The organism is Arthrobacter sp. 10N44_2 (assembly GCF_056394385.1).
Map to the genome: position 1 here is coordinate 1 of NZ_JBFTHT010000014.1, position 57,671 is coordinate 57,671.

Below are 57,671 nucleotides of genomic sequence, written 5' to 3' on the forward strand. Positions count from 1 at the left end.
GCCCGGCAAATTCAACCAATTCAATACAATAAATTGGTATCAACAAACTTGGCACACTATTGAGTTCTCAAACAACAGACACACCCGGCACCACCACAACCAACAAACAGTCAAGGATCGCTCCGGAGCAACTTTTCAAACTTACCCGATCTCGGAAGTCTTTGCAAATTCGCATTTCTGCGATTTACATTCATCCAAGAAGGTCCCCGCCGTTATTTAGCACGCAAATTTGCGAACCATTTTCAGGCTGTTTAGAAGGGGGTCGGTCGCTTTCTTTCCGCATCAGCGGCGGCGACTCGAATTACTTTACACGCCGGGAGGACCCTGCACAAATCGGCCCCCTGAGGGGGTTCCATGGCGTCACATTCCCGGAACCGCGCGGATTTCGGCAGCCGCGGCCGCCCCCAGAGGCCGGCGGCCCGGCGTCGGGCTTCTATGGAGTGGGTCACACGCGCACATCACGAGGCTTCGCTCCCGGTGCCATACTCAGAGCGTGACGACGTCGTACACGTTCCGTGCCGAGCTGTGGCACTACCCCGAGCAGGCAGGCTGGCACTTCATCACCTTGCCGCCGGACCTGGCGGAGCAGCTCAAGGACCAGGCCGCCCCGTTCCGGAAGGGCTTCGGTTCGGTGAAGGTGAAAGCTTGCATCGCCGGGCAGCGGTGGTCGACGTCGCTCTTCCCGGACAGCAGGACCAACTCGTACCTCCTCCCCGTCAAGAAGGCCATCAGAACCGCAGCCGGCATCCACGCCGGCGATGAGGTGGACGTGGAAGTCGAACTGATTCTTGAGGGCTGACAACAGGGACTGGATTGCAGGGGTAGCTGCAGGGCGACCCGAGCGCTTGTGCTCTCTGTTGAGCCGCTGCTTGAAGGAACAGTTCACCCCGCCGGAGAGGCCTCCACGAACGCCACCTGCGTGGCGTATTGCTGGTACAGCTTGACGGCCTCGTCGATCTCGATGTGGCCGAAGTTCAGCGCGACCTGCAGCCCCTCCAGCTGGGCACTGGCGGTCTCGGCTGCGCTCACACGGTCCGCCACGGAACGGGACGTGGCAAAGTTCGTGGCCAGCGCCGCGGCAACGGAGCAGATCACCGCCAGCAGACACAGTCCCCGCCACACAATCGAGTCGTCCGCCAGGTTGAAGATGTTCGCCACCGCTTCGGTGAACCCCGTGCCACCGGCGGCGGGGCCGACCGTGAACGCGGCGGCCAGCGCACTGCCCACGATGCTGATGCCGGCCAGCCGGGAGCGCCGTGGTCGTTCCCTGCCGAGGTAGGACTGAAGGTCCCGTTGCTTCTGGTCGATGCGGTTGGACAGCCTTTGCCGCGTATCGGATGTTTCGTCCATGATCTGGTCCCCGGTTCCCTCGCCGATCGTGTCCGCACGCCTGGAAAGTGGGACTGCCACCGGTTCCCCAGGATTCCCCAGCCGGGACGGGATCTCCCTGCCCCTTGGCCGCTCTCCTCCCGAAACGCGCACACGTTTAGGATGCTCCCGCGCCACTGCGGGTGTCTAGACACTTGACCGACGACGTCGGCGTTCCCCGCCGGTCCGGGCGGGGAACGGTGCCCCGAGGTTCTCCCGCCGCCGCTATTCGTTCGTCGGCGCCTTCACGTCAGCTCCCGCGTGCACGGCGGTCTCGGTGGGAGGCCGCCAGATGGGCGTGCCGTCGAGTGAGAGGTCAGCCGGTGGAGCAGTCACATGGGCCGTGATCCCCTGGGACCGGAGTTCGGCCTCCAGTATGAGCAGCATCCTCTCCGCCATGCCTATCGAGAGTTCGCCTTTAGTGTCAGTCCAAATCATGGGGCCAAGTTCGGTCAGATAGACATCGGAGACGTAGTTTGGCGTGTACTGGGGGTAGTCGCCAGTCATTTCGGCGGGGCTCAGTTCCTTGCCGTTCTGGTCCACCGACATAAAGCGCCCTCCCGCGGCATACAATGCCGCGGCAGCCTTGTCCCGGTCGTCAGTCTCGACAAGGAACCCGGGTGACGTTTCCCATCCGTCACCCAGTCCTTCCTCGTACCTCTCGCCCTGCTGGTCGAAGATGTCAGGTGCCACGGTTACGCTCACCGCGCTGCTTCCCTTCACGTTGCCGTCGTGGGCGATGGACGAGCTCGGCTGAGGACTCGGGGTTGAGGGTGCCGCACGCATGGTGGGCGACGTGAAGGCCAGACCGGGTTGTGTGGATCCAGAGCACCCGGCCAAGGCCAGCCCGATAGCCACCACTACTGCCCCACAAAGATGTCGTCTTGACATGTGCCCTCCCCCGGCGCCCACCAGCCGAGGTCAGTGTAAGCCACCCCCGCCGCGCAGTCACCTAGCTGGCGGGGTCGTATTGGAAAGCGCGCACCTCCTGCGCGCAACGGCAGGCGACCGCGATCTTCGCGGCCCACTCCAAGGCCGCATCGTAGGAGGGCAGCTCCAGCACCGAGTAGCCGCCTTCGAGCTGCGTCGTCTGCGGGTAAGTGCCCTCGCTCACGGTCCCATCGCCATCCACCATGACGGGCGGGATGCCCTCATCAATGCCGCCGCCGAACACCCAGACGCCGGCGTCCTTCGCCTCCTGGACGACCGCGTGCGACGCATCCGAAACAGCCTGCAGCTCTTCCTCGGGGAAGACCATGGCGGCACTCGGAAACGAGATCAAATATTTGGTCATTCGCGTCGACTCCTTGTTTGCAGCTCGGTTTGCAGCACGGTGAATCGCGTTCATCCTCGCCGATGCCCTCGCGCCGCGCAAGGATTCAGGCGGTCCCGATGGCCGTGACGCAGATCGTGGGACGTCATGCGCCACCCGATCCGTAAGGACGCGTGATCGCCTCAAGGAAATGCCCGTCAGGATCCGCGAAGTAGACGCCGCGTCCGCCGTCGTTGTGGTTGATCTGCTGTGGGCGGGACCGTCCCGGGTCCGCCCAGTAGGGGATGCCCTCGGCCTGGATCCTTGCGAAGATACCGTCGAAGTCCTCCTCGCTGACCAGGAAGGCGTAGTGCTGCGCGGCGATGGGCCGGTCCGCCGTGGCGAAATCGAGGGCCACCCCGTGGTCAAGGGGCACGGTCATGAAGGACCACATGGCTTGGGGTTCCGGCAGTCCGAGCACGTTGGCCAGGAACTTCGCCGACCGACGCATATCCGTTGCGTAGACGATGGTGTGGTTGAAAGCGACCGTCATGGCGACCTCCTCCGGTGTGATTGTCTGAGACCATCTGACATCCGGCACTCTTCAGATTTCAAGAGCACCAGCAACGTCCCTGGAACCTTCGTCCCATGGACGTAAGCCAACCTCAAGCCCACTTGAGTGACACCTGGCGATTACCGAACGCCGCCAGCGCTGAACTCCGCAAAGGCACCGCACGACGTCGGGCCTGACCCCCGCCTCCCATGCTGGAGGTGGGGGTCAGGCCCGTGCGGTTGCTGGCGTGCGGTTGCTGGCGTGCGGTTGCTGGATTCAGTCAGCCCTGCAGGGACCGCAGGGATGCGTACGGTTCGCTGGGCAGGTTGCCTGCCATCCAGGGGCGGGTGGACCGGATGGGAGGGGTGTGGCCCCGGCCGTCGCGGACGACCGCGACGATGGTGGCGACGGCTGCGAAGACCAGGAGTCCGGCGAGCAGGATAGCGGCAAATTCCATGTGAAGAGCACCTCGGGCGAGTGATGGAGCTGGTTGTTGGGGCTGATGATGGATCAGGTTGTTGGGCCGGAATCCCGGGCGATCGGTGCGGGTTTAGTTTGCGGCTGGGGTTCAGGTTTCCGGTCCTTTTGTGGGGACATGTCCAGTTTCCGCACCCACCGTGTGAGCCACCGTGTGAGCATTTTCCGCTGTGGTTTTCCGCCCGCTTCCGGCTCCCTTCGGCTTCGATCAGGCGCCGGTCAGGCGCCGTCGCTCCCCCGGCGCACGCTCGCCGTCTGCCGCTCCCGCTCCCCCATCAGCGGCGTAGCATGACTGATATGGCCGAGACTTGGATTCGGCTCCTCGGTCCGCCCCGGATCGAGTCCGCTGGCACCGCACCCCGGCAGCCCCGGGGCCTCAAGGCGTGGGCTGTGCTGGCCTACCTCGCGCTGCAACCGGGCGGCACGGGCCGGGCCCGGACGGCGGCCCTCCTGTTTCCCGACGCCGAGGACCCGCTCGGTGCCCTGCGCTGGAACCTTTCCGAGCTGCGCCGGACCCTCGGCGCGGAATCGGTGGGCGGCGACCCGCTGCGGCTGGTGCTGCCGGCCGGCTGGAACTGCGACGTGCTGGCGGCCCTGCAGCCAGCCGGCGACACCGACCCCCGCACCTTCGACGGCGACCTCCTGGAGGGTCTCACCTTCGAAGAATGCCCGGCATTCGAGTCCTGGCTGGAGGACCAGCGGCACCGGCTCGAGAACGCTGTCCTGACGCTGCTCTACGAGGCCTCGCTCGCCGCGCTGGCGGCCGGAAGGGCGGACGACGCCGTCGACCTCGCCACCCGCGCGCTGCACCTGGACCCCTTCAACGCCGACTGCCACGCCGTGCTGATCAAGGCCCTGCTCGCCCTGGGTGACTACCGGCGGGCGCGGGAGCAGGCCGACAAGTGCCGCGAACTCTACCGCCGGGAGCTCGGGCTCGGCGTGCCGGCCGAGGTGCGCCGGGCGCTGGCAGACGCGGCGCCCCCGGCCGAGCCCGGTCTGCCGGCCAGTTCGGCCGCGGTGCGGTCCTACCTCGACGCCGCCGAGGCCTCGCTCTCGGCAGGCTCCGTGGACCGCGGGCTGGAGCAGTTGCGCCTCGCCGCCGAGATCGCGCAACGGACCGGCGACCATCATCTGCTCGCCGAATCCCTGGTCACCTTGTCCGGGGCGCTGATCCATCAGGCCGGCGGCCGCGGCGCCGAGGTGGCCGACCTCCTGCACCGGGCTTTGAAATCGGAAGGGTTGGACCCGGAGTCGCTGGCGTCGGGGGGACGGAACCCCGCGCGGCCGGCGTCGCGGGTGGCGGCGGCCGCGTACCGGGAGCTGGGGTACCTGTCCGTGCAGCGGGGCATTCCGGACCGTGCGGCCGGCTGGCTGGAGCAGGCGGCCCGGGCGGCGGACGGGTTCGACGACGAACGCTCCAGGATCCTGGCCATCCAGGGCATGGCGGCCTCGGACACCGCGCACTACGTTGAGGCGCTGGCGGCTCTGGCCGAATCGACCCGGCTCGCCACCGCCGCGGGCGGCCGCCGTCTTCTGGCGTTCAGCCAGGCCTTGGCCGGCCGGGTGCATCTGCTGCGTGGGGATCTGGAGCCTGCTGCTGAATGCCTGGACCGGGCCCAGGAACTGATCGCGGCCGAACACTGGACGGCGTTCGAACCCTTTGTCGCCGGCCTCCGCGGCGAGACGTTCCTCGCCGCCGGCCGGCTGGAGGACGCCGCTCCCCTGATCGACCGCTCGTGGGTGATGGCCGACGTCGCCGGCGACCATTGCTACCTGACCCTGGCCGCGGGGGCCAAGGCGAGGCTCAGCATGGCGCTGAATGATCAGGCTGCGGCCGAATCCTGGCTGAAGCGCGGGCTCGACACCACCCCCTGGTATCTCTGGTACCGGGCGCGGCTGCTGGACACCGCCGCCGAGGTCGCCATCGACGCCGGCTCCCCCGCCGCCGGGGACTATGCCGACCGGCTGGGCACCATGGCCAGCCGCGGCGCCCTGCGTGAACTCGTGGTCCGGGCGCACTCGCACCGGGCACTCCTGGGCGATGCCGCCGCCGCGGAGACCATCCCGTGGCTGGCCAAGGACATCGACAACCCGGCGCTCAACACCTACCTGGCCCGGCGCGGGCAGCTCTGACGACGGGCTAGGCCGCGGGGCTGTGGCGCTGGGCGGCAGGGGCGAAAGACACTGCTGACTCGACGGGCGCGTGGTGCTACGGTAGCGAAATGTCAGCAACCTTGGTTCGCCCCAGACGCGGCAAAATCTTCGCAGGCGTGTGCGCTGCCTTGGCCGACCGTTTCGAAGTCCCCCGGGCTTTTGTCCGGCTCGGGTTTATGTTCTTCGGCCTGTTCGGCGTGGGTGAGTTCGTCTACGTCGCGTTGTGGATCCTCATCCCCCGGGACGACTAGCCGCAGACTTGTGGTGCGGGACCCGGCGCGGGAAGCCCTGGCCGGCATGAGGAGCGCGACGCGCGGCGGTGGCGCGCCGCCGTCGTACTGCTCTTGGAAGCACGGGTGGGTTAAACAAAAGCAGGGCCCGTCCGAAGACGGGCCCTGCTCGAAACCTAACGGTCCCGGGTATCTAAAAGGAAATTAGATAGCCTGGATGTTGGTGGCCTGGGGACCCTTGGGGCCCTGCTCGGTTTCGAAGGAGACCTTCTGGTTCTCTTCGAGGGAGCGGAAGCCGGAGGAGTTGATCGCAGAGTAGTGTGCGAAAACGTCCTGTGAGGAGTCATCGGGGGAAATGAAGCCGAAGCCCTTTTCAGCGTTAAACCATTTGACGGTACCAGTAGCCATTATTTTTGTCCTTCGTGAAGGTGGAGGAACTGTCCCGACTTTCGGGTCCTCCTGTTTGGGGTGCTCAAAACCGCTGCTTCAGAAGAACATGGGCTTTCGACCATGCGTACTGCCTGAACTACGAACTGCATAAACACAACAACAGGATCAACTGTACAGGACGTTTGGTGGGTGAATTACCACACCTCCATCTGGAACGGTCAGCGAGGGCCGAGCGCATCCGCACGGGCCTGCGCCTGCCCCGCCGCTTCCGGATCTCCCAGCCGGTCATAGATCCTGGCCAATATGGTCCAGGGCTCCGCCGAGGCCGGCGCACGTTCCGCCGAGGCGGCGAGGTCGGCCAGACTGTCCTGGACGTTGCCGAGGCCGAAGTTGGCGACGCCACGTTGGAGATAGGCAGCGGAGTCGAAGGGGGAACGCCGAATCATCTCGTCCAACGTGTCTTTGCCTTGTTGGAGCTTCCCAATGTTGATAAAGCCGATGGCGAGGGCCAGGCCCGCCTCGGATGAACCGGGCGTGCGGTCCAGCGCGATGCGGGCCCATTCGACGGCATGGTTCGCGGCGATGGAGTCCCCGTCGGCGGCCGGCCCGGTGAAGGCCTGGGCCGCCAGCAGCGCGGTATCCGAGTCCCAGGGCCGCAGCCCGTAGGCGCGCTGGAACTGGCTCTCCGCCGTCGTCAGGTCTCCGGCCGCGACGGCGGCTACACCCTCGGCCATCGGCCATTCGGCGATCGCCGCCGGCACTGCGATGCCCAGCCCCAGGGCCACGAGCAGCCCCGTAGCCACCGCACCGGCCGGGAAGGTCTTCCAGGTCCGGACCTCGGAAGCTGATTTCGCGGGAGCCGCCTTGGCGCGAGGCCGGACCTGCTGCACGGCAGCCCGCGACGTCGACACCAATCCCCCGCAGATGAAGGCCGCCACGGGCGTGGCGGCCGGCGAGGTGAATGCGGTGAGGAGCATCAGACCGTAAGCGGCCACGGCAGCGAGGGCGCCGGTCAGGTTGTCGCGGTCAACTCCCGGTGCCGCGGTGCGGATGCTTTCACTAGCGCTGCGCAGAATGAGGAAGGCCAGCACCGCCGCCGCCAGCAGCAGCGGAAGTCCGCCCACGGCGGCGGCCTGCAGAAGCCAGGAGTGCGGCGAGTCCGGCGGGAATGTGCCGCCCACCCGGACGGCCCACTCCAGGGTGTGGAAGCCCGTGATGGCATCGACAAAACCGTTCGGGCCGACGCCGGTCCAGGGGTGCTCGGCGATCAGCTTCAGGCTCTCGTCCCACAGCAGCCAGCGGCCGTTGACCGTGTCGGCGCTGAAGAGCCGCTCCCGCGCCACGGGAATGGCGACTGCGGCAACGCCAAGCAACACGAGCGAGGCACCGCCAGCCGCCGCGACGCGCGCGCGGCCGGGGGTCCGGATTGCGGCCGCTACCAACACAAGCACGACGGCGGCCAGGCCCAGGATCGCTGCACGGGAACCGGACAGGACCGTGGTCAGGGCCGCCGCTGCAAGGCCGATGCGGGCCGGCCAGTCCCGGCCGCGCAGTGCCGGCAGTGCCAGCACTGCGGCCGCCAGAACTCCGATGATTCCCTGGTCCGTCGCGTTGCCCAGGGTGGCCCCGGGGCGCAGATCCGCGGACCCGCCCAGGGGCCGCAAGCCTGCGGCCTCGAAAGCACTAATAAAGCTCACGATCACCACCGCCGGGGTGAGTGCGGTGCGGAACATGGCCCAATTCCTGGCTCTGCCCGGCCCGCCGAGGACCTTGGCGCCGAGCGCAAAGAGGGCTATGTAGAGCGTGATGACTAGGGCGCCTTCATACCGTGGCCAGCGTCCCAGGATGCTGGCCAGCGGGTTGGCGGAGAACGCCGTAGAAATGGCCAGCACAACGGCGGCGGCCCCCAGGGCCCGCCGGATGCCCTGCGGCAGCCGGCCTCCGGCCTGGGCAAGGGCTCCGATTCCGACTGCGGCGAGGAGCCAGACCACCTTCATCCAGGTGAACCGGAACAGCCCGCCCGGCTGGAAGACCAGGACCGAGCAGGCCACCAGCCACACACAGGCACGGGGAGCGAAGACCCGTGCCCTTTCCAACGTTTGGATTGGGAAGGGCACGGGTCTCCTTGTGATTTTGCTTTGCAGGGCTGGTGATGCGCTCTGGTGCGGCGGCCTGGTACGGCGGCCTGCTGCGCCTGGCGTCCTAGACGGCTGCTACAGCCTTCGTGGCCGCGCTGGTCTTGGCCGCCGTCGTGTAGCCAGGTTTGGAGCCGGTTACCGTGACCGTGATCGTCTTGCCCACGTCACCGGAGGTCAGGACATATGTCGCGGCCGTCGCCCCGGAGATGTTCACCCCGGAACGCTTCCATTGGTAGGCCAGGGTGACCGGCGCCGGACCCCACGTGCCGGGAACCGCGGTCAGCTTCTGTCCGCTCACAGTAGTGCCCGTGACCGTCGGGACCGGCGAAGCCGTCAACGCCACAGGTGCCGTGACGACCTTCGTCGCCGCACTGGTCTTGGCCGCCGTCGTGTAGCCGGTCTTGGACCCGGTCACCGTGACCGTGATCGTCTTCCCAACATCACCGGACGTCAGGACATACGTCGCGGCCGTCGCCCCGGATATGTTCGCCCCGGACCGTTTCCACTGATACGCCAGGGTGACCGGGGCCGGGCCCCACGTGCCGGGAACTGCGGTCAGCTTCTGCCCGGTCACGGTAGTGCCCGTGACAGTCGGCACCGGCGCAGCCGTCAACGCCACGGGCGCCGTGACGACCTTGGTCGCCGCACTAGTCTTGGCCGCCGTCGTGTAGCCGGGCTTGGACCCGGTCACCGTGACCGTGATCGTCTTGCCCACATCACCGGATGTCAGGACATACGTCGCGGCCGTCGCCCCGGCGATGGCCGCCCCGGACCGTTTCCACTGGTACGCCAGAGTGACCGGCGCCGGGCCCCACGTGCCAGGAACCGCCGTCAACTTCTCCCCGGACACTGCAAGGCCGGTGATCGTCGGAACCGGCGCAGCCGTCAGTGCCACCGGCGGGGTGCCGAAGGACAGTGCACCCATGATGGTCGGCTTGCCGACGATGACCGCCACGGGCGCAGCGCTGGCCTCGGTGGCGACGTTTCCGGAATAGATCTTCGATCCGTCAGCACCGGAGTGCGCGACGACGAAGTACTTTCCGGTACTAAGCCCCGTGATATTGAACTTTCCGCTGGCGTCGGTAATCCCACTACGCGTGACGAGACTTCCATCGCGGGTGTAGGCCTGCACTCCGGCGGTGGGCAGAGGCTTGCCCGCCTTGTCCGTTAGCGTCCCGGCGATGGAGCCGCCCGTGACCAGGGTGGCGTTGATGTTCGATACCGACGCGCTTGCGCCGACGGTCACGGTCTGGGCTGCACCTGCCCCGGCGGATTCGGACTTGTTGTTGTAGAACTGCGCCTCCGCGAGGGAGGAGCCGCTGGCACGGTTGAATGCCACTTTGTAGGATCCCGCCGCGAGACCGCCAATGCTGTAGGTTCCGGCAGCGTCTGCGTAGCCGTCCTTGACCACAGCCCCCGCGGAGTTCAGGACGCTGACGGGGGTGCCAGTGGTGCCTCCGCCGGTGATCTTGCCGCTGACGGTGGAGCCCTTGACCAGGGCCGGGTTGATGCCGGTCAGGTCCTGCCCGGCCGCCACCGTCAGGGTTCGGGCCGCGTCGAACGAGGCAGCCTTGTCGAACCACTGGTCGGCCGCGCCCGTGTTCCAACCGAAAATGAAGACCTTGTAGGATCCGGCAGCCAAGCCCGTTACCTTGTAGCTGCCGTCCGGATTCACATAGCCCTGCGCGATCTGCCGTGTAGAGGAGCCGGCGGCGAAGACCTTCACGGTTGTCATCGCCACGGTAACGCCGGGATAAATTACTTTGCTGAGCACCACACCGGCAGGGGCAGTGATTTTCCCGCTGATGGTCGCGGCCTTCACCAAGGTGGCATTGATGCCGGCCAGGTCCTGTCCCGCAGCCACGGTCACCGCAGTGGCGGTGTCGAAGGAGGACGCGTTCTTGTACCACTGGTCGACGGCGCCGCCGGAGCCTCCTCTGAATGCCAGCTTGTAGGATCCAGCCGGAAGGCCAATGATCTTGTAACTGCCGTCCGGCCCCACCGGGCCGTAATAACTTGGGTTCTGGTCCTGCGGGGCTGCCGGAGTGGCCGTGACGGAAATACCGGAAGGGCTGATGCCTGCCGGGGCGGTGACTTTGCCGGTGATCGTGGCGCCCTTGACCATGGTGACGTCAACACCGGTGAGGTCCTGGCCGTTCGTCACGGCCACGGGAATGGCTTTGTAGGGCGAGTCGGCTTTCTGGTACCACTGGTCAATCGCGCCGGTGTCCCAGCCGGAGAACTGGAGTCGATAGGATCCCGCCGGCAGCCCGATGATCTTGTAGCTGCCGTCCGGCGCCACGTTGATGGTCTGGCCCACTGGTGTCATTGAGGACGCCAACCAGGTTGAGACCTGGACGTTGGAAAGGTTGACGCCTGCCGGAGCGGTAACTTTTCCGCTGATCGTGGCGCCCTTGACCAAGGTGGCGTTAATCCCGGTGAGGTCCTGGCTGGTGGCCACAGTGACGGCCGTGGCCGTCTCGAAGGAGGCGGCATTTTTGTACCACTGGTCGAGGGCGCCAGTGTTCCAGCCGGAGAACTGGAGCTTGTACGAGCCCGCTGACAGGCCAGTGATTTTGTAGCTGCCGTCCGGGGCGAAGCCGGCGGACCGAGTCATTTGGCTGCCTTGTTCCGCTGCGGGCGAGGCGCTGACGTAGGAGTTCGAAAGATCGACCCCCGCCGGTGCGGTGACTTTTCCGCTGATTGTGGCAGCCTTCACGAGCGTACTGTTGATGCCGGTGAGGTCCTGGCCGGCAGTGACAGTCACGGCAGTCGCAGTTTCAAAGGACCCGGCGTTCTTGTACCACTGGTCCGCAGCGCTGGTGTTCCAGTCGGAGAACTCCACCTTGTAGGATCCTGCCGGCAGGCCGATGACCTTGTAGCTGCCGTCCGGGGCCACAGTGGAAGTTTGACCCACCTGCCTTTGTGAGGCCGCCAACCAGACACTCACTGAAACGCTAGAGAGGGTGACGCCTGCCGGCGCGGTGACCTTTCCGCCGATCGTGGCCCCCTTGACCAGCGTCGCATTGACGCCGGCGAGGTCTTGACCGGCAGTGACGGTCACGGCCGTGGCAGTGTCGAAGGAGGCGGCGTTTTTGTACCACTGGTCCAAGGCGCCGGTGTCCCAGCCCGTGAAGTGGAGCTTGTAGGACCCTGCCGGCAGGCCCATGATCTTGTAGCTGCCGTCCGCTCCCACGTCGGACTGTCCTGCCCCGTCATGTGTGGTCGCCGACAAAGCAACTACAGACAGGTTGGATGAACCGACGCCGGCCGGAATTGTTATCTTTCCGCCGATCGTGGCGCCTTTTACCAGTGTGTCGTTAATGCCGGTGAGGGCCTGTCCGGCGGTGACGGCCACGGGCGTGGCAGTGTCATAGGAGGCGGCGTTTTTGTACCACTGATCCTGGGCGCCAGTATTCCAGCCGGCGAAGTGGAGCTTGTAGGATCCCGCGGGAAGGCCCATGATCTTGTAGCTGCCGTCCGCTTCAACGCTGGACTCGCCCATGTGGCGCTGGAATGCCGCCGATAAGGCGTAAACATATGTGCCGACAATGTTCACTCCGGCGGGAGCCGTCACGGTCCCCTGAATGGAAGCCGTCGACGTATCGGCTGCGGTGGCCGGGACCGAACCCAGCATCATAAGTATCGCCAGCACTGCACTGATAAAGGCAGGCAGGCGGAATCTACTCGTCATTGCGAGCATGTATTTCCCCCAAGTTCATGCGTCAGCGAATGCTGAGCAACCAAAGTCTGCTGAGCCAGACTTTGCAAATAGTAACCCGCCATGTGAGTTTTGACTATCTGTTACTAGGCTAGGCACTCCGAACTAGGCACAGCTGCAAATTGTCGGAATTTACTGCGTCCGCATTTGCCGTGAAAAAAGCCGTCCCATGGAACCCGTATAACGGACCAGGAGGTCGCTGTTCCTGGGTTATGCCTCAATCATGCCCGCCGAAAGCTGGCTCGCAACATTTATGCCGACCGCCTGTCCCATGCCCGGCCGCGGGCATATCCTGCAGGAAGACCAGCCCGCGACCGTCAGTACCGGAGGAAGACCCATGGAAATGCCGAAAGCGTCCGACGCCGACAAGGAACACTTCCGCTCGGTGCTGCCGGACCATCCCAAGGTGGTGGTCAAGCCGATGTTCGGGAACTTGGGCGCCTTCGTGCACGGCAACATGTTCGCCGGCCTGTTCGGCCCCACCATCGGCGTGAAGCTGGCCGAGGCGGACAAGGAGATGCTCGAAAGCACCGAGCGGACCGTCCCGTTCGGGCCGGCCGAGCGTCCGATGGGCGGCTACACCGGATTGCCGGAGATTTGGAACGCCGAGGGCGACGGCGACGAGGCGCGGGCCAAAGCCTGGGTGGAGAAAGCATTCGAGCACGTGGCCGGACTGCCGCCCAAGGAGCCGAAGGTTTCTAAGCCCCGGCCCAAAAGGGTGGAAAACTAGGGCAGGACAACACTCACCAGTTCTGACCGGCTGCCGGTCTCCAGGTCCTCGGTAAGGGCCAGCGCACCGATCTGCGGGCAGTGATACTTATACTCCCGGGAGTTCTTTTCAAGCGGCGTCCAGTCGTAGACCTTGACGCAGTCGGTGTACGTGCCTGACTTGGTGGAGACTGTCTCGCCGGTAGCTACGGTGTCCCGCATGTCTTCCGCATTACCAACGTAGAACTCCTGCCTGTAGGAATCGCCGACGCGCTGCTCGGCCTTCATCCAGATGCCGGCTTTTGCGCCGTCTTTTCCATGCAAAAAGCTGCCGGAGTGGTTCGCCAACATTCCATTCGAGTAGTTGTCCACGTCCTCGCCGAAGTACCACACGTCGCCGTTTTTGTGTTGCGCCAGATAATCGCGGGTTTCCTCCACGAGCTGCCCGTTCTTGTACTCCTTGTCCAGATAGACCACCGTCTCAACACCGTCTATGGTCCTCGTCTCCGGCAAGATTTCGATCTCGATCCTCTCGGTGACTCTTCCTTGCTCGGTGGTCTCGTACGTCAGTTTCTTGCCGACAGGGAGCGCGAAGTATTTGTTGGTGATTTCGGTGGTGAAATCTGCTGGGTTGATCTGCGGGTTGTACTCCGCGGCCCCGTTCCTTTTTGTGTTGTCGAAGGCAAATAATGTCACCCCGCCACCAACCAGTAACAGGACGATCATGCCAAAGAATATTTTGGTTCGTTGATTCATGACCGTTCCCCCTCCTTCTGAGCAGAAATTCCTGTAGGGGGTCAGAGCACCGTTGCTTGCCCATGGCCATAGAAAAAAGCTAGCGCAGTCGGCACTGAACCAGAACACCCTTGGCGAACACCACGCTTGGAGAGGCACCGCCTCCCCGTATCGCCAGCGAAGGTACGATCTCTCACAGCGAGCGCGACGCCGCCCGTCTTCATTTTGCCGGAGTCTTTATGGGGGAGACCAAATGCTTGAATTGAAACGCATCTACTGGACGCGCCAATTACTCCGGTTGGCCATGGCCGCGTTGATGGTGTGGATCTTCGCCGGAGCCGTCCTGTCGCTCGTGACGCGTTCCGGGAACGCAACTGCGGTACGACCCCCCACGACCGTCACAGCCATCTTTACAGGGATGTTCGACGGCGTGCTGGCGGCCGTCGCGCTTCCAGGCGTACTCGCCGTCGTCCTGACCATTAGCGCGTCGGTAATCCGGGCGAGGGACATGAAGCGCCGCGATCCGGTCCGGCGCTTCAGCCGCCAGCAGCGCCGCGAAGGCATGTCACGGGCAGAAGGCCAGTGCGAGCTGGAGGCCGGCTTCCGCCGCCGCTGTTCCCGCCATGCGGAACACGGTGACCATTTCTACCCGTGGTCCAAGGGCGGATCTACCAGCCTGCGGAACTTCGTCGCCTCGTGCAGCAGGTGCAACCGCGCGAAAGGCGCCCACATCCCGTCGCCAGGCCAGCGGGAAAGACTGGAACGACGACGGCGGACGTACGTAACGCTTGAGGATGCGGTCGCCGTCGGGGAACGGCAGCCGTTTGCCTAAGTTGTAGGCGATACGTCGAGCATCGGTATGTGTTGTCGCCCTGCCTGTCCCAGATGTCCCGGATCCGCTGACAAGGGGGACCTCACCGAAAATTTCGCGAACCCTTCCTGAATATGAAGGGCGCCATCGCGACACGCCGATTGCAGGTCACGACGGCCCGGCATGCCTTTGTAACACTGAACTCCGAGGCTTGACCACACGAAAAGGAGCCACCCCCTTGGAAGCAGCAGCAGTGACCACGTGGATGTTCGTCGACGAATGTCCGATTCCCAACGACGTCGCGGAACTAATGGTGCCGGGCGAGCAGCCGGTGGCCGCGTACAAGACGTTCCGGGATAGCGCCATCTTTACAACCAAGCGCATGATCGTCCGCGACGCCCAGGGCCTGACTGGCAAGAAGGTGGAGGTGTACTCGCTGCCCTATTCCCACATCAACATGTGGTCATCAGAGAACGCCGGGAGATTTGATCTCGATGCAGAGCTGGAGCTTTGGACCCGCGCCGGGCATATCAAAATTAAGACGGGTAAGAAGGTGGATGTGCGCCGCCTAGACATGCTGATCGCGCATTCAGTCCTCGGCATCCAGCACTAACGCGGATCTTCTTCCACTAGAAATTCGGCACCCCCGACGCAGTCCAACCCCTGCGACCCGGCAACGTTAAGAGGACGCGCAATTCGTGTCCTCTTACCGTTTCCGCGTTCAGGCCGTACTTCTCTAGGGATTCCGGCTGCAGGTGCAGGAAAGGACTGCCCAGAATCTGCTGTAGGCGGTGGCCCTGCGGACATATCCTGCCAACAAAGCCAGCCCTGCACCTTGGCTACGGGAGAAGAACCATGGAGACCCCGACGGTGACCGACGTGCCGTTCCCCGAAGCAGCCGCCCGACCTGCGGCTCCGCAAAGCGTCAACACCCTTGTCATCGGGGCCGGGCAGGCTGGCCTGGCCACGAGCTACTGGCTGAGCCGGGCCGGCGTCGAACATCAGTTGCTGGAACGGCGCGAAACGCTTGGCGGGGCGTGGCAGGACCGGTGGGACGGGTTTTGCCTGAACACGCCGAACTTATCGCTCGCGCTGCCCGGCATGCCGTATGAAGGCCCCGTCCGGAAGCATTCATGCTGCGAGATGACCTCATCGGCTATTTCCGGCACTATGCGGAGAGCATCGGCGCTCCTGTCCGGACGGGTGCGGATGTCACGCGTATCGCGCCCGCGGATGGCGGCGGCTTCACCGTGGCCACAACCCAGGGCAGCTGGCGGGCCCGGAACGTGGTGCTCGCCACCGGCGGCTACCAGAAGCCGAAAATCCCCGCACTGTCGGCGCAACTGCCCAGCCACATCCTGCAACTTCACGCCGACAGCTACCGCAACCCGGGCCAGCTGCCCGACGGTGCCGTGCTCATCGTTGGCACCGGCCAGTCCGGCGGCCAGATCACCGAGGAACTGCTCGCCGTCGGCCGCGAAATCCACCTGGCGGTGTCCACGTGCCCGGAAGCACCGCGCCGGTACCGCGGCCAGGACCTCCTCTATTGGATGATGCAGCTTGCACAATTCGGCCCCGACTACGGACTGAACGGCCTCACCGTGGGGCAGTTGCCCTCCCCCGCGGCGAGGTTCGCCTGCAACCCGCTGGTGTCCGGCGCCGACGGCGGACACGACATCCACCTGCGGGACCTCGGCCGCCGCGGAGTCCGGCTGCACGGCCATCTGGAAGCAGCCGACGACGGCGACCTCGTCTTCAGTGATGACCTTCCGGAACGTCTGGGCCTGGTGGAGGCGGCGTTCCACCAGCGGATGAAGCCGATGTTCGACCGCTATATTGCCGCCACCGGCATGTCTACACCGGAGCCGGAACCGCCGCGCAAGGACGACTGGCTTCCCTCGGACCCGGCGCGGCTGAACCTCGAGGCCGCCAACGTCACGTCGGTCCTCTGGGCCACGGGCTACCGGCTGGACTTCAGCGTCTTGGACATCCCGGTGCTGGACGAATGGAATTACCCCCGGCACCACCGCGGCGTCACCGAACACCCGGGCTTGTACGCCGTCGGGCTGCCGTGGCTGACCGGGCACGGCTCGTCCATCGTGGCGGGCGTGGGCCGCGATGCCGAATACATTGCGCAACACATCGCCGGGAACACCGCCGCCCGGTGAAGACGACGTTCCAGAGCGGTTGCTACCGCGCGCAAGGCCCGTCGAAGTCCACTGGCGCGGCGAGGCCGGCCGAGCTGAACCATTTCCTCGCCCATGCCTGGACCGACGGTTTCGCGAGTTGCTCGGCAACATGCTCCGGCGGCCCGTCGAACACGGACTTGCCCTCCTCCAGGAGGTCCCCGGTGCCGCTGCCGGCGAGGAGCCCGAAGAGCGCAGGCTGGTCGAGGAAGGGTAGCTTCCCGCCGTCACCGTCGGTCAGCACGCCCCAGCACGAGGTGAACAGCGAAAACTCCTCCGGAGGTTCCCCGTGGTCCACCACGAGCGGGCAGGCTTCGCCGTCGAGCTGGATCCGCCGGTAGTTGGGCTCCGTTTCGTCGAGCGCCATCAGTTGGACGTCGTCCAGCCACGATAGCCAGACCGCTGTGCACTCTCCCATCAGCGGATACGGGGCGGCGGCGATGTAGCCGGCCTTGCTCACGTGGGCGGAGTGGCCAACGGCGATGTTGTGGAGCTGCCCCCGGACCAGCGGCAGGACCGCGCTGACAGGCTCGCGGTAGTTGGCGAATTTTCGCCGCATCACGTCGGCGCTTGAATTCGAGCCGATGGCGACCACCAGGGACCGTGCTTCCAACGGTGCCGCGCCGGCTTGCGCGAGGGCCTCATCCAGTCCGGCTGAAGGCTCAAGGGGCCGGAATTCATTGCCGTCCATGACGCCCGAGGCCACGGGCAGGTCCCAGGGATACAGCAGCGGATCGAGATGGCCGGCGCCGCGGGCGCTGCTCAGTCTCATGGAGTTAGCCGGGCGAAGCCGTCGGCATCATGTTGGAGATTAATCATGGCGACCCGCTTTCGTGGTCGGGACTTCCAGTGTCCCGCACTTTTGGGGGAACCGGACCTTGGGTGCTTAAGGACCCCAGAACCCGGCACCTGAGATCGAGACGTCTCCATGGACGGGTGGGACGCCTACGCCGCGTCGCGCCGCCGCATCGCCCAGAGCCGGAGTGGATAAAACCGACTCGATCAACACTGTCCAGCAGGACTAACTATCGAGGAAGGTAGCCTGGATTCCGAGCGAGCCGAACATGCCGGTCAGCATGGCTTTGGTGTTCTCGGTAGCCTGCTTCCGCAGCTCCGACTCTTCCGCAGCGGTGGTCATCTTCGTCTCGGCGAGTTTGAAGAACTGCGCCTGTTGGGGCGACTCGATCGCGTCGGCGACCCGGTCAAAGATGCCGCGGTCCTGGCCAAAGATATAGGACCGGTCCTGGTCGAGGTTGGGCTTGTCGAGCTGCGGCTCGGGCAGCCGCACCGTCACCGATTTGCCGTCCGCGGACAGCGCCAGGTCCTTGTCGGCGAGGCCGGACAGATCGACATAGGTGTTGACTGTGCCCGCCGCGACAAACAGCGTCCGCCGTCCCGCGATGACGGCGGGAATCCACCCGACGTTGTCCTCGACGTCGAGCACCACCTCAAAGTTGCCGACCGCGGCGTGGTACTGGCTGATGTCCTTGACCGACTTGAGCAGCGCGGGCTGGCTCCGGTCGGTCTGGCTCAACTTGAAAGGGTTGAAACCAAACATGTTCCCGGCACCAAACACGGCCAGCGCCAGGACGGTCGTGCCCACTACTGCGAACGCAATGAACTTGAAAAACTTGGCGATGATCGGCCCCTTCTAACCCTTGAAACGCCCTGGGGCCGTTCCTTCAGTTTGCCTGTCCGGCGGGTGCCGGCGGGCTAATCCAGGATGAGTGTAGCGCGTGTGCTCGACTCGACTGCCGTGCGCATGCCGAGCTCGCCGTGTCGTCAGAGTTGGCTGACATCTGCACCCTAATCAGAACGCCCTGATCGGCCTACGAGTTATCCGTAGCTTCTCTGTAAGCAGCGACCCGTACGTCCCCACGGCCATTCGAGATGAAATCGAATTGCGATGTCCATCCGGACAAGGGTTCCGGTCTGCGGCCAGCGGTTACTATGGGTGTCGCTGCCACCGTTTATGGTGGAAGTCGGTTTGGGGAGGGACAAGACGTGACCACTGATAACAAGGCACTCGTGCCGGTATGGACACTCGCTACGGAGGCCGCGACCATGGCGGACGTACTAGGCGATGAGGGCATGACACCGACCCGGCTCGCTGAGCTGAGGACAGTCCTAGCTATGCTCGCGGATTCCCCCATTGTCACGCTGGAGGCGCATCCGCTTTCGAAGAAGAGCAATCGGAGCGGCGGGATTGTGCTGCATGCGGCCAGTCCGCTGGCAAAGCAGTTATCGAACCTTGTGACTGAGACAGCGAAATCGGCGCCTCCGACGCTGAACGTCGCCGCTACCGGTGACGTTCTCTACCGAATGGTCGTACCGGCAAAGGTCGCTGCCCAGGTCGGTAAAGGACTCGTGAATCCCATGGCTTCGAAGGCGGTTGCCGGGGGTGTTTACAGCGCGCTGCGCGACTCCACCGGCGTCGTGGCTAACGCCACGTTTGTGCCCGTTACTGGCAGGGCCGCCGTCGCAGGTGCCGCAACCGGATCGGCCGCAACCGCTGGTGTGGCAGTCGCCAGTGCCGGAGCGTTGACAGTGGCGGCACCCCTCGTGCTGATGGCCATCGCGGTCAGCGCCAGCGCCTATGCCGATCACGAACGCCAGAAAGCGATCGAGCGAATCACCGACCTCCTGGAGCAGTTACACGAAGACAACCTTGAGAACGAACGCAGCTTGTTAGACGGTTGTCGCGACGCGATAGACAAGGCGACGTCGGTTCTCCTCGACCAGGGCCGAATCGGCCTGTCGTTGGGACTGGATTCCTCGTCGTACGCGATCAGCACGGCGATCGAAAAAGCCCAGCGTCGGCTCAAGAAGTGGCAAGCCGCGCTGGATACATTGCCCGACGGCCCAGTCGAAGTCGGTGCATTGACGAAATCATTCCCCGGTATCGACGAGGAGGGCGGCGCATTCCGCGCACACCTAGAGATTGCACGACTCGCCATTGCCCTCAAACGCCGCGTGCTCGTGCTGCAAGCAGTTGAACACGCTCAACAGGACACGAACAATCCATTCAAGAGCTTCATCGGATCACTGCAGGACGACGAACGTGGCATCGACGAGTTGGAATCAGGCATCAGCTCAGTTCTCCTTCGACTGTCAACTCGCGAGTTGAAGCGTGACGGCGGCTTCCGGATCCCCGCGTTCACACCGGGCGAGGTCGACCACCTGCTCCAAGCTGCTTATCGACTTCGCGCCCTGGGCGATGGCCTCAACGGGGGAATCCACCAAGCTGACGTTGCGATCGAGATCGAACGAAGCAGCGACGGGTCGCTCGTAGTGTTTCCTGGAGTCGCTGCCTAACCGGACTCCGCACGCACGACCGCCGCTACAGCGGCGATAACTGACGAACCACCGACGATACGGAGCAAACTATGGCAGAAAAAGCAGACAAAGCCGCAGCCCGACTCAAGAACGGAGGGGACAAGGCAAGAGCCGCCTGCGCCAAGCTTTACAACCTCGCCAAGGACCCCGAGATGCAGGCAAAGGCAGCGGAACGGCTTGAGGACGTCAAGAAGATGTATCGGGCAGCTACAAGCCCCGAGGCCAAGCGGGCCTACCGTCACGCAGCGGAATTCATCAACAAGGCGCGGAAGAAGTAGCTGGGACCATAGAACCACCAAGCACTATGCTTGGCATTCGCGGAGAGAACGGTGCAGTTAGCCGCACGTTCGTCAGGATGCGCTCATCTAGGAATGCGGGACGTCGGACTTGAGGTGCCCACGCCGGGATCCCCCCGTCAGCACGAAGATCTCCTTCGCGGTCCAAGACGGTTCCGCGCTGGTCGTGCGGCCGGAGCCCCTGGAACCTGCCTGCCCCCCCAAGATTGGGCCTGTCGATACCCGCCGGGGGTTTACCCCGCCCATACGATTAGCCCATGCGCGCACCATCTGCCTCAGGTCCCTCTGTCCAAGACGCGGCAATCGTTACGACTGCGCACAGGAACCATCTCCTCACCCACAGCGACATGGTTGCCAAGGCGTCAGCCCAACATCAGGGAGAAGGTCCCAGAATCCTCCGCGTGGTTCCACTCCTGCGGGTGTCCGGGGAGAAGGGCCAGCGCGTAGTCCTGGTGGGACACAGCCGCCTGTCGGTACGGGACGTCGATCATGTCGCTGTCGAGTCGTTCGTGACCAACGCGTGGGTCGAAGGCCCGGAGGAGGGCGAATTCGCGCGCGTAACCGTCGCCGAAGCCAGTACGAATGAACAGGTCAAGGCGGCAACGGCAGAATTCAACCGCGAACTCCCCGTGTGGCCCGATGCGGTCTCCCCGGAGGACCGGCAGATGCACATCGCCAAACATGCCAAGGCCTTGGCCGAGCTGTCCCGCAACGCTGTCGCGAGCGTCCGGGAGATTCGATACGACCTCGAGCACCGGCTTGCCCACTTCAGCAGCAAGGGCCACTCGACCACCAGCAACACCCCCATCGTCGCGTCACTGCTCGAGCTGAACATCATTTGTGGGCGCGCCGCGGATGAGGCCAGGGAAGCTGTCCGGGAAGGCCTCTGGCTGCACCTATCAGACTCCGAGGCCTATCACTCGTACCGCCGGCTTCAGGACCCGTCGATCATCAATGATGCCCCCGTAGCGACCCCCACCACACGCAGCTGGATGAGGCTTCACGATGCCGCGGTCCGCCAGTGCCTTGAGATGCGAAAACAGCTTGATGCCGAGTCGGGTTCGGCCCGCGATCTCATGGCCGCGGCGGCCAGTGTTTCAAACTCTCGGGAAGCTGACTCGCAGGCTGCGTTCAACACCCTAGCCGCGGTGGCTTCCCTCGGCCTTGGCATCCCCGCCCTGGTCCTGGCCCTCTACGGCGCGGACCGGCTTCTCCCCCTCAACACCGAACCCAGGCAGCTCGCGTTCATACCGGTCGCTGCTGGATTACTCTTCGCTGCCGTGATCGCCATCTGGCGGGCCCCCAAGGGGAAATCCAGCCGGATCTGGATCTTCGGAGCAATCGGGGTCATCATGATTCTGCTGAGTCTGTTGGTGGCGGCAGGCCTGCTGGCACCGTCCACATAACCTCAGGACCTCCGAGGCCGGGACCCGGTAAGACGCTTCAGCCGTCAGCAGCGCCGGGACGGCATGACACGGCGGGTGAACAGCGCGAAGTGGAGGCGGGGTTCCGGCGCCGCTGCTCCCGGCCCGCTGAGCAGCGCGGCCATTTCTACCCTTGATCAAAGGGCGCAGACACTCCGTTTGCATCGCTGCCGGACGGCTTTCGTAACTCCATGCAGCACTGGGACGTCCTGGGCCGGCAGGTGTTCTTCGCCGAGCGGGACCGGGACCGGGCGCCGGAGATCGACGAAATCTCGTGGACAGGTGGGACGGCCAAACCTCGTCCCGCCGCCGCATGACACAGGGCTGGGGGACGCGAACGTGCGCAACACGGTGGTTCTCACCGGCGACGTGCATGGCGGCTGGGCCAACGACGTCAAGGTGGACTACACGGATCCGGAGTCGCCTCAGGTGGGCTCCGAGCTGGTGTGCACATCCTTCACATCCACGGGTAACGGTTCCGGATCCACCACGGACCCGACCGTGGCCTGGAACCCGCGCCTGAAGTTCTACAACGACAACCACGCTTAGATGAACACCCTCATCACCAAGGACACGATGACCGCGGACTTCCGGGTGCTGCACTACGTCACGACGCCTAGCGCCCGTCAGTCCGAAGGCGTCCGTCGCGATCCGGGACGGGGCTCCGGGGCTGGAAGTAGCGCGGTCGAGCTCAACCGGATTCGTGGTGGAGCCGCAAATCCTGTCTGAACCTATTGAGCAGAGTGTGAGTGGTTCACTCTTCAGGTGTTCCCCTGCTGGTCAGGACGCCAGGACGCCGCCTTGCTAACACACCAAATACTGCATCGCAGTCTTGAAGAAAGTAACCCAGTCGGTGAAGTTCCGGCCCGTTGGCTCATAGGAGGGGAAGGAACAAACGCTCCGGCTTCTCCAAGGGCATCATGTGCTTTATTTTTCGTTCGGCAGGGCGGTGGAGCGGTGTACTGTGGCCAACGGTCCCCCTGTTGCATGAACCGCTTGGATCCATTCCAGCTCTGGGTGGTCTCCGAGCAATTTGAACAGCGCGTGCGCGGCACCCTCACCGAGTCTTTTAGCGTCCGGCGCGTTCTTGTCGATGTTGAGTAAGACCGTCAGCGATCCTTCCTGCTCGGCATCCATATCCGTGACAAGACAGCCCCAGTTGTCGCCCACGATGCTGGCGGTGCACAACTGCTGCCACGTCTTCACACCAAACTGGGCGCGGGCGTCCCGATCAATTTCATCCGCCCATGCAGCCAACTCCAGATCAGATTTTTGTGGCACAGCCGGCGCCGGCGGCGTGCCCACAGTCTTCGCTGGCTGCTTCTGAGTCGGACTTGGGGCTTCCACGAGGCTGGGGGACGGCGCAGCGGGCGTCCAAGCCGGATTTGCGGTGGTGCTGGTGGCAGCGCCGGGAGAGTCATCAGCCGGGTCCACGATCGAACCGACGGCAGCCAGGGCCAGAATTATGCCACCTCCCCAAAGCCATTTTTGTCTCTTCGTCAATTCTGAAAGCTTTATCATGTGGCGTCCCCCTAGTCCAAGAAATTCACACCGGAAACTACCTTGCCACATCAATGGGACGAAGCGGCCTCATTGCACCTGATGAACTGAGCAGGTGTCGGCCCCATCCTGGTCCTCAGCGATTCTGTGCTCTCGGAGCAGAGACGCTAGTTGATGGAGCGGGACGCCTACACGGCCAGGTGGACCACATCACCGCGCAGCTCCAGCCGCTTCGTATCGACGCCGTACTGCAGGCCTTCATTCAGCCGCGCGGTAACTCCTGCGGTCCGCCGCTTCCCGCCGAATTGCCGGATCGTCTCCCGGTGCAGCTCACTGACAGAGATGCCGCCGGAAAGCCGGACGATATCGACCATCGCGTTGCGAAGCTCCACAACGCTGATGTGTTCCGGCTTGCGATCGACATCCGGCCCGTTGGTCCGGAAATCGGCCCATTCCTCCTGATCAACGGATGCGTCCCAGATGAACTCATCACGATCGCAACAATGAACCGACGAGTCCAACGCATCCAAGACGGAGTTAGCTCGGTCCGGGTGCATTTTGTTCAGGTTGAACGCCGCGCAGGCGAGTTTGGCCAGGCGCTCCTGGTGTACAGGGCCTTCCGCTTCGACGATCGTTCGAAGGACCTCACGGACGGCGAGCACGGACCGTCGGGAAGGCAGGGCGTCTAGCACCTCTCCGCCTCCGAACCGCCGGACGATCCACGGTGTGTACTCGGGCCGTTCCGGCTCGACGACGGCGGCCACCAGCTTAGATCCGGCGCCCGCCGCAGCCAGTACCGGAGCTGGAACGGCGGCAGACGCTTGACTCAATGCGGTGTTCGAAGAGGCACCGGAAATTGCCATTGCAGGCACATCGTACAAACCGTCAACTTCTGCGGAGCCGAACAGCTCCGAACCCGGATTCGGCAGCCCTGAGGCCGCCCCAGCAAAAGCCTTCTCCAGCTTGTCCAATACTGCTTCTCGATCGGCGATCCAAGCGGGGAGCCAAACCCGCTGGACGGACGGCCACCGCATCATTCGGGTAAGAACATCCCCCGGCAGGCCGTCGCGGTCCCCCGCTGTCCGCCGCGCGGCCCAGGCCGGGCTGTCCAGCAGGATAGCCATGGACGGCCGGTCGGGGGCGTCCAGCGAAGCCAGGCTGATGTCGACCTTGAAGTCGGACAGCCCGACGTCGGTGGCAACGGCGTAACCACGGTCCCGGAGCGCGTCGGCGATCTCCTCACGGTGAAGGTCCACCGCAATAGTGCGGCGCCCGTCATAGGGCAGCGCACCGGTTCCGTGCTCGGCAAGATCCAGGTACGAGCGCAGGTGCTTGATCCCGACGGAGCTCGTCTCCTCGGCCCGCAACTCGGAGGGGCTGAAGCTGGAGAAAACGATGACCTGCCGACGCGCACGAGTCACAGCCACATTGAGCCGCCGTTCGCCGCCGGCCCGGTTCAACGGGCCAAAGTTCAGCGGCAGGTAGCCCTTGTCGTTCTTGCTGAAGCCTGTCGAGAAGAGGATGACGTCCCGCTCGTCACCCTGGACGTTTTCGAGGTTCTTCACAAAAAGCCCCTCATGGTCTTCATCCAAGGCCTTGATGATGCGAGGATCCTCGGTGTCGCGCAGGAGGCTTTCGATCAAAGCCCGCTGTTGCAGGTTGAACGTCACCACTCCCACGGACGGCGACTCAGTGCCGCCGTCGAACCGCCGCCGCACTTCCGCCACCACGGCCTTCGCTTCGATGGGGTTGGTCCGCAACACCTTAGACATCCCTGAGCGGTAGAACTGGCCGTCCACGCGGACGAAGTTCACGCCGTGACCCCGCAGCCCGGGATCCGGGGCGCCGTGAGAGGGACCGGGGAAGGACGACAGCTTGCTCTCGTAGTACTGCTGGTTGCTGAACTCGATGAGCGATTCGTCCTGGCTGCGGTAGTGCCAGGACAGCCATTGCCGCGGCACGCGCGCCTCGACGCATTCGGACAGGATGGACTCCATGTCCTCGACGGCGGTGACTTCGTTCTCCGCGTCGTCGAGGGAATCGTTGGACGATTCCGCAAACGACGTCGGGGGCATCTGCTTGCTGTCGCCCACGACCACCACCGAGGCGCCGCGGCCCATGGCACCGACGGCGTCTGCCACCCGGATCTGCGAAGCTTCGTCGAACACCACAATGTCGAACAGGTCGGCCCGTGCCGGGAAGAACCGTGCGACGGAGTCCGGGCTCACGAGCGTGCACGGCATGATCTGGGTGATGAGGTCGGCGTAGCTTTCCATCAGCTTGCGGACGGTGAGGCCGCCGCGTTGCCTGGTCAGCTGCCGCTGCAGCTCCCCCATCCGTCCGGAGGTCGACGACGTCGATACCCGCCGTGAGCTCACGACGCCGGCGGCAAGGTTGCGCTTGAGGAGCTCGCGTACCAGCGTGGCCCGGGTACTGAACCGGTCAATGGTTCGCTCGTGGGCTTGGGCGTCAAAATCCTGCAGCCCGGTTGCCAGGCTGCGTTCCAGCAGGGAGGTTTCGGCCAGCCCGCGTTCGAAAGCCGTGGCGGCGTCGTCCGCGTCAAGTTCGCCGTCGAGAATTGTGGTACGAACTCCGTGTAAGCCCACGGATTGCAGCGGCTCCAAGTGGCGCAGCAGTTCCAGCCAGCGCTCCAGGGGGCGGGACCCGGTGGCGTCGAGGCCGCGGACTGCTCGTGTGCTGCCCCAAGCATCCAGGAATCCTGTGTCTCCCCTCCAGCGGTCAAGATCGGATTCGTCTACAGCCCGGATCGCCGTCAAGGCTTCCCAAGCTGACGCGAGCTCGTACAGCCAGGCAACCACGTTCTCATGAACCGGTTGGCCACCGTCGAGGAAGGCGCGCATTGCAGCTTGGAAGGTGACTTTGTTGTCGCCCACGTGGGGCTGGACAGCCTGCGCGGCCCAGCGCAGCCACCCGAGCCTGCGCTCGAGTGCTTGCTGGCCGGCCTCAGTCAGCGGGTTCCAGTCCTGAGGGACTGCCATCCCGGGTACGGCTTGGGCTTCGGTCTGAAGGCCGCGGATCTGCTGCTGCGCGGCAAACAGGTTGTGCAGCAGTGGTACCAGCTCTTTGGGTCGGACACTCACTCCCGGGTGCACCACTGCGTCAAGCTCCGCGACTACTGCCAAAATCCGCTTCTTACGTCCGAAGAAACCGCTGACCGCCGCTTGCTCTGCGCGCCCGAGGATTTCTTGGAGCGGGAGGTCCATGGCCTCCGGTCCAACCTTTTCCAGACCGGGATGGTTCACCGCCGCGAAGGCTGAGACCAGCTGTTCCAAGTGCTGAGCTCCAGCGGACCACTGACCAGACCTCACGACGTCGAGGGTTTCCACCGGCACGCTGCGGTCCTCGAGCAGCGCAGCAAGGATGCGGAGTTCGGAAGGAGACGTGGCGGACGAAATGACGCCGGTCAGCCCCTCGACGGAACGAACGACGTCGAGCGCCGTGTCGATGCGCTGTCCGGCGCCGGTCAGTTGATCTTTTGCGTCAGCGCTGGCGGCGGAAGCGACGAACCGCCAGGGGTGATTCGTGGAAGGACGTGCCCGGTCGGTGTACTCGGGCAACTCCCGTAGTACTGCACGGACGGGCTCCAACACAGTCTCATTCGCGGCAGCCGTGAACTCCACAGTCAGTGGGAGCGCCGAGCTGTCTGGATCGAACGTCAATGCTTTTGTCCGGGCACTGTAGAGGGAGAGCTGCGCCCCATTTTCCTCGTGCAGACGGCTGGCATAGCGGACGAGACCGCGACGCGCGGAGGCGAGGTCAGTCGAAGCGGTGTCCAGCTGCTGGGCGTCGGAATCCAGACGCAGTTCCAGCGCATGCTTGATTTGGGCGCGGACGGCCGCGGGTTTACTCCCCTTGTCGTGGAGATCAAGAGAGAACGGGCCCATGCCCACCTCTTCGAGGCGCTTCTGCACAACGTCGAGAGCGGCGCGCTTCTCGGCAACGAACAAGACACGCTTACCCTCAACGATCGCGCGGGTGAGTAGGTTGGTGATGGTCTGGGACTTGCCCGTACCTGGAGGTCCTTCGAGAACGAAGGACTGCCCAGCTACCGCCGATGCGACAGCTTGTAGCTGCGACGAGTCGGCCGGAATGGGACACTGCGCAGACAGAGCATCGAGGTCAGTCTCTTCTGCGGCCTTCACCGGGTCGTTGAAGAGCTCCGTCGGGCTGCTGATGAGGTGGTCCACGAGGCGGTTCTTGGCGAACTGCTCCCAGCTCTCGTCCAGGTCCTTCCAGAGGCGGAATTTCGCGAACTGCAGCATGGACAGGTCCACGGTGCTCTCCACCCTGAATGCCAGTCCCTTGGCGGAGACGGCTTCCCTGACCGCGTGGAAAGCGGCGTCGAGGTCGATGCCGGAGCCGTCTTCGACAGGCTCGGCCAGACCGGGAATCCGGAGCCCGTGAGTCTGGGCAAGCTTTTCCAGCAGGCAGTAGTTGGGCGTTGACTGCCCGGCCTCGTCCAGTGTGAGCCGGTACAGCCCGTTCTTTCCGGCCGAGGTCAGGTTGACGGGGACGAGCACCAGCGGCGAGCGTAGGGTGCGGCCATCGAGCTCCCACAGAAGGCAGCCGAGAGCCAGATATAGGTTGTTGGCGCCTGTTTCTTCTGTCTGGGTCTTGGCCTTGTAGGCCAGCCCGCGCATTTTGGAGTTATAGGCCTCCTCGGTCACCTCGGCAAAGACTGCTTTTTTCGAGCTGAGCATGCTAATCAGTTCGTCCTGCGGAAGGTCCCGGCCGAAGCGGATGCCGCGTTCCTGATAGACGGCGCTGATCTGGTTGGACGGAATCAGGCTGATGGGGGTGCCGTTGTTGACGAGATCTTCGAACGGGCCAATCCATGCGCTCGGAACGGCTAGCGGGAAGCGTGCCGTGTCGGTGAAATTGATGAGCCTGTTTCTGAGGCTGAGGTCCAGCAACGCGTTCTTCCACTGAGTGACGCGTGGGGGAACATTTGGGGCGGTGCCATCATGCCGGGCGACCTTACCTTGTTTCTCCGGCACGACGGGGCCAGCTTTGGCCTGCGGAACGTAGTTGGTGACTACGTGCTCGCCGGATTCACTAGTGGTCCGAGCAGGCAAGGGGTGGATGCCATCAAAGCGGGCCCGCCGGATGTCAGTAACCGCTTGAATCTTCTCTTGTCCCGCTTCGATGTAATCGGACTCAGGGCTGCTGCGTAGCGACGCTGGTGTGATGAGCTGGCGGCCGGTCAGCATAGTGGTTTCGATCAGACCGATATAGCCACGCTGAACAAGGCTGATGAGTTCGGGCACATCGTCGGAAGCTGCGGTTGAAAGCGATGTGTCCTCCCGCCAGTACCCAAGGAAGGCGTGCCCGTTCACGAGCCACAGGAGCGGGGCGATGCCGCAGAACTCCAGCGCGGCTGCCATGACAATCGTCGTATCGAGGCAAGTTCCGAGGCGGTCTTCCAGAACTTGCGCAGGAGTGCGGATCTGTTGGCCCTGAACGCCCCAACTGGCGGGTGGCATGCTGTAGCGGATGTCGCGCTTGCTTGCTGCCTGGGCCACCGCGAAGACAATTTCGTCCACCCGCTCGGCGCTGTCAATGTAGCCGTCGAGGCTGCTGCTGCCAGTAGCTTTCTCCAGAAGGTCGGCGGCCTCGGAGACCAGCTTGGAAATGGCCGGGTGATGAGGCTGCACGAAGGCAGCCAAGAATTCGTACGAAACTAGACCTCTGCCGGCTATCCATAGCTGGGCCGGGAGGAGCTGAAGGCGCGCTTCGGCCTTGCCTAGTTCCGTTGCCGCCGGCCCGGCCGCACTGGACTCGATCGTGACAACCACTCTGCCAGGCTGCTTGTCCGAAAGCTCATACATCGTGGCGGCCGAGACGTGCACGTCAACATCGTCCAAGACGATTGCCTGCCCAGCCGCGAGGTCCACGTACTGCTGGAAGTCCTCTGAAATCCTGCCCGTGCTGGCAAACACCTCCACGCGGACCACAGCACCTCGGATCTCTGTGCCCGGGTTCGAGATCTTGATCTGCCGTACAAACTTGAAGCCGTTGTGCACCATCGCATAGCTGAGCGACTCGGCCGCGGTGATCTCAACGCTGACGGGATGCTGCTTGATCGCGTGCTCGAACGGCTGGGGTGGTTCTGGTTTCTCTTCTGCTGCACTCCCGACGCCGATTTCCGAAGTTTCGCTTGCGCTTTCTGAGGTATCGCCCAACCTGTATTCATCGAGCAGGGCGGTGAGTGCTTGCGCCGCGCCATCCAGCCCCAGGTGCTTGGCGAGCCGGTCGGCCGTATCCAGTGCGCGGAAGGCGTCCGCATCGTTGAAGGTCTCGTTGTGGGCCCAGAGGTTGCGGGTCTGGCGCAGCTCGGAAGTGTAGCTGCGGGCATCGTGGCCCAGGTTGAACGGGTAGCCTAGGGAGCCCAAAGACTCGGTCATGACGCGCAGCTGCACGCTCAGATCCGTGGGCGAGTAGGTCATCGGCGGTCTGCCGGCACTGGAGTCTTTGTGCTCCAGAAGCTTCGGCCAAGAAATGCCCGGCGCAACACCCTCCAGAACTGAAGCAATGTAGGAACCAAGGCTGGCTGCCAAGGTATCCAGAGCACGGCCAACGTACTCGCGGTTGGAAAGCCCCATTGTGTTCCCCCATTCTGCGGCACGTGTGCCGACCATTAACTCAGTTCAGAGTAGTGCCATTCAAGGCAACTCTCACCGAAACGACTAAGCGCGTGCCAAGGCTGCTAGTACCTTGCTGTTTGCAAATGTTCCCCGAGGTAGCCGACATAAACACGCCCATCGGAGGCCACGTTGTCGTAGACGTACATCCGCGGAGCTCCCGCTCGCCCATTCAATAGGGCGACATGAGCTGTCATAGCCAACTGTCCACTCGGATGCACCCCAGACGGAACGGAAACGGTTCTTTGGGCGATCATCCTTGGATTGCTCTGCACCGTCTCGCTCTCAGTCGGGCGGAACCCCAGGAGCCTGCACCGCCCGCTGTGACCGCCATCGTTGACGTAGCTATAAATACCCCCGCCAGCCCAGCTGCCATCTGACGTCAGCACTGCGTAGTCCTGCAGCGAGGCGAGGGCGTCCCAAGCTTTGTGCACGGCAACGGTCATATTGGGGTGGTCGTCCAGAGCTCGGGCGCTTTCAGGATCGCCGACAAAGGAGAGTCGGTCGAACTCGTTGATGCGGTCGATGAGGTCATCAAAGCTCTCCGGGTAGACGGTTTTCTCGTCGGCTGCCAGCGGCGCATAGGCCTCGGCAATGGCTTTGAGGCCAATAAGCCTGCGGCGAAGGGCCTCCACGGTGTCTTGCGATTCGTCAGCGCGGCCGGCGACTTCTGCCGTTTCCAATTCCATGATCTCGATGGTCTCTTTGAGGTCATCAACATGGATCATGAGGCTAATGGCCTGCTCAAGGGCATCCAAGGCGTCTTGCTTCTGGCGTTCTAGCTCCGCAGACAAGAGTTCATTCAGCTTCAAGACGCGGTCGAAGTCGCGCTCATCCACGGCTGTGGCCGTCTCAACCTGCAGGTCTTCAATCGCCTGCATCGGCTGGTAGCGCTGGCTCCGTAGCAACCCGTAGTCGACATCTCGCAGGATTGGAGGCAGGCGAAGCTCGGCAAGCCTCCGGACTTCCGCGCTCCGCAGCATCCGAGCAATCTTTTTGAGCGGAGTTTCCCTAATCTTCCGTGCACTCAAGACGCGGTGTCGGAATGCATCGGCTGGCAGGCCAAGCTTTGCCCCCGGCTGAAGTGTCCGGAGACTGCCCGGACCGATGGACAGGGCCGCGCCTACGCGCGCATTGAACTCGGTGAGCCGCTCAGGATCAACGACGTATGCAGTAGCCATACCTTCGATGCCCCGAGTCATGTCGGCGACTATCTTGACCCACTGATCGGTGGCAAGCCCTTGCGGCGGTGAAGACACCAGGCACGAGCCAATCCTTTGGTCATCGGCGAGGACTCCGATCAGCTCTTGGACATGATTCGACGTTCGAATGACTAGAGGATCCGAAAAAGGATGGGACTCGCCATCGTTGGTCTCGAACGCTGCGATCAGCGCTTTCATGACGCGGGGCGTCCCGGATTCTTGAGCTTCGGAGATCTCCTCGCCAAACCTGTTGGTGTAGCGAAGCATAGGCGCGTCTATATCAACCCAGATGCGCGCTTGATCCTGCCCTTGAACGACGGTGATCGAAGTTACGGCAATCCGCTCAGGCCGGCGCTCTCCCGTAAACCAGTTGGGTTCGTCCCAGTGTTCTCGCAGCTGCCAACGCCGGCTTGCTACGACGGCATTGGACCAATCAATTCGCGAGACTTCCTGGCCCTCATTCATCGAGGTTCCCGCCTGCAGGGGATGCACCAGCTGCTTGCTCTCGAGCCAGGCGGCTACGACGCTGTCAACGTCCTCAATCAGGGACGACGACGGCGACACGCTCAGAATTGAACGATAGGAGATTGGCATCTTTTATTCCTCAGCTTGCGGTTGGGGACGAACCGGCAACCTGAGCGGAGGCGCCATCATCGTGCGGGCTTCTTGTGGTCAGTTCTCTAGACTCTCGGAGAATCAGCTCCACCATTTCAGGCTGATAAATTGACGCGAGGAAGCCGACGATCGTCCTGGCCGACTCCTTAACTTCTTGAGCTTTGTACTGCTGCAGAAGAAGAGACAACCCATTCGTTCCATTAGCCTTGTCTTCTGGCTGCCGAAGCTGGTGGTCGACAAAGGACCGCTCCGGGGCGGCGGATGGCGGCGGCACCACCGGCTCTGTGGGCTGTTTCGGGACCGTGGTCTCATCAGGGCCCCCGAGCATCTCTGGAAGGTTTCCGACCGGGTAAATCACGTCAAGTCGCGTTGTTGTTCGGGTTAACGCGATATACAGAAGACGCTCCCCCAAAGGCATTGCAAGAATTGCTGCCGGGTCGACTACCACAACCACGTCGAATTCCAGGCCCTTGCAGTCTTGAGGCGTAACCAGGTTAATGTTGTGACTTAGCTCCCCGTCGAGCGACTCCCGCCATTGCATGTCCTCCGCCTTGAACTGCTGGCGCAGCTGAGGCCAAAGCTCCTCCGGGGCTACAACGCCCACGAAGCGCCCCTTTCCACTGTGGTGACTTGCAACGGCGGCAACTTCCACCGCTATTTCATCCAGGCGACATCCTGAGAAGACTGGCTCGACGTCCGCCCAACGCACGATTCGGGGCGCGTTGATCGCCGGCGCCGCGACGGCAAGAATCGGGCGTGCGACGTCAAAGACTTCCTTCGGAACGCGGTAGCCTTCCTGCAATTCTTCGATCTTGTGTGGAAGCCTGGACCTCAACTGCTGAAGAACTGTCTCCCAGGAGTCGCGAGCATGCGGCCCAGTCGACTGGGCGATGTTGCCGACGACAGTCATCGAGCCATTGCGCGAACGGCGTCTGACAGCCCGCAGCTGCATTTCGGAGAGATCCTGAGCTTCATCGATGACAATGTGGCCGAACAACGGAAGCTCGGCACCGATGCTCTCCATGGCTTCATCGATAAGGGCGAGGTCACCGAGAGTCCATTTTTCCTCCGAAAGTTTCTTCTTGGCCGCCCGGTGCAGTGCCTGGATCTCAGAGGGGTTGAGTATTCCCTTGCCGGCGGCGGTCAGCTGGGCGGCGCTTCCGAGTAGCTCCTGAATGAGCTGAGGGCCAGTAGTGGACGGCCAGAGTCGCTCCAACTCGGAGTCCAGGGACTGACGCGAAAGTTGCACTGCCGTCGTCAGCCCGCCAAGGCCCTTGACGACTGCCGAGGACATCTCCTGAAGCCGTTCACGCAACATCGCCCGGCCCTTGGCATATGGCTGGACTCGCAGCCGTGCGATCTCCGCCGCGACGCTTTGTGGCGAAAGTGTAACGACTGAGGCTGACAACGTCCGGCGTAAACGGACGGGCTCACGCGGCAGGGTAATGCGGGCGTCGAGCGCCGCGGAAATAACGTCTGCCATACGACCGGAGCCCTTGAGGGCGGCCGTCTCCCGTGAATCGTGTCCGCCCGCCAACACGCCCGGCGCCAAAAAGTCATGGAGCGAGCGTTGCACAACGTCGTTGTCGCCGAGATCTGGCAAGACCTTCTTGATGTACCGGGTGAACGTTGGATTCGGCCCAATCACAAGGACATCGCTAGGAGCTAGCTGCCCTTGGAAGGTGTACAGCAGCCATGAAACGCGGTGCAAGGCCACGGCTGTCTTGCCCGTTCCAGGCCCTCCCTGCACGATTAGGAGTTGATCCTTCTCGGCACGCACGATGCGGTCCTGCGCCGCTTGAATGGTCTTGACGATGTCGGCCATCTCGCCGTTCCTGGCGGCACCGAGTGCGGAGAGAAGACTGTCGTCGGTGGCGGCGCTTCCGCCGAGTTCACGGAAAGCCTCTGACAGCTCGGCAAATACGAAATCATCAAACTGAAGAATTGTGTTGTTGGAGCATTCGAACGTCCGCTTCCTTGCCAACCCCAGCGTCTCTTCCGTGGAGGCCTGGTAGAACGGAACTGCTGCCTCGGACTTCCAGCTCGCAACCAACAAGTCCTTGTCGTCATTCCAGATTGCGTGCCTGCCGATGTACAGTTCCGACTCGTGCTCTGGATCGATCCGGCCAATTGCCACGGACTTGGCCAGGCTGTCAGTCTGCGACTTCGCCTTGAAGTTGAGCCACGCTAGCTGCTCGACCTTGTTCGTGGGCACAAAGCCGTTTGTACTCCCTTCCGCAGAGGCGGCGACTCTGGCCTCTTGTGCCGCGTCAAAGTACTCCTGCTCAGCAGCCAGCTCTTCCTCATACGCGAGGTTCCGGACTTCGGTGTCTGTGCTCAATTTCGCCCCTTGGATGAAGGCCGCCCTGGCCCTGCAATGTGAGAAATCTCAATGTAGCCTCTACCCGGGACAATTAAGCTCCTGGCTCCAGGTGCGTTACGTGTCGGGCATGGATGGACCAGGGGGGGCGTATTGGGAAGTTACTGATCTAAGGCCGCTGCCCAGCGGGTCGAGAAATTGACCGCAGATTGCGCCACAGTCCGGTAGGCACCGGTGGCAGGTGCATCTCCAACAGCTTCCTGCTCACACTCAGTGGCGTTCGTTGGACCTTTTGTGAGTCCAGAAGAGCCTTGTCGCCACTTGCTTCTGGTCAACGTGAATGGCCTCCGCGATGTTCACGATCTTCCTGCCGTGTTCATACAGCTCGACTGTGAGGCTTCCGTGTCATTGTCCGCCAGACTCCACTGCAACGCAGGTGTCCCTTCGAAATCCCATTCGTCGGCCTGTTGGCCGCCCCGCGCGTCCAGACGCCATCTCAGTTCTTGGCCCAAGAGCCCTGGCAACCGCCGCAGTCAGGTCGTTTCCTCGAAACGGAGATCCTCAAGATTCTATTCGGAAATATCCGCCGCTCCTAGGCTCACGGTCCCGTTCGCTGTCAGCAAGAGGCCTAGGGCCGTAGCCGCTTCCAAGGCCTTTTCGAAATGCGCGGAATGCCCCTTCGTAGCCTTGACTCGCCCGAAGGTCCTGAGCACCAAGCGCCGGAGTTCGGGGGCGGGAATGGTGCCGCCCTTTCGTTTAAGAATGTCGGTTGCAGCGTTGCCAATCTCACGCGGGCTAATTTGTACGAAGACCCGGGCGTCGCCCACGGGACTAGTCCGGTAGATCTTCCATTCGTTGGGATCCGTATCCTCGGGCCAGACGAACTTCTCTTTGTCCGTAACACAAGCCGAGCCGTTGATCTGCGAAACAATCTTCTTCGCTCGAGACTCGTGGACCTTTCCTAACCCATAGGTGTAACCGACGAGTTTGGTGAGCCTGTCACGGTGGATCGGGCCCTCGAGATCCACGATCTCCTCGATGGTGGCTCGCACCGATTCCTTGGCGGTCTTCTTTGGCAAATTATCCAACGTTTCAACGTTGCCCGTGACCACGATGTCCCAGGGCTCAAATGTGGTGCGGACACCGGTAAAGCGCTGAGATGCGGCTTCGTACTCTTCGCCCGCCGTCGGCTCCTCGGACGGTTCCGGCTTCTCGACGGCGGAGGGCCCGTCGACGTCGACGGTTTCGTCGTCCTCCGGTGTTTCAGCGCCGGGAACAGAGACGAGCTCCTTGATAACCGAGCCCCGGAGCTCAGCTGCCGCGGCGGCAGCTTCCTTGTCTCCGATGTGCGTGAGCACTATGAAAACCGTGTCAGTCGCCCTCATGGCCTCCATCGCCGAGAAACTATCGCCGTGCGCCCAGCGGTTTCTGATCAGTCGAAGCTCGTTCCCGTAGATGCTCAGAAGCCGCTGGGGATCATTGACACTGAACGGGTAGCCCAGGGCCCCCAAACGCTCGGTAACAATTCGCAGTTGCGGTTGCACATCGGTGTGGCTGTATACCTTTGGCGATTTTCCTTTGATCTTGTCGAGCTGGTGCAGTACGTCCGTCCAGTGCAACGCCGGTTCGAGATGCGGGGCCAGCACTTTCTCGATGTGCAGGTCCAGGCTCTTTGCAAGCATTTGCAGCGCTGATTGGACCACTGCTTCATTTGACGACACTAGGTGGAGCCTTTCGATAAAGGATATGAGCTTAGAACAGCCGTTCAGACCTGACGAGCCCGGCATAGATAAGGCGCGGGTTCATCCCCGGGGCCATACTTGACAAATTAGCGAGCAGATCTCCGCGGACCGGGAACGGATGTCATCCTCTGACCACGCGTCCGGATGTTCATCGACGACTGCTTTGTTGATGGCGAGGATGCTGAATTTGCTCAGCATGGAGCGTTTGCCCTTTCCGGCATCGATTCCAGCCGGAGCAACCAATCTTGCCTCATCATCAGTCCATGGACGGTTGGAAAGCGCACTGTTGAGGCGCTGGGTTGTCAGCGTGAGATTGCCAAGTGTGTGGATGAGTTGGTCGCGTTCCTGATCAGCACCGGGCTCGAGACGCAGAGAGGCCCGCCAATGGCTACGCCAGCCTTGCGGCATGATGTGTTCGACTTCCAGCCTGTCCGGAAGGCTGACATCCTCCAGGCGCCGATCGCGCAGCTCGAACTCCACAGCTGCGAGGATGACTCGCAGGCGGGACTGCCGGACATTTCCATACAGCTTCACCGAAGGCAATTCGGCCAGCATTTGCTGATCCGTCGGCCATTCGCGCGAATCAGAAGTCTGACCCGCCAAGAAGTCTCTGACGGAAGCTCCAGCTCTTTGGGTAGCAGCTGTGTCCAGCTCCTTGAGCAAGCTGACCATCAACTTATTCACGTCTTTGGTAGTTCGGCGCAGAAGTGTGCGGCGTACCACCCAGCTTTCAAGACTAGCCAGAGCAGTCTCAACCTGATCCCGGGGAACGTTGTGATTATCCGAGACAAACCACAGGAGCAAAGGCGTGGTAGCACCGAGTTCGAGGGCTTCGATTACCCTCCGATAGAACTTACCTTCCGCGGTTTGGTCACCGATCTCAGCAAAGGACCTAAACGTGTCGGCGTCCCGTCGAAGAGCCTGGACAAACTCGGTTGCGGCCTCAGCTTCGAGCATTCGCGACTTGGCATGCTCACGGAATCTCTTGAAGACCAACTCTGTGGGCACTTCTTCCTGGGTCCGCATCGTCAGCCAATACTGAAGAAAAATGTCGATTCTGGATCTCAGGAGCCGGCCCTGGCTGATCTGTTCTCGCCACCACTCCTCGTCGAATTCCAGCCAGTACTTCTCTGCCCAAAGGTCGACGTCGGCACGTAGGAGCTCGCCCTGCTGGAACATCCAGTTCTTCACCAAGTCGGCAGCCAGTAGTGGAGTCCCTCGATCATTCAGGGTCTCAAAAATGAGCTGGTCGTCGTCCAGGAGGCTCAAGTTGATTGCGACGACGAACAACCTGTCGCTCAACACTGAGGTCAGCGCAGACAGTCGCGTCGGCGTGGACTCAGGACGCTCAGCGTTTGTGGACCATTCGCGAATCTCCTGTTGAAAGAAGCGGTGCGCCTGTCGGATTCTATGGCTCGATTGTTCGCTGGGATCCGCTGCGTCATCCATGGCCAACGAGAATGGCTCGCGGTCTGTCCTTGACGGCCACAGCTTGAAGCGCCGGCTCGTTGCCCGAAACCTACGTGAATCATTGAGGACGAGCTCCTGGAGCGCCTCCGCATCGTCCTCGTTCCCCAAATCGTCGACGACGACCTGCGCCGCGTCAAGCAACAGCTGGAGCGTCGTCATTCGCTGCTGGCCGTCGATGACGGAAGACCGAGCGAGGTCTCCGGCAACGTTAGACATTTCCTTGATGACGACTGCACCTAGGAAGTGCGGGCTAACCTTCTCCAATGCTTCTGGATGCGGCATGGCATCCAGGCAGGATTCTGCGACGCGCTTGACATCTGCCCAAAGTGGCGACCACTGATCTTCCTCGGTCCAAACATAGGGCCTCTGGAAGGCAGGAATTTCGTACTGGACCTTCGAGTCAAACAAATCCCGTGGCGTGACAGCTTCGGCTTTCAACGTTTCCCCTTAACAACCGTGACGCGGACCAGTATCGAGGTACTGGCTCCCCTTGGAGCAAGACCGCAGAATGAAACTATCACCGTCGCAGGTAGACATTAGGAGGCTCGACGCCAGAGTCTTCCCAAGAGACCGCAAGCTTCGCCACTCAGCTGCCCAGGCTCCGGCCCGGGCTCCGGCTCCGAGAATGAAACGACGTCCTCGACTGTGCGTCACCGCAAGAAAAGTCACTGCGCCTATATACGATCAGACGTGTCTTGTCGGCTACAGCCGATACTGGGGACGCCGACGACGATGTAGACACTGGAGATATCTTGCCCACGATTTTTGACAACACACAGCACCACCTAGGTCCGAGTCTCCGGTCGACGTTCCCTGAACACGACCGCATCGACATTGCAACGGGCTACTTCGATCTGCGCGGCTGGGATTCGCTGTCTGACCTGGTCGATGAGAAGCCGACGGATGCCGACGGCCCCGTGGCGAGGGTGCTGGTGGGGATGGTTGCTCCCTCTGATTCGCGCCAGATGCTGGAGTCACTTCAAAAAGACGTACTCCCGGATGACGAGCACTCGGACACCGCAGACTTCGAAACCGCGCGGCTCCGCCAAGCTCAACTCGTCGCCCATCTCAGAGAACAACTCATGCGTGGCCTTTCTTCAGCTGAGGGTCAGAGGACGCTTCAGTCCCTGAAGCGCCAGCTCACCGAAGGCAAAGTCGAAATCAGAGTCTTCACCGCTCGCCCTCTGCACGGTAAGGCCTACATCCTCCACAATCATGGTCACTACGCCATCCCCATCATGGGGTACCTGGGCTCTTCCAACCTGACCCGAGCTGGACTCTTCACCAATCTGGAACTCAATGTTGACATCCTTGATCAGGACGCTGCCGCCAAGTTGTCAACCTGGTTCGAGGTTCTCTGGAACGACGACTTCGCCCTGCCCGTCACAGCGGAAATCATCGCTCTGATCGAGGAGTCCTGGGCGGATGAGCAACAGGCCACGCCCTACGAAGTGTTCCTGAAGGTGTGCCACGCCATGTCTCAGGACGTCCGCGATGGCTACGGGTATGTCCTACCGGATTCCTTGCAGAACCTGCTGCTCGACTATCAGGACAGTGCGGTTCGCATCTTGGCCCGGAGGATCATCCGCCGCGGCGGAACCATGCTCGGGGACGTCGTGGGCCTTGGCAAGACGTTGACCGCAGTGGCCACTGCCGCGATGCTCCAAAACGCCGAGGATTACACAACTCTGGTTCTCTGCCCCAAAAACCTGGAAAAGATGTGGCAGGAGCACCTGGACGCTTACGAAATTAACGGCCGCGTGATTCCGTACTCCATGGCCGCAAAGCAGTTGCCGGACCTTAAGAGGCACCACCTCGTGATTTGCGATGAGTCGCACAACCTTCGGACAAATACCCGCAAGGACTACGAGGCGATCAAGACCTATGTTCGGTCGAATGACGCCAAAGTACTGTTGCTAACTGCAACCCCGTACAACTTGGCCTTCGAGGACGTCGCCAACCAAATCGGCCTTTATATCGAGAACGACGACGACCTCGGCATCGAGCCCAGCGCGGCCATCGCAATTGATGCGGGACTGGTGGACAAGGTCGACGGAAAGGCGAGCACTCTTGCGGCCTTCCGTCTCTCTAATGAGGCCGAGGACTGGAAGCGGTTGATGAGTGACCACCTCGTCCGCCGCACTCGATCGTTCATCAAACGGACCGCGAAAAAGAAGACAGTCACACTCGACGACGGCCGGACAGTCGAGCGAGAGTACTTGGAGTTCTCCGACGGCACAGCTTTCTACTTCCCCGAGAGGGTTGCCCGCCCGATAAGCCACGACTTTGGTGACGACGATGCTGCCCGGTTTATGGAAGACGACTCAACCCTCGACGCGATCAAGGGTCTGCTTCTCCCCCGTTACACTCTTGCCGCCTACGACGCCCCGCGTCGTCCGCACACGAAGGAAGACCTCGCCACTCTGGAAGACATTCGGACCGGCCGAGGCAACGTGGCTGGATTCGTGCGGACCGGACTCTTCAAGCGGCTTTCGTCGTCTGGACATTCGTTCATACTCTCTTTGCAACGGCAACGGGCTAGAAACGAACTCTTCCTCTACGCCATTGCCGAGCGCCTGCCGGTGCCTCTCGGAAACTTCACTGAGCAACAGTTCGGCGTGACTGACGGCGACATCGAAGATGCGGAAGGCGCCCTAGGTACGGCGCAAGCGCGGTACGCCCACCTGAAGCAGACGTTGCCGAAGTCCACCAAGTGGCTCAATTCCACTGTGTTCACCGACGAACTCCGAGCGGACCTCGAACAAGACAACCAAACTCTCGAAGGACTGTTAGAGAAGTTCGGCGTGTGGGACGCCGCCAAGGACTCCAAAATCAACGCCCTCGTAGACCTCATCCGCGAACAGCATCCGGGTGAGAAGGTTCTAATCTTCACCGAATACAAGGACACCGCAGACTACGTCGCTCAGACCCTTGCGGACGCAGGTGTGGCAAAGGTCGGCCTTGCCACCGGAGACTCCGGGGATCCTGCTGCAATAGCCCGGCGCTTCTCCCCTGGTTCCAACAAGCTCCCTGGCGGCATCGCTCCTGATTCCGTTGCGGCCGACCGCATTGACGTACTTGTAGCTACCGACGTCCTCTCCGAAGGCCAGAACCTCCAGGACGCCCACATCGTGGTCAACTACGATCTTCCGTGGGCGATCATCAAACTCATCCAACGGGCCGGCCGTGTGGATCGGGTGGGCCAAAAGTCCGACACCGTCTATGTCTACTTGATCTCCCACGAAAGAGTGGAACAGCAGATCAGCCTGCGCAAACGAATCAAGGAGCGATTGGAGTCGGCAGCCCAAGCCTTCGGTTCGGATGAACAATTCTTTGGCACCGACAAGGAAGTCACCCTTCTCGGCAACTTCTATGAAGGCAGCCTCTCCGACGAGGAGGGAGAGGAGGAAGGCGCCGACACGGTCAGCGAAGCATGGCTTGTCTGGTCCAACGCGGCGGCTAAACACCCGGAGATTGCCAACCGCGTCCTCAACCTGCCGGACATGGTTCACTCCACACGCAACCAATACACAAGAGAAAACGACGGCGCCGTCGTCTGCTACGTCAATACAGAGTCCGGAGTCGACGCCTTCGCAGTCGCCACCGGCGGGCAGGACGGCCTCCGGGTACGTGAGAGACTCCTCACCCCGCTGGAGGCGTTCAAGTTGTTCCAGGCAGAACCCGAGACACCAACGTGCGACCTCCGAGCCGACCACTTTGATCGCTTGCGGGACCTCGTTCGCGGCCCGCTGACCAGCGAAGTCGTGTCGGCAGGAAATCTCAAGGGGGTCCGGAAACGGGTGTGGGAACGCTTCGGAGGCACGCCCATGGCCAAGCTCGCCAGCGATGCACTGAATGAACTCCATGCCCGACCGTTGCAACAGTTCGCCGAGCAACGCCTCCGGGCCGCACTTCGAAATAGAATGTCCGACGACGACGTGCTCGCTCTGTTGAGGCAGCTCCACGAGGACGAAAGACTCGTTGTCCGCACCACCGAATCGGATCCGGTTCGGATCGTTTGTTCACTAGGAGTCCGCGACTAATGGCTACTGATCTGCTCCAGCTGGTCGAATCCCACGAGTACCAGAAGCTTTTCCTGAGCAAGCTCAGGTGGTCCAGGCCCGATATCGGTGCCGTGAGCGCCGTCGTTGACGACGGCTCGACTCTTACTGCGAAGAACGTCTCCAGCTACAAGGGGCTTAGGGTCTGGGTTTGCGCCGAGCTCCCGGACTCGGATGGACAAGTACGTCTGGACCGTGCCATAGCGGCCAAATCAACGGACCGGTTGGTGATCTTTCACGACAAGACTCGGCAGGTCTGGCGGTGGCCAGTCCGCACCGTCAAAGGAAGTTCAGTCAGCCAGCGACTTTCGTCTCATCTGCACGTCAACGGCCAGGCGAATCCCAAACTGGTCCAGCGGCTGGAAACCATAATCCTTCCGGTGACCGAGGAACTCGGCGTGGCCGAAGTGTTGGAGAAACTTCGGATCGCCTTCGATGTCGAGACCGAAAAGGAAACCAAGCGGGCGTCCAAATTGATGGCCGCCATGTTTGATGCCCTAACGAAGGCGAAAGTCACTGAACACGAAACATCAGTCACGCTCGCCCGTGCGTTGTTCCTTCTATTTGGGGACGACACGGACATGTGGCCGAAGGACCTCTTCCGGGACTTCATAGTTAATCACACCCGGGCCGACGGATCAGATCTGGCAAACCGCCTCAACGAGCTCTTTGCTTACCTAAACACCGCCGACGTGCAGCGAAAGGCGATTCCCGACCGCTTCACAGGATTTAAGTACATCAACGGTGGCGTTTTTGCCGAAGACATCACGCTGCCGACGGCAATCGGTAAGCCCTTCCGTGATGCCGTCTTGGAAGCCTCCAATCCGGACTGGTCAAACGTATCCCCGGCCATCTTCGGCTCCATGTTTCAGTCGGTACGGGACGCCAAGACGCGCCGAGATTTCGGGGAACACTACACGTCCGAGCGAGACATTCTCCGCACTCTGGATCCTTTGTTCCTCGATGAACTGCGAGCTCGTTTCATGGCATTGGTGGGTCACCGCGAAGAATCCGCTGGCCTTGTGAAGCTCCGTAACGACATTGCGTCGATCAAATTCCTCGACCCCGCATGCGGCTGCGGAAACTTCATTGTGATCGCCTACCGGGAGCTGCGGCACTTGGAAATCGATATCCTGGAACGGCTTAAGTTCCGCGAGGCACAACGCGGCAACATAGCCGGCGGCCAAACAGAGATGGGTTTGGGGCTTGACGAGGCCGTTGAGGGAATCGGTCAAACCAGCTTCCTGACGCCCAAGGTCACACTCAGCAACTTCTTCGGTATCGAAATCGACGAATGGCCCGCCAAAATCGCGGAAACGGCCATGTTCCTTATCGAGCGTCAATGCGATATGCGGATGCTGGACCGACTCGGCTACGCTCCCACCCGTCTGCCGATCGCTAGGCAAGCAACGATTGCGACTTCGGCACCGAGTAACCCAGTAGGCGGCAACGCCCTGCGGTTGGACTGGTCGACGCTCTTTGTTCCGGATGACAGCACCATCGTTGCGGGGAATCCTCCTTACCTCGGGCACGCTTCCCGGACGCCCGAACAGACTCTGGACATGATCGCGGCGTGGAAGACATCAAAGGTCGCTCTTCGCGACTTCGTGACAGCTTGGCACGCAAGAGCGCTTGATTTCCTGAAGGACTGCAAGGGAGCACGTTTTGCCTTTGTGACGACCAATTCAATTGTTCAAGGCGAGCAGCCGGCATTGTTGTTCAAACCGGTCTTCGCCGATGGATGGCGAATTCGATTCGCCCACAACACCTTTCCGTGGGAATCCGAAGCATCCGGCAAAGCCGCCGTGCATTGTGTCATTGTCGGTTTTGACAGGCTCTCCAACCTTCCGGCAACTTTGTGGGACCACAGTAACGGGGGCAAGGAGCCATTGCCAAGCACTCACGAGAGTCTCAACGGGTACCTCCTTCCAGCACGCAACGTCTTGGTCGAGCGAGAGAGTCGACCGCTTTCGGCGCACTTGCCATCTGTCGCTTTCGGCTCTATGCCAAACGATGGGGGGCACTTTATCCTTAAACAGGGAGACCGGGACGAAGCGTTGCGCGACGAACTGGGAGCAAGCTATCTCCGCCGCTTTATAGGGGCTGAGGAGCTTGTTAATAACAAAGAACGCTGGTGCCTTTGGATGGTTGACGCGGCAGCAGATGAAATCGATGCTTCCCATCTGCTGAAGTCCCGATGTGATGCCGTTCGAGATCTGCGCTTGGCCAGCAAGAGGGCAACCACTCAGCGGCTCGCTTCTACGCCCCATCTCTTCGGTGAAATCCGTCAACCCCGAGTCCCTTATCTCTGCATTCCCCGTGTCGTCAGTGAAGCTCGCCAATACGTCACCGCCGCAAGACTCGCACCAGAGGTGATCGCCAGTGACGCCGTCTTTACGGCCCCCGATGCGGACGGGTTCCTGTTCGGGCTGATCTCCTCATCGATGTTCATCACATGGCAGAAGACCATAGGAGGACGGCTGAAGTCCGACTACCGCTTCTCGAGCACAATTGTTTGGAACAACTTCCCCCTCAGGACCGCTACAAGAACTCAGAGAGCGGCAGTGATCGAAGCCGGCCAGAAGATCGTAGCCGCACGAGAGAACTATCCACGTCTCTCTCTGGCGGACCTCTACGATCCGCGGAAAATGCCTCTCGACCTGCAGGAGGCGCATGACGCCCTGGACGCCGTTGTCGATCCCCTCTTTGGCCTCACAGGCGAGCCGAGCGAGGAACGGCGCCAGCAGTGCCTCTTCGACCGATACGCGGAGCTGACAGGGCAATAGCCGGACTCCGATGCTTCGTCGTGGTCCGCCCGCCCCGGGCGGCCACGATGAGTCGGCCGGCTTGCCGCACAGCGTGCCGCTTGCGTCCGGTCAACGTCCCGTAGCCGGGACCCGAATCAGGCGCCGCTCCTGTCGAATCCCTTTTGCCCCTGCGCCCCGAGACAGGCAACGCTGCAGAGGCCGACCCAACGAGATCCCGGCAACATGTTCGGCCCCACTTTTAGCCACGGCAATTCATGCACTTTCGCCCCGATGGTGTGCGACAATCTGGTATTCAGATTTCGACGTCAGAAAATACGAGGGACAGCGTGCCGGAAGATGCATACGGACATTGGGACTCGGGGCCGCATTCCGGCTCGTCCCCGATAAGGGCGGCGGCTTCCAACACGCAACTCGACGCCCTCACAAATGTGCTCTACAAAATGGGGATCTTCAGCGACCATGACAAACTGCTAACCATTTCCGAGCTCCTAGGGCGGCAAGTATCCGTCTTTCGGGGGATTCGCCGAGATGAAGCCGACGATCTCATGGCTCTACTTGGCATCCAGGTTGACCTAAAGCGGACAACAATATCTACGTCGCGTTGATCGAATTCCACTCGGGCACCCTGTACCCGGATGATCTGGCGTACTGGGCCGTGCGCACCCCACTGCTATTGGAGACCAACCATGCTCATTAGACCTGTATTGCTACCTCGGGATATGGATCTTTTAGTAGGCAACGTTACTCGCGTCCTGCGATCGGACGTGCATCTTCTCACTGCCCGACGGAACGCATGGCACAGCACAACGATCAATCAGTACTCGACGAACGCAGCAACCTTCACCACCGCGTTGTCAGCGCGTTCGTCTGCTCAGCAGCGGCGGCAAGCCGGAACCTATTTCGAGATTGACGAAATGCCAGCTCTCGTATTTGTCCTGAATGAACTAGCTTTGGTCGTTACGCAACTCAACGTTTCTCCGTCGTTCAGGTCATGGAAGACGCCAAGTGCCTTGGCTGGGCGGGACTCCCCGATGACGGGAATCGAAACCTTCAATATCTTTTCCAGCGTCAACTACCGCGAAAGCGTTTCAGGTTGGGGGCTTAGAGACGGGGAGCCGGACGTCATCATAGGCCTCGCAGATAGCAATGCGCTCAGCAGTTCAACTGGGCGGCGACAGCTTCAGCTGGAGCGCTCGTCGGTGGACTCAAGCGGATGGATGTACTTCAATACCGTCCGTAAGAGTCGTTCTAACCCGTCACATTTAGATCGCATCATCGGTGAGCTGGACCATCTGGCCCACAGAGACCTGCGTGTCCACGAAATCGCAACCAGATTCCGCATCACGAGCTCGACAGTTCTTGGTCTGCTGGAGACCGTCGGAGCACCCGCAAAGGGTCCACGCAGCTGGGTTGACGCTAGCAACGTGGAACGAATTCGAGCCCAATTGCGGGATGCAAGACCCCTGCTGACAAGATGAACCAGGCCGCGGCGATGCTAGAGAACAGAGCGGCGGAACTCCTCGTAATGCAGCGCCAGAATTCCCTCCATTTTCGGCTTCCGGGACACCAACAAGTCTGCACCTTGGAGGTCAACGTAGCCCGGCACGTGAAGGAGGTGGCTTGAAAATTCCACGCGCCAAGTCTTCGGGTTCACCGCTAGTAATTTTCGGTCGAATAGTGAATGCAGGTCCCGCCTGAGCAACAATCCGGCATTAAAGTCATGCAATCCGTGCTTAGAGAAACTTACGAGGTGGGCAGCTTCGAGACCCGCGTGGACGTTTGGCCCTGAAATCGCGCAGTTCTCCCCGTACATGCCCAGCAACTTCGCACGGAAGGCTGCTTGGCCCACTCGCGCTCTAACAGTCGCCTCAACAAAGCCGCCGGGGAGCTCTGAGGCCGTTGGCCAATCTTCGAGCCGGCGAATACCAGTCCCGAGTGACGCTTGATCCAGAGCGTCCACGAACGAGTCCCAGTTCAGATAACGAAGACTCAGCTGTTCCTTGGGATTTACGCAGGCAGCGCGCAGTGCGCTACCTGGCAGGAGCCCCTGTAAGTCGATCCACGCAGCGGCGTGGTTGGACCGATAGGCAACCACATCCTTGAAAGTCTCGTCCGGGTCATCAAATTCGTGGAAGCACGTGTTGCAGCGCCATCTAGGTGATTTCGTGGATCGAGCCTTGAATGTCTGACCTCCACACTCAGGACAGTGGAAGTACACATTGGTGCGCTGTTCGCTATCAATGGATTCGATTCTGGAAGCACCCAACAAAACAAACTTGTTCCACAGAACGACGATGTCCCCGACTTTCGGGAGCGCATGACGCGGCACCGTCGAGTCCCAAGAGTAATGCTGCGCAGGAAGATCATCATATCCCCCATTTCCACCATGAACGCGGTTATCACCCGCCGCCAAGACCAGCCATGCAGTCATAGCGAGAAGCTCGATCCAGCTCGCAATTTCTCGATATCGAACGAATGGAGTCCGATTTCGGCAACCATCAACTTCTCATTTCCGGCCCCAAGGACCATATATTTTTACTGATCGGCAAATCGCTTCCAGTATTTTTGTGCTTACGACCACATCGAACTCTACGGTGATTTCCTGGGCGGATGACGTTGGCAGATCTCCACGACGGCCGAAACTTGAGCGATTCGCCTCTGCGGGAAGGGATCTCGGCCGATGCCCGCAATTTGTCGGCGGATCTCCACTCAGTACTGTCTTCCTGCCTTAATGGCACCGAAACGCGCCCATTGTTGACCTCCGAAGGGGCCCACCAATGGGCGCGCCCGGCTAAGCGTCTACCAGGGTGCGGTCCAGACGGTCGCTTATCGATGCGAGGACATCGTGAATCTGTTCCGCGGAAAGCCCGGCAAGCTCCCGGTAACCCGTCATAAGAATGACCTCTTTCATGAAGTCGCGAACGTAGGCCTCTTTTGTGTACGCGTCCTCCTTAAGGAAATGTTCCAAGAGGGCGAACCGCAGCTCCGGGATCATCCCGCTGTCGCGGTCAAAGATAGCCAGGAACCGGTCCTCCTTTTCCAGGGCGACCCTCGTGTATGCAAACGGGTCATTCGCGTGTAGTGACAGCGGCCGTTGACATTCGGGATCGTGGGTCAGGTTGGCTACCCACCACAATCTGGAGACGGAGTTCCTTACGAGTTCTGCTCTGCCGCCCCGCGGCATGAGCCAGCGGTCAAGTACGCGGCTTTGCCATTTTTCCCGTTCGAGAGACCATCGGCGGGACGTGTAGTCGAGGAACGTCACAGTGCTCAAGTAGGTCCAGAGCCGCCGATCGGATGCTTCGACGGGAGTCATGTTGCCCAAATAGCCAAAGACGTCGATGGCATTCTGAGCTTCCGCTCCGGGCGGCAGCGCGTTACCAGCACGGTCGTACCGGAGCTCCGGCACCTCGCTTTTGAAGTTCCACTCGACCTCGAACTTAGAGTCGGCGTCGTCAGCTATACCGGAAATCGCCTGAAGATAATCCACGGCACTGTCGGCATCCCTTAGGCGGAGAATGTGTCGGTCCACGGCCGTTTCGGTGAAAAGCGTGAGAAGGCTGTTCTCGCTCATCAGTATTCCTCCCTATCCAAAGATTCCTCGCGGACGGATCGGCCAATGGGATCCTCGAGAATTGCTTGTGCCTGCTCAACCACGGACTTGCTGTCGACTTTGTGCTTCTCGATCAGCTTTGAAAGAGCCTTGTGCCAAGCACGTTCTTCAGCGAGATCCTCCGGCTGTGCCTCGTGCTTCATGTAAGTGAGCGTGGCCATCAGGGCGGGGAGCATCACGGCGGCAATTTGGAAGTCCGGCCTCGACCGTAGGGCGACGAAGTCTCGGAAAGTCGCCGACGCGATCCAGACTACGACGTGGTCCTGGTTGGAGAATTCCAACTGAATACCAGAAGGAAGCTGCTCGTCCTCCTTGAACTCGAAGCACGACTCCAGCGGGGGCTGCATCGGATCATAGAGCTTACGGGCCTGCACCGTGGTATACCCGCCCAACGCCAAGACATCTCCTGGCTGGATGCTAAAAGACATGTCGCCGTAGTCTTCATTCTGCTTCGAGAGCTGGTATTCGGGAATTGGAACAGCCGCAACAATCTGCAACTCGAGATTTACGGGCCCATCAATCTCGTCCTGCGGGATCGCGACCGTGTACTTTTTCGTCCGGGCCAGCTCCTGAACGAGGTGCGGCGTCACTTGCCCGAGGCGAAAAGTCTCGGCACAGCGCCATTTCATAACGAGCTTGGCGTTGCCTTGCAACAGGTGCTTTCGTAGATCGTCGTCGGTCAGCTGAACTTCGAAATCGAACTGCATGGATTCGACAAAACTCATCATCCTGGTGTTGCTCATGGTGAACTCGGAGCCGACATCGTCGCTCCGGTCCAAAACAGGATAGGGATAGGAACCACGGGTTCTAGCCATTCTTTACTCCTAGGCGATACCGGCCGCCATGGCCAAACGTGACTTGCAAATTGATTCTCTGGTTTCGTTCCATCTTGAGCCCCCGGATCGTGGATCCTTGAACATCAAGTTCCTGCAAGCCGCCTGTTGTGCGCATTAGAACCTTTTCGATGGGAACGTCATAAACATCTGCACTACCTGCACCGAATGCCGACAATTCCAGATCCCCGTCGACGTCGTCCAATGCGGTGAGAACAATGGTGCTTTGTCCGTCGGATTGCTCCGCGAAACTCCGGAACTTGATGTTTCGCGAAAGTATGCGGCTCCGACCGTCCCCGGCCACACCACCGGATTCGGTGTCTTTGCGATTGCCGTCGCCAGATGATTTGGCTCCGTCGCGGTTGCCTCGGCGACCGGCGGTGTCCGAGTCGCCGTCCGCCGCTCCTGACTGCGAGACGGCTACGCTAACCGCGCCTTGGCCCTGCCAATCCAAGTGATCGTATTTCTCGGGCCGGCCAAGTCGTCGTGGAGACTCTGTTTCTGAAGGAGCGCGATCAGAAGACCTGGTACCGCCACGGCCGCTGCTCTGTTCGTCTGATCCAAGGTCGATCGGCAGAAACTTAGCCAACCCCTTAATCGATGCAGACTTCCCCAGCTTCTGGGGAATCATCCGCATGAGCTCATCCCTGATGAACTTCCGGATTTCTCGAACTGCGGGTCCGTCTGAACGCGGGCCCCGATCGTTCCAGCGGTCATGAGTCGGGGGCTCGATCTCCCGTAGTCGGCTGTTCCCCGCGTCGTTGGAGCAGATGAAGATTGCGGCGTACGGAACATGAATGGTGTGGTTCATGATGTCCACCTTCATAAGGGGCTTGCGCATCACCTGAGTTCCGAGCTTCTTCTCCAAGGTGTCATCAACAAATAGATAGAGCTCGACTTCGCCGACAGTCTTGAGCGTCTGAACGACGGGCTGAGATTCGGTAAGCGCCCGGTAGAAAGGCCTTGCCGTCCGCACCAAGTGGTCGTCTCCGTCGATGGCGCTTGCAAGTGTTTCCGAGTTCAGGATCCACTCGTGGTCCTCAGTGCGGCCCTTTACGACGAGAACTCCGCGATGAATGGCTACCATAAAGTTCTCAACTGCAGCACGCTTGACGTCGGCCAGCCCGGAATCTCGCCCGGCCTCACGATAGTCAAAGATGTACAGGTCGGTGCCGTCTGCCGAACGGTCGGGAAACTGCCCGAAGGGCACGGGATTGCGCAAGTACTTGAAGTCATCTTCCAGCAAGGAAGTGTAATAGCCTGTGCCTTGGCGCCATTCGTTGCTCTCGTCCCTATGGCTGGCCAGCTTGCTGAGAGCCGCGAAGACAACGTCATCCTCGTCCGTGGGCTTCGAAGTATAGGCAACTGTCCGCATCCTCGAGGCGAGGGGGCCGACGGCCGAGCCGATACCGAATGACCCGCCCCGCGAACCCTCACTTGAGGATGCCCCTGTGCTCCGGGTGAGCGTGCTCAAGGGTGTGAGCGGCATGTCTTTGGATTCGCTGCCCGTAAGACCCTTTGTTCCGTAGTCTCCGATACGGAGTACTGGAACCACATCCGATTCAACCGAGTTGAGGGCTTCCGCGAGGTACTTCCGACCTTGGAGATCCTGGCTCGCCGCGAGAGCTGCCGTGATGGAATTCCGAAGGGTCCCGATCCCCGGGACTTCGTCAGTGGGAACCGTGCGCAGGTCGAACTCGACAGTGACGCAGGATGAGTGCTCTGCCTTGGCGTCCATCGAGTTCTGGATGATTTCACGCGTTAGGGACTGTTCGAGGTCCTTATTGGTGAAGTACTCGCCTGAAGGGTCGTTGGGACCCTGATAGCCGGCGCGTCCAGCCCTTTCAAAATAGAAATCGTATTCCTGTGTGCCTGTCATGTTCAGAACTCAATCCTCCGTTGCCGTGACTTGTGCGCAAATTTCGATCGACAGTCCTTCAGTTCTGCCTCAATGGCGGCAAAAAGTTTCTGGACCTCTGCATCGCTGTACTCGTAGTTCCGTTGATTGGAGAGATTCCCAAGGAGCGCAATTTCCTTGAGCACCCTGTCTCCCCTGGCCGCTGCTAGCCTTCGGAACTTCTCGTTCTTGGTCTCACCTGACATCTAGCTTCTTTCCCTAGGAGTCAATTCCATTCCAGTGTAGGTCAGAGACGTCCGAGTGTCTACATATCTGAAATATAGATGAGAAAGCAGCTATCTGTGCCACCAAATGCTCTTCGTGTCGCTAGAAGCGGCTGGTTAGTGTGAATTTTGCTCCAGGGTGGCCTTCCGAGCGCACGGAACGGCGCCCGGAGCATTCTCTAGGGGTAGCGAAGCCGGCGCCACCTCGCAACGGAACCCGGATCAGTAGCAGGGCCCAACTTCCGCCTCAACGAACACCCGTCTGGGATCAGTGTCGGTGGTGGATGTCAGTGTTGTCTTCGACCAAACTAATCGGCATCCGTGTCGGCCGCGTTAGCCTGCACGGCCGTCAACGCTTCCAAAACGGCGGATCACTCGGCGTGGCGACGCACCCCCGGGTCATATATACGACAGAATGTCCGGTGAACAACCCAGTTAGGACAAGATGGACAACGCAAACACTCTCCTCGCCCAAGCCCGTGCAAGGTATACCCAACGGCAACTTGCCGACCAACTGCACGTCTCGCATCGGACCGTCGCCCGTTGGGAGAATGGCGAAACGCCCTGTCCCACGATGCTCGCGCCTGCCCTCAAGGAGCTGCTCGGACTCCGGCCGGCCACGACCGCTCAAGATTTTACGTTTATCGATCTCTTCGCCGGCATCGGAGGGATACGCAAGGGATTCGAAGCGCACGGTGGGCGCTGCGTCCTGACCAGTGAATGGAATAGCTACGCCCAGAAGACCTACCTGGCTAACTTCCCGGATGACCAGGAGGATGCTCACACTTTTGTTGGTGACATCCAGCCTTTTCCGGCAAGTGAGGTACCCGACCACGACGTCCTGCTCGGCGGATTCCCGTGCCAGCCGTTTTCCATCGCCGGCGTCAGCAAGAAGAACTCACTAGGCAGACTGCATGGCTTCGAAGACGCAACGCAGGGCACCCTTTTCTTCGACGTGGCCAGGATCATCGATGAAAAACGCCCCGCCGCGTTCATGCTGGAGAATGTTAAGAATCTGCGGTCGCATGACAAGGGACGAACCTTTGCCGTCATCATGGAGACTCTGCAGGAGGAACTCGGATACGAGGTCCACTTCAAGGTTATCGACGGTATAGGTTTCACCCCGCAGCACCGGGAACGCATCATAATCGTGGGCTTCCGCGAGCCCACTGATTTCAGCTGGGATGATCTGGAACTGCCTCCTGTGGGCCCGAAATTGCACACGATTTTGCACCGGATGGACGGTTCTGAGCCGGTGCTTGAGTGGGACGGCGACCGGTACTTCGATCATGACAACCGCGAGGTTCAACCGAAGTTCACACTCACTCCCAACCTCTGGTCCTATCTGCAGGCTTACGCGGCGAAGCACAAAGCCGCTGGAAACGGATTCGGCTACGGGCTCGTCCACCCCTCCGGCACAACTCGAACGCTGTCAGCCAGGTACTACAAAGACGGCTCCGAAATTCTCGTGTCACAGGAGGGAAACCGGCCACGCCGGCTGACCCCTCGAGAATGCGCCCGCCTCATGGGATACGAAGATACCTTCCGAATTCCGGTCAGTGATACGCAGGCATACAAGCAGTTCGGAAACAGCGTCGTGACGCCAGTCATGCGCGAGGTCGCCCGAATCATGGCGCCGCACGTGCACCAAATCCTAGAGGCGTCGAAGGCGGACCAGAGCTTGTCCGCCTGACGCGACCACATACTGTGTCGTGGCGCCGGCTTCAGTCGGCGCCACGCTACATTGTTGTCTGCGGCATGCGGACATCGACTCTTATTTGGGGGCAAGTGCGTGGATTTCGGAAATTTGGCTGATCACTTTGACGGTGTCGCTGCCAAGGTTCTCAGTGCGGTGGAAACCGTAGGAAGAAGTTCAAACCAGCACGAGCTTGACGGCGTCAAGGCGCTTCAGGGTCTCTTCGGAAGACCATCAGACAAGCTGACAATCCCCACTCGATTCCTCCGCGTCAGCGACGAGGCCGACGAACCCATGGCAGAAGACGGCACGCTGACTTACTACGACGCGAGAATCAACACTCCGAATCGGTCCGAGTATCGGCTCTACTACCCGGCGTCAGTGGATGTGATGAGAACGGCCCAAGCCGGCGACATCGTCTTCATAGCCAAGCGCAAGGACGGCGGCGCGCTCTTCATCGTTGCGCCAGAAGGCTCTACCGTTGCCGCCCAGCTCGATTGGCTCTTCGGGACGGCGGTCCTGGAGCATTCAGGATTTTCCGTTCGTTCCGGTCTGGAGAACGACGGCCTTCCCCTGACGGCCATGTATCTGCTCGACACACTCGGCATATCCGTGGAACCGTCCAACGACGACTGGCTGGATCGCGTACTGGAACGGTTCGGGCCCAGGTTCCCAACATCGGCTGAGTTCGGAGCCTTTGCTCGTTCCACGCTCCCCGAACTACACCCGGCCGATGACCCAGATTCGGTGCTCATGGCCTGGATGGAACGTGAAGAACTCCTATTCAGGACACTGGAGCGCCACCTCGCCGCCGAAACCTTGGAAAGCCTCTACAGCGAGGGGCGAGTGGACTTGGACCGCTTCATCGAGGTCTCCCTCTCCCTGCACAACCGCCGAAAGAGCAGGGCAGGCCGAGGCTTGGAAAACCATCTCATCGCTCTCTTCGCCGCGTTACACCTGCGCCACACGTTCAACCCCGTGACGGAGCAACGCATACGTCCAGACTTCATATTCCCCAGCATTGACGAGTACCGCAACCCGACATTTCCGGATGGCGATCTGACGATGCTGGGCGTCAAGACGAGCTGTAAGGATCGGTGGCGGCAAGTCCTCAGTGAGGCCAGTCGTGTTCCCGACAAGCACCTCCTGACATTGGAAAGTCCGATCAGCGTCGCCCAAACTGACGAAATGCGCGATCACCGGATCCAGCTCGTCATACCCCAAAGGTTGCACCAACCATTCAAACCCCAGCAGCAGCAGTGGCTGATGAGTTTGGCTGACTTCGCAACGATGGCCATGGAACGCGACCGGCAGGGGCCGGCGCAGCTGGCGCTACTTTAGCTGCGCTGGTCACCAACCTTGGTCATGCTTGGCAACTTGAACAACTCTCTTTAGGTTTGGTGGCCGCGAGAGTTTGGGCGACGATGTCAGTTACGTTGCGGGAAAGGACGCCCGGCGCGACTTCGCCGTCTCGTACAAGCCCTCGGGAAGCGGCACCGCCGCCACTCCCCCAATGAAATTAGTCACTGCGCCAGGTAAGCGAGTCAGAAGCGATGAATGCGGAAGACCTTCCAACTGTCACCGTTCAAATTTGTCCGGCCGTGGTGGTGTAATGATCATTGGCCCCGATCGGGATCTCACATGAACACAGGAGTTCGCCACACATGTCGCCAGAAGAGGGCACTACTTCGAGACAGAACTGGTTCGTCGGAGCGTTTTTCTCGGATCAGGATCCCCAAGACCAAACTGCCCGGTTCCTAGCCGAAGGAGTCTGGGAAAACGGCTTTGAGGACCGTCACCTCGACATCGTAAAATCCATGCAGCCCGGTGACCGCATCGCGATAAAGGCGAGCTACGTGCGGAAGCACGGCGTCCCCTTCGATACTCGGGGACACAGCGTCTCGACCATGGCCATTAAGGCGACAGGACGTGTCACACGGAACCACGGCGACGGCCGCAGAGTCGACGTCGACTGGAATCCGGTGGGCCAGCCCCGCGAATGGTACTTCTACACTGGACGGGCAACGATCTGGAAAGTGGTTCCTGGTGACTGGATGCGCAACGGCCTGATCCAGTTCGCCTTCGAAAATGAGCAGCAGGACATCGGCAAATTCCGCAATCATGTGGCCTGGTCCAAACGGTTCGGCGATGCGGACCCCAGCCCCCAAGAGGACTTCATCTGGACGCCGTTCTATGAAGAGCTTGCTACAGCCCTGCTTGCATACAAGGGTCGCCGCGGCGAGCTCCTCTCAGCTCTCCAGACCTACAAACACGTCACGGGACTCTCAACTACCTGACGGACAAGGACGAGAACGGCATGTCCATGCCGCTGGACGATGTCTGCCCCTTCACTGTATTCGGGACGTTCAATCGCGGAATTACCAACGCCAAGCGCACGGCTCTGGCCGCGGACTGGGCCAAATTTTTGGACGTGTCGACGCCAGCGCCAACTAGTTTCGATGCAATACCCCTGCTGAACAACCAGAACTCATGGTTCTTTGCCTACAAAATTGACCGGCCGGACGGCGACATTGACGCACTGTGGGACGCGTTCGAGGCAGCACTCTCGCTGGCTGACTCGCCTGAGGATCAAGCGCGAATCAGGTTCGCCGAAGCCTATGACCGCGCCCGCGGTATTCATGGTGTCGGCGGAAAACTGAGCATGGGTCTGTTTTGGATCCGGCCTTGGAACTTCTTGCCGCTCGACGGTCAGTCGCGGAGTTACCTCAAGACTGCCCTGATGCTGGATGGGAATTTGTTCCAGGCCGACGGCACCCGGTATCTGGGCATACTGGACACGCTGGTGGCCAAGTTCGATGACCCTGAATATCCGGTGCATTCGTTCCCGGAGCTTTCCTGGACCGCATTCCTGGACCCCGGAGTGCAATACATTCCGATTGACGAGGCGGACAGCGCAATAGTAGAGCTGTCACCAGCCTCCCCGACAAAACCGTATTCAGTCTCCGACATTGGCGCCGACGGCTGCTTCCTGTCGGAAACCGAGCTGACTGACATCCTGGAGCGCTGGCGGTCGAAGAAGAACATCATCCTCCAAGGCCCTCCAGGTACGGGCAAGACATGGCTGGCGCGACGCCTAGCCTATGCAATGATCGGCAGCAAGGACCATAAATCGGCCATCCGGGCCGTACAGTTCCATCCGAACATGTCCTATGAAGACTTCGTACGGGGGTGGCGACCCGGCTCAGACGGCAAACTGACGCTCGTGGATGGCCCGTTCTTAGAGATGGTTGAGCGCGCAAACGCAGCGCCCAACCTACCTCACGTAGTTCTGGTGGAAGAAATTAACCGCGGCAACCCCGTTCAGGTTTTCGGTGAGCTGCTTACGCTCATCGAAGCCGGGAAACGGTCTCCCCGGGAGGCTCTCCATCTTGCCTATCCGCGTGCTTCCGACGAGACAGTCCACGTGCCAAGCAATGTATACATCATCGGCACTATGAATATGGCAGACCGTTCTCTTGCCATCATGGACTTGGCGTTCCGCCGCCGATTTGGCTTCGTGTCCCTGGCACCAGCACTGAACGACAGCTGGATGCAGTGGATGGCAAGCAGGCACAACGTTGAAGCGGCGCACCTCGAGGCCGTCCGACAGCGCTTTGACGCGTTGAACGCATCCATCCGGGACGATTCGACGCTGGGAGCTGAGTTCATGCTGGGCCACAGCTTTGTGACGCCGCCAGCAGAGGAACATGTGGACTCCTACGTGAGTTGGTTCCGAGCCGTAGTTGCAACAGAAATTGCCCCGACGCTCAAGGAATATTGGTTTGAAGATCCCTCGTCAGCCGAGGCAGAAGTGTCAAGGCTCGTGGAGGGACTGAATTAGAAATGGATCCGGATGCTTTTGTGGTCGTTTCCGGAAATACCCGAATTCCAGTCAGGAATGTCTGGTTGCTTCTGCTATATGCGTCCGAGTTCTATAAGCGTGGCAGCACATCGCTGAGCGGCATCGAAGAGTACCCTGAGCGACTACCAGACCTACTAGGCGAAATACTTGTCGCGAGCGTGGCGGACCGCCTGAAAAAGCCCCTAACATCAGAGTTTGCTCCTACTGAAAGGGAACTCCGGCGAGTCCGTGGCCGAATTGACGTCTTGCGAACAGAATCTCATCAGCTACTGAACCGCGGGCAAGTGGCGTGCCGCTACGAGGAATTAACAGTTGACACTCCCAGAAATCGGCTCGTTCATTCCGCTTTGACGGTTTTGGCTCCTTTGGTCGCCTCCAAATCGCTGAGTCATCGCTGCCGAGCCGACGCTAGGCGGTTGTTTGACCTCGGCGTCAAGGCGGTCGGCACGCGATTAACCGTTCGCGACACTCCCGTTCGGTTCTCGCGGAACGATGTGCAGGACAGGGCGGTTCTATTCGCGGCTCGTCTGGCACTGCAGCTCATATTGCCGAACGACGAGGGAACCGTGGGTCTTCGACGCTCAAGCCTCAGCGACGCGGAATTTCGGGATCTTTTCGAACGTGCCGTGGGAGGTTTTTACGGGGTTGCCGGCCTTGGGCTTGGCTGGAAAACCCGCAAGGCTCAAATCATTTCTTGGAACGAAAGTAACGAAACCTCAGGAGTAGGTTCAATGCTTCCAAAAATGAAGACCGACATGTCCCTTGAAAATCCCACCGCAAACCGCCGGATAATCATTGACACGAAGTTCACGTCCGCTCTGGCTTCTGGTCAATTCGGCGGCGAGACGTTCAAGAGCGGCTACCTATACCAGATCTATGCGTATGTCCGCACTCAGGAAAAACCTGCCGATGCACTCTCACTCTCAGCGGAAGGTATGCTGCTGCACGCGTCCGTCGGGAAGTCGATACGGGAGAGTTTCTGTACGGGAGGCCATCGCTTTACAGTGGCAACTGTCGACTTGGGAAGACCCGCAAAGGAAATCCGGCAGCAGCTGCTGGGCGCTCTCGAGGTGTAGAAACAGGCGGGACAATTCGTCCACACGTGCTTCAGGGAAGGCACGTTGTTAGTCGCCGTGATGACGTTGTCTCAGGGCCGGCGAAGCGGTCCCATCACCGGGCGGTCTGGCTTATTTCGTCGCCCCGCCTCCACAAGCGCGACGGCCTCCCCCGCGTCCCGTCGGACATCCGTCCCGTTCCAGACAGCCTCGGCTCCATGAAACGCCGGAACGTGTCACGCATCAAGGTCCCGCCCGCCACGGTCTCGTGCAGGTCGCGCAGATCCCGCAGAGTGAAGGGCTCGTCCAGCAGCGCGCCAGGATCCGGGGCCTCCGCATAGGCAGCCCGTAGCCACTCCACGGCCTTTGCCA

At 61.3% G+C, this 57,671-nt stretch carries 41 protein-coding genes and 2 pseudogenes (1 of these 43 running past the window's edge); 20 read left to right on the top strand and 23 right to left on the bottom strand.

The annotated features are described in order from the left end of the window. Both AC1DBX_RS14760 and AC1DBX_RS14765 read left to right on the top strand, forming a co-directional pair. Positions 1–220, top strand: a 220-nt coding sequence (locus AC1DBX_RS14760; RefSeq protein WP_476871930.1) for a hypothetical protein, incomplete at its 5' end; no start/stop codon positions are given. 273 nt (positions 221–493) lie between these two features. Then, on the top strand, positions 494–799 hold the full coding sequence (locus AC1DBX_RS14765; protein WP_476932075.1) for a DUF1905 domain-containing protein: 306 nt from the start codon (positions 494–496) through the stop codon (positions 797–799). Positions 800–882: 83 nt separating this feature from the next. On the opposite strand, the gene AC1DBX_RS14770 is transcribed toward AC1DBX_RS14765, so the two are convergent. The 5 genes from AC1DBX_RS14770 to AC1DBX_RS14790 form a co-directional block, all read right to left on the bottom strand. Then, positions 883–1,410, bottom strand: a complete 528-nt coding sequence (locus tag AC1DBX_RS14770; protein WP_476932076.1) for a hypothetical protein — start codon at positions 1,408–1,410, stop codon at positions 883–885. A 183-nt stretch (positions 1,411–1,593) separates the two neighbouring features. Further along, positions 1,594–2,073, bottom strand: coding sequence for a hypothetical protein (locus AC1DBX_RS14775; protein WP_476932077.1), 480 nt, complete (start codon positions 2,071–2,073; stop codon positions 1,594–1,596). Between the two features lie 247 nt (positions 2,074–2,320). Beyond that, on the bottom strand, positions 2,321–2,662 hold the full coding sequence (locus AC1DBX_RS14780; protein ID WP_476932078.1) for a YciI family protein: 342 nt from the start codon (positions 2,660–2,662) through the stop codon (positions 2,321–2,323). A 124-nt stretch (positions 2,663–2,786) separates the two neighbouring features. Continuing rightward, on the bottom strand, positions 2,787–3,173 hold the full coding sequence (locus tag AC1DBX_RS14785) for a VOC family protein (protein ID WP_476932079.1): 387 nt from the start codon (positions 3,171–3,173) through the stop codon (positions 2,787–2,789). A 280-nt stretch (positions 3,174–3,453) separates the two neighbouring features. Further along, the gene (locus tag AC1DBX_RS14790; protein WP_476851686.1) at positions 3,454–3,630 is read right to left on the bottom strand and encodes a hypothetical protein; all 177 of its coding nucleotides are present in this window, start codon (positions 3,628–3,630) and stop codon (positions 3,454–3,456) included. Between the two features lie 317 nt (positions 3,631–3,947). Between AC1DBX_RS14790 and AC1DBX_RS14795 the strand changes: the two genes are divergently transcribed. Beyond that, positions 3,948–5,783, top strand: a complete 1,836-nt coding sequence (locus AC1DBX_RS14795; RefSeq protein ID WP_476932080.1) for an AfsR/SARP family transcriptional regulator — start codon at positions 3,948–3,950, stop codon at positions 5,781–5,783. A gap of 89 nt (positions 5,784–5,872) precedes the next feature. Next, positions 5,873–6,055, top strand: coding sequence for a PspC domain-containing protein (locus tag AC1DBX_RS14800; protein ID WP_028275253.1), 183 nt, complete (start codon positions 5,873–5,875; stop codon positions 6,053–6,055). 183 nt (positions 6,056–6,238) lie between these two features. Here the strand turns inward: AC1DBX_RS14800 and AC1DBX_RS14805 are convergent, their stop codons facing one another. From AC1DBX_RS14805 to AC1DBX_RS14815, 3 genes are all read right to left on the bottom strand, one after another. After that, a complete protein-coding gene (locus AC1DBX_RS14805; protein ID WP_011690916.1) occupies positions 6,239–6,442 on the bottom strand; it encodes a cold-shock protein in 204 nt (67 codons plus the stop codon). 200 nt (positions 6,443–6,642) lie between these two features. Continuing rightward, positions 6,643–8,541, bottom strand: a complete 1,899-nt coding sequence (locus AC1DBX_RS14810) for an O-antigen ligase family protein (RefSeq protein ID WP_476932081.1) — start codon at positions 8,539–8,541, stop codon at positions 6,643–6,645. A gap of 85 nt (positions 8,542–8,626) precedes the next feature. Then, positions 8,627–12,256: a carboxypeptidase regulatory-like domain-containing protein gene (locus AC1DBX_RS14815; RefSeq protein ID WP_476932082.1), complete on the bottom strand. Its 3,630-nt coding sequence runs from the start codon at positions 12,254–12,256 to the stop codon at positions 8,627–8,629. Between the two features lie 364 nt (positions 12,257–12,620). Here AC1DBX_RS14815 and AC1DBX_RS14820 point away from each other — a divergent pair, with 364 nt between their 5' ends. Then, a complete protein-coding gene (locus tag AC1DBX_RS14820; protein ID WP_476932157.1) occupies positions 12,621–13,013 on the top strand; it encodes a TfoX/Sxy family protein in 393 nt (130 codons plus the stop codon). On the opposite strand, the gene AC1DBX_RS14825 is transcribed toward AC1DBX_RS14820, so the two are convergent. Continuing rightward, the gene (locus tag AC1DBX_RS14825) at positions 13,010–13,747 is read right to left on the bottom strand and encodes a hypothetical protein (protein ID WP_476932083.1); all 738 of its coding nucleotides are present in this window, start codon (positions 13,745–13,747) and stop codon (positions 13,010–13,012) included. The genes AC1DBX_RS14820 and AC1DBX_RS14825 overlap by 4 nt on opposite strands. A 232-nt stretch (positions 13,748–13,979) precedes the next feature. Between AC1DBX_RS14825 and AC1DBX_RS14830 the strand changes: the two genes are divergently transcribed. From AC1DBX_RS14830 to AC1DBX_RS14840, 3 genes and pseudogenes are all read left to right on the top strand, one after another. Next, complete coding sequence (locus AC1DBX_RS14830) at positions 13,980–14,558, top strand: HNH endonuclease (protein WP_476932084.1); 579 nt, start codon at positions 13,980–13,982, stop codon at positions 14,556–14,558. Between the two features lie 217 nt (positions 14,559–14,775). Beyond that, positions 14,776–15,150 (top strand): PH domain-containing protein, encoded by a 375-nt coding sequence (locus AC1DBX_RS14835; RefSeq protein ID WP_476859791.1) that lies wholly within the window; start codon positions 14,776–14,778, stop codon positions 15,148–15,150. 242 nt (positions 15,151–15,392) lie between these two features. Continuing rightward, positions 15,393–16,705: pseudogene (locus AC1DBX_RS14840) on the top strand (flavin-containing monooxygenase). Between the two features lie 22 nt (positions 16,706–16,727). Here AC1DBX_RS14840 and AC1DBX_RS14845 read toward each other — a convergent pair. Then, entirely contained in the window at positions 16,728–17,495 is a 768-nt protein-coding gene (locus tag AC1DBX_RS14845) for a hypothetical protein (protein ID WP_476932085.1), read from the bottom strand. 249 nt (positions 17,496–17,744) lie between these two features. Then, positions 17,745–18,326 carry a DUF4230 domain-containing protein gene (locus AC1DBX_RS14850; protein ID WP_476932086.1) on the bottom strand — a complete coding sequence of 194 codons (582 nt, stop codon included), beginning with the start codon at positions 18,324–18,326 and terminating at the stop codon, positions 17,745–17,747. Between the two features lie 401 nt (positions 18,327–18,727). Here AC1DBX_RS14850 and AC1DBX_RS14855 point away from each other — a divergent pair, with 401 nt between their 5' ends. The 4 genes and pseudogenes from AC1DBX_RS14855 to AC1DBX_RS14870 form a co-directional block, all read left to right on the top strand. Further along, the gene (locus AC1DBX_RS14855; RefSeq protein WP_476932087.1) at positions 18,728–20,038 is read left to right on the top strand and encodes a hypothetical protein; all 1,311 of its coding nucleotides are present in this window, start codon (positions 18,728–18,730) and stop codon (positions 20,036–20,038) included. 71 nt (positions 20,039–20,109) lie between these two features. Continuing rightward, entirely contained in the window at positions 20,110–20,337 is a 228-nt protein-coding gene (locus AC1DBX_RS14860; RefSeq protein ID WP_476932088.1) for a hypothetical protein, read from the top strand. Between the two features lie 419 nt (positions 20,338–20,756). Further along, positions 20,757–21,761 carry a hypothetical protein gene (locus AC1DBX_RS14865; protein ID WP_476932089.1) on the top strand — a complete coding sequence of 335 codons (1,005 nt, stop codon included), beginning with the start codon at positions 20,757–20,759 and terminating at the stop codon, positions 21,759–21,761. 185 nt (positions 21,762–21,946) lie between these two features. Next, a pseudogene (locus AC1DBX_RS14870) lies at positions 21,947–22,455 on the top strand (alkaline phosphatase D family protein); the annotation flags it as partial. 251 nt (positions 22,456–22,706) lie between these two features. Here the strand turns inward: AC1DBX_RS14870 and AC1DBX_RS14875 are convergent. From AC1DBX_RS14875 to AC1DBX_RS14900, 6 genes are all read right to left on the bottom strand, one after another. Further along, entirely contained in the window at positions 22,707–23,300 is a 594-nt protein-coding gene (locus AC1DBX_RS14875; protein WP_476932090.1) for a hypothetical protein, read from the bottom strand. Between the two features lie 167 nt (positions 23,301–23,467). Beyond that, positions 23,468–29,902, bottom strand: coding sequence for a DUF4011 domain-containing protein (locus tag AC1DBX_RS14880; RefSeq protein WP_476932091.1), 6,435 nt, complete (start codon positions 29,900–29,902; stop codon positions 23,468–23,470). A gap of 104 nt (positions 29,903–30,006) precedes the next feature. After that, positions 30,007–31,737: a hypothetical protein gene (locus AC1DBX_RS14885; protein ID WP_476932092.1), complete on the bottom strand. Its 1,731-nt coding sequence runs from the start codon at positions 31,735–31,737 to the stop codon at positions 30,007–30,009. 10 nt (positions 31,738–31,747) lie between these two features. After that, positions 31,748–34,099 carry a HelD family protein gene (locus AC1DBX_RS14890; RefSeq protein ID WP_476932093.1) on the bottom strand — a complete coding sequence of 784 codons (2,352 nt, stop codon included), beginning with the start codon at positions 34,097–34,099 and terminating at the stop codon, positions 31,748–31,750. 548 nt (positions 34,100–34,647) lie between these two features. Continuing rightward, the gene (locus tag AC1DBX_RS14895) at positions 34,648–35,799 is read right to left on the bottom strand and encodes a DUF3320 domain-containing protein (protein ID WP_476932094.1); all 1,152 of its coding nucleotides are present in this window, start codon (positions 35,797–35,799) and stop codon (positions 34,648–34,650) included. An 81-nt stretch (positions 35,800–35,880) separates the two neighbouring features. Then, complete coding sequence (locus AC1DBX_RS14900; RefSeq protein ID WP_476932095.1) at positions 35,881–37,728, bottom strand: DUF262 domain-containing protein; 1,848 nt, start codon at positions 37,726–37,728, stop codon at positions 35,881–35,883. A 257-nt stretch (positions 37,729–37,985) separates the two neighbouring features. On the opposite strand from AC1DBX_RS14900, the gene AC1DBX_RS14905 reads away from it, so the two are divergent. The 3 genes from AC1DBX_RS14905 to AC1DBX_RS14915 all read left to right on the top strand — a co-directional run bounded on the left by AC1DBX_RS14905 (position 37,986) and on the right by AC1DBX_RS14915 (position 45,597). Next, positions 37,986–41,333, top strand: a complete 3,348-nt coding sequence (locus AC1DBX_RS14905) for a helicase-related protein (protein WP_476932096.1) — start codon at positions 37,986–37,988, stop codon at positions 41,331–41,333. Beyond that, positions 41,333–44,137 (top strand): class I SAM-dependent DNA methyltransferase, encoded by a 2,805-nt coding sequence (locus AC1DBX_RS14910; RefSeq protein ID WP_476932097.1) that lies wholly within the window; start codon positions 41,333–41,335, stop codon positions 44,135–44,137. Before AC1DBX_RS14905 ends, AC1DBX_RS14910 begins: the two co-directional genes overlap by 1 nt. 668 nt (positions 44,138–44,805) lie before the next feature. Next, complete coding sequence (locus AC1DBX_RS14915) at positions 44,806–45,597, top strand: hypothetical protein (protein WP_476932098.1); 792 nt, start codon at positions 44,806–44,808, stop codon at positions 45,595–45,597. A 17-nt stretch (positions 45,598–45,614) separates the two neighbouring features. On the opposite strand, the gene AC1DBX_RS14920 is transcribed toward AC1DBX_RS14915, so the two are convergent. From AC1DBX_RS14920 to AC1DBX_RS14940, 5 genes are all read right to left on the bottom strand, one after another. Beyond that, a complete protein-coding gene (locus tag AC1DBX_RS14920) occupies positions 45,615–46,550 on the bottom strand; it encodes an HNH endonuclease (protein ID WP_476932099.1) in 936 nt (311 codons plus the stop codon). A 360-nt stretch (positions 46,551–46,910) separates the two neighbouring features. Continuing rightward, complete coding sequence (locus AC1DBX_RS14925) at positions 46,911–47,693, bottom strand: DUF6339 family protein (protein ID WP_476932100.1); 783 nt, start codon at positions 47,691–47,693, stop codon at positions 46,911–46,913. Beyond that, positions 47,693–48,547, bottom strand: a complete 855-nt coding sequence (locus AC1DBX_RS14930) for a hypothetical protein (protein ID WP_476932101.1) — start codon at positions 48,545–48,547, stop codon at positions 47,693–47,695. The genes AC1DBX_RS14925 and AC1DBX_RS14930 overlap by 1 nt, the downstream gene beginning before the upstream one ends. Beyond that, complete coding sequence (locus AC1DBX_RS14935) at positions 48,540–50,444, bottom strand: hypothetical protein (RefSeq protein ID WP_476932102.1); 1,905 nt, start codon at positions 50,442–50,444, stop codon at positions 48,540–48,542. Before AC1DBX_RS14935 ends, AC1DBX_RS14930 begins: the two co-directional genes overlap by 8 nt. A gap of 2 nt (positions 50,445–50,446) precedes the next feature. Further along, a complete protein-coding gene (locus AC1DBX_RS14940) occupies positions 50,447–50,668 on the bottom strand; it encodes a hypothetical protein (protein ID WP_476932103.1) in 222 nt (73 codons plus the stop codon). Between the two features lie 463 nt (positions 50,669–51,131). Here AC1DBX_RS14940 and dcm point away from each other — a divergent pair, with 463 nt between their 5' ends. From dcm to AC1DBX_RS14965, 5 genes are all read left to right on the top strand, one after another. Beyond that, positions 51,132–52,379, top strand: a complete 1,248-nt coding sequence (gene dcm / locus AC1DBX_RS14945) for a DNA (cytosine-5-)-methyltransferase (protein ID WP_476932104.1) — start codon at positions 51,132–51,134, stop codon at positions 52,377–52,379. A 99-nt stretch (positions 52,380–52,478) separates the two neighbouring features. Further along, positions 52,479–53,723 carry a type II restriction endonuclease gene (locus AC1DBX_RS14950; RefSeq protein WP_476932105.1) on the top strand — a complete coding sequence of 415 codons (1,245 nt, stop codon included), beginning with the start codon at positions 52,479–52,481 and terminating at the stop codon, positions 53,721–53,723. 323 nt (positions 53,724–54,046) lie between these two features. Further along, a complete protein-coding gene (locus AC1DBX_RS14955; RefSeq protein WP_476932106.1) occupies positions 54,047–54,679 on the top strand; it encodes a hypothetical protein in 633 nt (210 codons plus the stop codon). A 20-nt stretch (positions 54,680–54,699) separates the two neighbouring features. Beyond that, complete coding sequence (locus tag AC1DBX_RS14960; protein WP_476932107.1) at positions 54,700–56,223, top strand: McrB family protein; 1,524 nt, start codon at positions 54,700–54,702, stop codon at positions 56,221–56,223. Positions 56,224–56,225: 2 nt separating this feature from the next. Next, a complete protein-coding gene (locus AC1DBX_RS14965) occupies positions 56,226–57,320 on the top strand; it encodes a 5-methylcytosine restriction system specificity protein McrC (RefSeq protein ID WP_476932108.1) in 1,095 nt (364 codons plus the stop codon). A 94-nt stretch (positions 57,321–57,414) separates the two neighbouring features. Here AC1DBX_RS14965 and AC1DBX_RS14970 read toward each other — a convergent pair whose 3' ends face one another. Continuing rightward, a protein-coding gene (locus AC1DBX_RS14970; RefSeq protein ID WP_476932109.1) for an NUDIX hydrolase crosses the window boundary here: on the bottom strand, positions 57,415–57,671 show its end. The gene runs 433 nt beyond the window's last position; only the last 257 of its 690 coding nucleotides appear in the window; its start codon lies beyond the right edge, outside the window; it ends in the stop codon at positions 57,415–57,417.

Coding starts and splice junctions, on each gene's coding strand:
- AC1DBX_RS14935 (WP_476932102.1), bottom strand. CDS start 50,444: ATGACAGGCACACAGGAATACGATTTCTATTTTGAAAGGGCTGGACGC.
- AC1DBX_RS14940 (WP_476932103.1), bottom strand. CDS start 50,668: ATGTCAGGTGAGACCAAGAACGAGAAGTTCCGAAGGCTAGCAGCGGCC.
- AC1DBX_RS14805 (WP_011690916.1), bottom strand. CDS start 6,442: ATGGCTACTGGTACCGTCAAATGGTTTAACGCTGAAAAGGGCTTCGGC.
- AC1DBX_RS14780 (WP_476932078.1), bottom strand. CDS start 2,662: ATGACCAAATATTTGATCTCGTTTCCGAGTGCCGCCATGGTCTTCCCC.
- AC1DBX_RS14920 (WP_476932099.1), bottom strand. CDS start 46,550: ATGACTGCATGGCTGGTCTTGGCGGCGGGTGATAACCGCGTTCATGGT.
- AC1DBX_RS14885 (WP_476932092.1), bottom strand. CDS start 31,737: ATGCCAATCTCCTATCGTTCAATTCTGAGCGTGTCGCCGTCGTCGTCC.
- AC1DBX_RS14875 (WP_476932090.1), bottom strand. CDS start 23,300: ATGATAAAGCTTTCAGAATTGACGAAGAGACAAAAATGGCTTTGGGGA.
- AC1DBX_RS14845 (WP_476932085.1), bottom strand. CDS start 17,495: ATGAGACTGAGCAGCGCCCGCGGCGCCGGCCATCTCGATCCGCTGCTG.
- AC1DBX_RS14925 (WP_476932100.1), bottom strand. CDS start 47,693: ATGAGCGAGAACAGCCTTCTCACGCTTTTCACCGAAACGGCCGTGGAC.
- AC1DBX_RS14915 (WP_476932098.1), top strand. CDS start 44,806: ATGCTCATTAGACCTGTATTGCTACCTCGGGATATGGATCTTTTAGTA.
- AC1DBX_RS14795 (WP_476932080.1), top strand. CDS start 3,948: ATGGCCGAGACTTGGATTCGGCTCCTCGGTCCGCCCCGGATCGAGTCC.
- AC1DBX_RS14860 (WP_476932088.1), top strand. CDS start 20,110: ATGGCAGAAAAAGCAGACAAAGCCGCAGCCCGACTCAAGAACGGAGGG.
- AC1DBX_RS14790 (WP_476851686.1), bottom strand. CDS start 3,630: ATGGAATTTGCCGCTATCCTGCTCGCCGGACTCCTGGTCTTCGCAGCC.
- AC1DBX_RS14825 (WP_476932083.1), bottom strand. CDS start 13,747: ATGAATCAACGAACCAAAATATTCTTTGGCATGATCGTCCTGTTACTG.
- AC1DBX_RS14830 (WP_476932084.1), top strand. CDS start 13,980: ATGCTTGAATTGAAACGCATCTACTGGACGCGCCAATTACTCCGGTTG.
- AC1DBX_RS14910 (WP_476932097.1), top strand. CDS start 41,333: ATGGCTACTGATCTGCTCCAGCTGGTCGAATCCCACGAGTACCAGAAG.
- AC1DBX_RS14815 (WP_476932082.1), bottom strand. CDS start 12,256: ATGACGAGTAGATTCCGCCTGCCTGCCTTTATCAGTGCAGTGCTGGCG.
- AC1DBX_RS14930 (WP_476932101.1), bottom strand. CDS start 48,547: ATGGCTAGAACCCGTGGTTCCTATCCCTATCCTGTTTTGGACCGGAGC.
- AC1DBX_RS14960 (WP_476932107.1), top strand. CDS start 54,700: ATGTCCATGCCGCTGGACGATGTCTGCCCCTTCACTGTATTCGGGACG.
- AC1DBX_RS14800 (WP_028275253.1), top strand. CDS start 5,873: ATGTCAGCAACCTTGGTTCGCCCCAGACGCGGCAAAATCTTCGCAGGC.
- AC1DBX_RS14955 (WP_476932106.1), top strand. CDS start 54,047: ATGTCGCCAGAAGAGGGCACTACTTCGAGACAGAACTGGTTCGTCGGA.
- dcm (WP_476932104.1), top strand. CDS start 51,132: ATGGACAACGCAAACACTCTCCTCGCCCAAGCCCGTGCAAGGTATACC.
- AC1DBX_RS14785 (WP_476932079.1), bottom strand. CDS start 3,173: ATGACGGTCGCTTTCAACCACACCATCGTCTACGCAACGGATATGCGT.
- AC1DBX_RS14965 (WP_476932108.1), top strand. CDS start 56,226: ATGGATCCGGATGCTTTTGTGGTCGTTTCCGGAAATACCCGAATTCCA.
- AC1DBX_RS14820 (WP_476932157.1), top strand. CDS start 12,621: ATGGAAATGCCGAAAGCGTCCGACGCCGACAAGGAACACTTCCGCTCG.
- AC1DBX_RS14880 (WP_476932091.1), bottom strand. CDS start 29,902: ATGGGGCTTTCCAACCGCGAGTACGTTGGCCGTGCTCTGGATACCTTG.